The sequence below is a fragment of the Pantoea dispersa genome (assembly GCF_014155765.1).
Taxonomy (GTDB): domain Bacteria; phylum Pseudomonadota; class Gammaproteobacteria; order Enterobacterales; family Enterobacteriaceae; genus Pantoea; species Pantoea dispersa.
Genome location: NZ_SCKT01000001.1, coordinates 169,484 through 227,154 on the forward strand (window position 1 = coordinate 169,484; position 57,671 = coordinate 227,154).

A 57,671-nucleotide genomic window follows, 5' to 3' on the forward strand; every position below is an offset into this window, starting at 1 on the left:
CGTGCTGTTCTGGATCACCGAAACCGTCACCAGTCCGTGGGGCACGCTGACCAGCCTGATTCTGAGCGGCTGGGTATTGTGGTGCCTGCGCTTTCGCCTCCGGCCGGCCATTCTGTTGTTGATTATCATGAACGGCGCGATTCTTGCTGGTCAGTCGACCAAAACCTTTATTAAAGAGCAGGTGCAGGAGCCGCGGCCGTATGTGATCTGGCTTGAGCACAGCCACGGCGTCAACGAACAGCAGTTTTATCAGCTGAAACGGCAGCAGCGCGGCGAAATGGTGTCCGCCTTGCTCGCCAATGACACAAAGCTGCCCGCCTGGTTAAAAAATCACTGGGCGTTTGAGACGGGCTTTGCTTTTCCGTCTGGCCATACCATGTTTGCCGCCAGCTGGGCGCTGCTGGTGATTGGCCTGTTATGGCCGCGCCGGCACGTTGTCACAGTGGTGGTGCTGTTTGTCTGGGCTACGCTGGTCATGGGCAGCCGGCTGGTACTGGGCATGCACTGGCCGCGCGATCTGGTGGTCGCGACGCTAATCTCGTGGCTGCTGGTGACGCTGGCAACCTGGCTGGCGCAGCGCTTTTGTGGCCCGCTCAGCGTGCCGCCGGAAGAGCAGCGTGAGATTGCCGGGCGCGATGACGGATTGTAATTTCTCCCTTTGCCCCCATATGATTGATTGTACTTGCAGAAAGGGCACTAACTGCTGCGCGGATAAGCAGCAACGGCGGCACTTTTTTGGCATACTCTACCGGATAACCTCACGACAGGACGCATTGTGAAATATTTGCTGATTTTTCTCGTGGTTTTGGTCATTTTCATCATCTCCGTCACGCTCGGAGCGCATAATGACCAGATTGTCACCTTCAACTATCTGCTGGCGCAGGGCGAATTCCGCATTTCAACCTTGCTGGCCTGCCTGTTTGGTGCCGGATTTTTGCTGGGCTGGGCGATCTGTGGCCTGTTCTGGCTGCGCATTCGTGTTTCGCTGGCGCATGCACAGCGCAAACTGAAACGTATGCAGGCGCAAAATGAACAATCTGCTGCGGTAAATAGCACCTCCACTGCAGTGCGTCGGGATTAATGTTCGATGCTTGAATTGCTGTTTCTGCTTCTTCCTGTCGCGGCGGCGTACGGCTGGTATATGGGCCGCCGCAGTGCGCAACAGGATAAGCAACAGGAAGCTAACCGTCTGTCACGCGAATACGTGGCAGGGGTCAACTTTCTCCTTTCTAATCAGCAGGATAAAGCGGTCGATCTGTTCCTCGATATGTTGAAAGAGGACAGCGGCACCGTTGAAGCCCATCTGACGCTCGGTAACCTGTTCCGTTCGCGCGGCGAAGTCGACCGCGCCATTCGCATCCACCAGTCGTTAATGGAAAGCGCGTCGCTTACCTACGATCAGCGTTTGCTGGCCATTCAGCAGCTGGGACGCGACTACATGGCCGCCGGCTTGTACGATCGCGCCGAAGACATGTTCAGTCAGCTGATCGATGAAACCGATTTTCGCATCAGCGCGCTGCAGCAACTGCTGCTGATTCATCAGGCGACCAGTGACTGGCAGAAAGCGATCGAGGTGGCGGAGCGGCTGGTAAAACTCGGCAAAGATAAGCAAAAGGGCGAAATCGCCCACTTCTACTGCGAGCTGGCGCTGCAGGCGCTGAGCAGTGACGACCTCGATCGTGCCATGAGCCTGTTGAAAAAGGGTGAAGCGGCCGACCACCAAAGCGCGCGCGTTTCCATCATGATGGGACGTATTCTGATGGAGCAGGGCGAATACGCGAAAGCGGCGCAGCGGCTGCAGCGCGTGCTGGAGCAGGACAAAGAACTGGTGAGCGAAACGCTGCCGATGCTCGAAACCTGCTATCAGCGACTGGAGCAGCCTGACAGCTGGGCGCAGTTCCTGCAACGCTGCGTTGAAGAGAACACCGGTGCCGCGGCGGAACTCTATCTGGCGGACATTCTGGAGCAGCAGCAGGGGCCGGAAGCGGCTCAGCTTTACATTAACCGTCAGCTGCAACGCCATCCCACCATGCGCGTGTTCCATCGTCTGATGGATTTCCACCTGCACGAGGCAGAAGATGGCCGCGCCAAAGAGAGTCTGATGGTGCTGCGCGACATGGTTGGCGAACAGATTCGCACTAAACCGCGCTACCGCTGCCAGAAGTGTGGCTTCACCGCGCACGCCCTCTACTGGCACTGCCCATCGTGCCGCGCCTGGTCTTCCGTTAAACCGATTCGCGGGCTCGACGGCCAGTAAGCTGGCCGCGTTCGGTGATTATTCATAACGCATAGTAGTTACAACATACTAATAGAGGGATTATCATCCACGCATAAACACTGTGCATCAGCTCGTCAATCAGCAAGGCAATCACCGTCGCAACGTTGTCGTGGCCGGGTTGCACGGGTAGAATGCTTGCCGTTTGTCCATCGCGCCTGCGGGTGCCAGCCTCTGAGGAAACGTTATGCCTGTTACTCACTCACCGATTCTGGTGGCACTCGACTATCATGATCTCAATAGCGCACTGCAGTTCGTTGACCGTATCGATCCGGGCCAGTGCCGTCTGAAAGTGGGTAAAGAGATGTTTACCCTGTTTGGACCGTCGCTGGTGAAGACGTTGCAGGCGCGCGGTTTCGAGGTATTCCTCGATCTCAAATTTCATGACATCCCGAACACGACGGCGCATGCGGTCGCGGCGGCAGCAGATCTCGGTGTGTGGATGGTCAACGTGCATGCCAGCGGCGGGGCGCGGATGATGAATGCGGCGCGCGAAGCGCTACTGCCGTTTGGCAGTGATGCGCCCTTGCTGATTGCGGTTACGGTGCTGACCAGCATGGACGAAGACGATCTCAAAGGTCTTGGCATCACCTTATCGCCGGCGCAGCAGGCTGAGCGTCTGGCACGGCTGACGCGCGAGTGTGGTCTTGATGGTGTGGTGTGCTCGGCGCAGGAAGCCGCGCACTTCAAACAGGTTATCGGGCAGGATTTTGCGCTGGTCACGCCGGGTATTCGCCCGGCGGGTAGCGAGGCCGGCGATCAGCGTCGCATCATGACGCCGCAGCAGGCACAACAGGCCGGCGTGGATTACATGGTGATTGGGCGACCGATCACCCAATCTGCCGATCCGGCGCAGACGCTGCAGCAAATCCTGCACAGTTTACAGGAGGGCTAATGGCTCAGGACAATCCGCTGGTTTACTCCACCGAAACCGGCCGTATTACACATAGCGAAGAGAAACCGCAGCGACCGAAAAGCGATGGCATCGTGCGCATTCAGCGCCAGACCAGCGGGCGTAAAGGTAAAGGCGTGTGCCTGATCACCGGCATCGATCTCGATGATGACGCGCTGGCAAAGCTGGCGGCCGAGCTTAAGAAGAAGTGCGGCTGCGGCGGGGCGCTGAAAGAGGGCGTGATTGAGATTCAGGGCGATAAGCGCGATTTGCTTAAAACGCTGCTGGAAGCCAAAGGCATGAAGGTTAAGCTGGCGGGTGGTTAATGAAAGCGGGCCACGCAAGGTGGCCCGATGTGACGTAGATGCGCTGCGTAGCCTGCTACAATATTATTATTAATCAACCTGATGGCCAATAATGCCGCCCACCGCAGCGCCACCGACGGTACCCAGCGCGCTGCCGTTGGTGAGCACCGATCCACCAATAGCACCGGCACCGGCGCCAATCGCCGTGTTGCGGTCACGTTTTGACCAGTTGGAACAGCCGCTCAGGGCCACCACTAACGCCGTTGCCAGCACGGCAACCGTCACGCGTTTCATTGTTGTAGTCATGGACATCTCCTTGATGGTTTGCTCAGAGGCAACTCGTTAAGTATAGATGTTACGCCCTGAAGTTGTTCGCCCAATGCACTCAGGCGGTGCTTTTCCTTCAGCCTGCACGCTGGCGCGCAGCCCTTAGCGCGCGTTGTTCACGCTGCTGGCAAAGACCATTTTGGTACCGCCGCAGGCTTGAGATAATTCTAGGCGTAAGCGGATGTGTATGCAGAAAGAAAACTCTGAAATCCTGACGTGGTGTCCGCATCCGGATCCCGTATCAAACCCCACACTTTGCCCGCTTTAGCCACTTTCCGCTGCTAATCCAGCCATTCCCTCCATAACGTTTTTACCGGTGGCTCCGCACAATTCAGTGATGACTGTATGGCGGAGAAAACACAATGCTGGAAGCGCTGAAACAGCAGGTTCTGGAGGCCAATCTCGACCTGCCGCGTTACAACCTGGTGACCTTTACGTGGGGCAATGTCAGCGCGGTAGACCGCGAGCGCGGGCTGCTGGTGATCAAACCCTCGGGCGTTAAATATGAGCAGATGCAGCGCGACGACATGGTGGTGGTCGAACTGGAAAGCGGCAATGTCGTGGAGGGCCAGCTGCGGCCATCCTCGGATACCGCGACACACCGCGCACTGTATCTGGCGTGGCCGGAGATTGGCGGCATCGTGCATACCCATTCGCGCCACGCCACCATCTGGGCGCAGGCGGGCAGGGACATTCCGGCGTGGGGCACCACGCACGCTGATGATTTTTATGGCACCATTCCCTGCACCCGTGCCATGCAGCGGGCAGAGATTGAGCAGGAATATGAATGGCACACCGGCCAGGTCATCATTGAAACCTTTGCGCAGCGCGGCATCGAGCCCGGCGCGATTCCTGCTGCGCTGGTGAACTCCCACGGGCCGTTTGCCTGGGGTAAAGATGCACATAGCGCGGTGCACAGTGCGGTGGTGCTGGAAGAGGTGGCCTATATGGCGCTGCACACTGAGCAGCTGCGCGCGGAGCTGCCGCCTATCGCTCAGACCCTGCTTGACCTGCACTATCTGCGCAAGCACGGGAAGAGCGCCTGGTACGGGCAAGGCTGAGCGCGTGATGTTTTCTCAAGGCACCGGCGGGTGCCTTTTTTATTTAAGGGGATTGCGTGCCCGGACGAGACGGGGACTGTTAATGCTGTGATTTATTCACTATGCGTTAAGCGTATTTATGCGCTTGCCGGCTGTTGCGCCGTCATTAAGTAAGCCCGCTAATCTTTCCTCAGGCAGGGGCTCGGGGATCTCTCTGGATTTTACGTTATAAATCAAACTCTCATTTGGTCTGGCCTCACTCTGCATTACGCTGATGTGGCGTTTAACGCATCACATAAATAGAGGATGAGACGATGACAGTAATTAACCAACCAACCTGCCGCCTGTTTACCGAAGTCGGCCAAACCACACAGCTCGCCGCCTATTATGAGGAAGGTCGACACACCATGTGGATGATGCTGCGCGCTCAGCCGCGCCCCAGTTTCAACCACGAATTAATTGAGGAGATCATGAACCTGAGCTACGCAGCCCAGCGTTCCGGTCTGCCGATTGATTTCTGGGTGACCGGATCGCTGGTGCCGCAGATGTTTAACGCCGGGGGCGATTTGCGTTTCTTTGTCGAATGCATTCGCAACAACCGCCGTGAAGCACTGCGCGCCTACGCCCGCGCCTGTGTTGACTGCATCCATTCAGCGGCTCGGGGGTTTGATACCGGCGCAGTGACGCTGGCGATGATTGAGGGCAGTGCCTTAGGCGGCGGTTTTGAAGCAGCGCTGGCGCACCACTTCATTCTGGCGCAGAACAGTGCACGTATGGGCTTCCCGGAAATTGCCTTCAACCTGTTCCCCGGCATGGGCGGCTACTCGCTGGTCGCGCGCCGCTCCGGGATGAAGCTGGCCGAAGAGCTGATCTGTGAAGGGGAGTCGCACAGCGCAGAGTGGTATGAAACCCGTGGTCTGGTCGATAAAGTATTCCAGCCCGGTGACAGCTACCGCACCACGCGTACCTTCATCGATACGCTGCGGCCAAAACTGAATGGAGTCCGTGCCATGCTGAAAGCGCGACAGCGCGTGCTGCAGCTGTCACGGGCAGAACTGATGGATATTACTGAGGATTGGGTCGACTATGCTTTCACGCTGGAACCGAAAGATATTGCCTACATGGAACGTCTGGTACAGCTGCAAAATCGTCACAGCGCATCATTGCGTAAAGCCGGTTAGCAGTACGCTAAGACGTTAAACGCGGGCAGGATGCTTAGCCAGCCAATGCCCGAGCTGCTCTGCGGGCATTGGTTTCGCATAATAATAACCCTGACGCCCATCGACACCGTTGGTCAGCACAAACTTCTCTTCGGCTTTGGTTTCGATGCCTTCGGCAATGACCTGTAAATCCAGGGCTTTCGCCACGGCAACGATCGCGCGCACCAGCGACTGCGATACCGGTTGCTTGTTAATATTGCGCACAAAACTTTGATCCAGCTTAATCGCATCGATCGGCACGCGCGCCAGCTGGGAGAGCGAGGAGTAGCCCGTGCCGAAATCATCCAGATGCACCTGTGCGCCTAACTCCTGAAACTGTTTCATCAGCTTCAGCGCACCGGCCTCGTTCTCGATCAGGCAGCTTTCCGTCAGCTCGATGTCTATCGGGCACTCACTGATGCCCGCTTCGCTCAGCGCCTGTTTCAGGTCGCTGTAGATGCTCTGGTCGATCAGCTGCTTGGCGGAAACGTTCACTGCGACACGCAGGTAAATGCCTTCGCTGCGCCATTTTACGATTTGCTGCAACACGTTCAGCATTACCCAGCGCCCGAGCGGCACAATCAGTCCGGACTCTTCCGCGTAAGAGATGAAATCGCCAGGCGGCACCAGGCCGCGTTCAGGTGAATTCCAGCGCACCAGCGCCTCGGCACTGCGCACTTCACCGTCGCGATCGATCTTCGGCTGATAGTGCACCACCAGATGATCCTGCTCCAGCGCTTTGCGCAGATTGGTATCCAGCCACAGATATTCAAATACGCGCTGGTTCATCTCGCTGGCGAACACGCAGAATTTGCCGCGCCCGTTCTCTTTAGCGTGGTACATCGCGGTATCGGCGTTACGAATCAGACTTTCGCGATCTTCACCATGCAGCGGGGCGAGGGCGATACCAATCGAGCAGCCGCTGTAGACTTCGATCAGCCCGATACGGAACGGCTGACGCAGCCGCTCCAGAATGCGTGAGGCCATCGCCTCCAGCGCCGCCTGACTGGTGTGCTCAGCCAGCACCACAAATTCATCACCGCCGAGACGTGCCAGCGTCTGATCCTTGCCGAGACAGCTGAGGATCGCCAGCGACACCGCCTGCAGCAGCTGGTCGCCAAACATATGGCCGTAGGCATCGTTTACCTTCTTGAAATTGTCGAGATCGAGGTAAACCACGCCGGTCTGGCTGCCGTTAGCCAGCTCCAGTGCCAGGCTAATTTGCTGATGGATAGCGTTGCGATTCGGCAGGCCCGTCACCGTGTCGGTATTGGCCATAACGCGTAAGCGCTCCTGCGCCCGACGCTCTTCTGTGATGTCGGTTCCGGAACAGATGAGGAAAATTTCATTTTTTCCGCTACCGCTGTGGACGAACTTATTACGAAACAGAAACAGTCGCTGACCTTTTCGGGTTTTAACCCAGCGCTCCACTTCGTAGGAGTTGCCGTCGCGAAAGAAGCCGGCGATATTGCGGCGCGACGCCTGCGCTTCCTGTTTGGTCATAAACAGCTGAAACACATTGCGGCCAATTACTTCCTGCTCTTTCAGGCCGGTGTACTTCGCCGGCAATACCGCTCAGCATCTCCGGCGTCACCACAAAGCCCCAGCCGTTAATTACCTGAGACGCGTTCTCCACCGTGGTGCCAATCAGCGCCGCCGGTGAGTTCATGGCAAAGTAGACGCCCGGATCGAGCACCGAGGCACAAATCAGCGCCATGATCGCCACAAAGGACTCCATCAGCATGGCGCCATAGCCGATAAAGCGAATATGGCTTTCGCGCTCCACCAGTTTTGGCGTGGTACCGCTCGACACCAGCGCGTGGAAGCCGGAGATCGCGCCGCAGGCAATGGTGATAAACAGGAACGGGAACAGCGCGCCGGAGAACACCGGGCCCGTGCCGTCGATAAAGCGCGTCACCGCCGGCATCTTCAGTTCCGGCATGGCGAACAGAATGCCCACCGCCAGCCCGATGATTACGCCGATTTTCAGGAAGGTGGAGAGGTAATCACGCGGCGCCAGCAGCAGCCACACCGGCAGCGACGAGGCAACAAAACCGTAGATCACCAGCACCCACGTCAGCTCGGTGCCTTTCAGGGTAAAAATCGGTCCCCAGTACGGATCGGCCGCCACGTCACCGCCGTAAATGATCGCCGCCATCATCAGCACAAAGCCGATGATCGACACTTCGGCGATTTTGCCCGGACGCAGAAAGCGCATATACACGCCCATGAACAGGGCAATCGGAATGGTGGCGGCGATGGTAAACAGCCCCCACGGACTGTTAGCCAGCGCTTTCACCACCACCAGCGCCAGCGCGGAGAGAATAATGATCATCACACCGAGCGCACCGAGCATGGTGACCACGCCGGCGAACGAGCCCAGTTCCTGGCGCGCCATCTCACCCAGCGAACGACCGTCGCGGCGCGTGGAGATAAACAGCACCAGAAAATCCTGCACCGCGCCGGCCAGCATCACGCCAACCAGAATCCAGATGGTGCCGGGCAGAAAACCCATCTGCGCCGCCAGGATCGGCCCGACCAGCGGACCGGCACCGGCGATCGCGGCAAAGTGGTGGCCAAACAGCACCCATTTGTTGGTGGGAACATAGTCCAGCCCGTCATTGAAGCGCTCTGCCGGCGTGCGGCGCCGGTCGTCCAGCTCAAAAATGCGCCTGGCGATAAACAGGCTGTAGAAGCGATACGCGATGCTATAGCAGGCGACGGAGGCGATCACCAGCCAGACGGCATTAACGTGCTCGCCGCGACTGAGTGCCAGTATGGCGAACGCAGCCGCACCAATTAACGCCACCGCTAACCAGATCAATCCGGTTCTGACGTTGTTCATGAGTTAACTCCTTGTAGGGACCGGGAAAAAGGCGATCGGAATACAACAAGTTAAAAGTAATGTAATGAATTGTTAACGACAGGGAATCGGATCAGAAGTGTGAAGCGGGAAACAAATTTAACAACTGTTCAGGCGGGCGGGGAAAAATGCGGGATAACGGCTGTTATCCCGCACGATTTCATGCTCAGGCGGCCGGACGGGCCACCACGCTGCGTGTTTCCATGCGCACTTCGGCGATGGTCACATCAATCACATCGGTCACGCGGTAGGCCACTTCACCTTTGATCTGCACGGTCCCGCTCTCCTGCGAGCACACCAGTTCGTCACGCACGGCGTGAATGAACGGGGCAGGGATAAAGGCGACCGCACCGTTCTCCAGCAGGCGCACGCGCATGCCGCCGCGCGAAACGTCGATGATCTCGGCACTGAATTTGCGGTCAGTGCCGGCAAACGGCGCGAGGAAGCGCGCGTACAGCCAGTCACCGACATCGCGCTCGGCCATGCGGTTGAGACGGCGACGCTCACTCATGATCAGGGTCACGTCATCCTGTGGCCGCGCAATGCTTTCGCCGCGCACGATAGCCTTCAGCAGACGATGGTTGATCATATCGCCGAATTTACGAATCGGTGACGTCCAGGTCGCGTAGGCGTCGAGGCCGAGGCCAAAGTGCGGGCCCGGTTCGGTGCTGATTTCGGCGAAACTCTGGAAACGACGAATGCGGCTGTCGAGATACTGGGTTGGCTGCGCATCAAGCTGACGACGCAGCTGACGGAAGCCTTCCAGCGTGGTAATGGCCTGCGGATCAACCGTGATACCGTGACCAGCCAGTACCCCAGCCGCCTGTTCCGCGTTCGCCTGGTCGAAACCGGTGTGCAGGTTGTAGATACCGAAGCCAAGCTTCTCCTGCAGCACTTTAGCGGCGCAGACGTTGGCGAGGATCATCGCTTCTTCCACGATGCGGTTAGCGATGCGGCGCGGTTCCGCAATAATATCCAGCACTTCGCCTTTCTCACCCAGCACGAAGCGGTAGTCAGGGCGATCTTTAAACACCAGCGCGTGCGTCTGACGCCACTCGCCGCGCGCCAGGCACAGGCGATGCAGCAGGCGAATCTGCTGCGCGATGGTGTCATTTTCCGGCTGCCAGCTGCCGCTGTTCTCCAGCCAGTCCGACACTTCGTCGTACACCAGCTTGGCTTTGGATTCGATCCACGCGGCAAAGAAGTGGGCATCGTCAGCCAGGCTGCCATCCGGCAGTACAGTGACGCGACACACCAGCGCCGGACGCCTGACGTTAGGGCGCAGCGAGCAGACATCATCTGACAGTTCGCGCGGCAGCATCGGGATGTTAAAGCCCGGCAGATAGTTGGTGAAGGCGCGTCTGGAGGCCAGCTGGTCGAGTTCGCTGCCGGCGGCAACGTAAGCGGTCGGGTCGGCAATGGCGATGGTCAGCGCCAGCTTGCCTTCTGCCAGCTCTTCAACATACAGCGCATCGTCCATATCTTCGGTGCTGGCGCTGTCGATGGTGACAAAGTTCAGCGCGGTGAGATCTTCACGCTGCAGCTGTTCGTCCAGCATCTCGCCAAAGCCCACTTCCGGCGCTTCGCGCTCCAGATTGTGGCGTGACAGCGTGACCCACCACGGCGCGAGGTGATCGTCCGCGGTGACAACAAATTCGGTCAGTTCGGCATAGAAACCGCGATCGCCTTTCAGCGGATGGCGGCGCATCTCTGCCACGGCCCAGTCACCGTTCTGGAAATCGTGGGTCAGGCCACGCACCGCACGGCACTGAATCGCGTCTTTCAGCAGCGGATGATCCGGCACGATAGACAGGCGGTCATCTTTTTTCTGCACGCGGCCGACAAAGCGCGTCAGGAACGGCTCAATCAGGGTTTCCGGCTCCGCGCTCTCGCGGTCTTTATCAGTGTGGATCACGGCGGAAATGCGGTCGCCGTGCATCACTTTCTTCATCTGCGGAGGGGGAATGAAGTAGCTTTTCTGAGCGTCAACTTCGAGGAAGCCAAAGCCTTTTTCCGTGCCTTTCACAACACCTTCGGCGCGCGGGGTCTGCGCGTGAAGCTTCTCTTTCAGCTGCGCGAGCAGCGGGTTATCCTGGAACATAATATATTTAGTTTCGTGGCCTAAGAGCGGTGGACAGTTTTACGCGAATCAGGTCCGCGCGGCAAGGCTAAAACAGGCGAAAAAGCCGCTTTACGCGGCTTTTTACTTTCTGGTAACGCGGAGAACTCAGGCGATACGCTGGGTCGGCGCGGCGGCGGTCAGCGCCAGCTTCACCGGTACCGATTTGGAGGTGGGCGTACCGCTGCCGTCACCGTAGCTGGAGAGCGGTACCAGCGGATTGGTCTCCGGATAGTAGGCGGCGAGGTTACCGCGCGGAATATTATACGGCACCAGCTTAAAGCCGCTGACGCGACGCGTCAGACCGTCATTCCACAGGGTTTCAATATCGACCAGCTGCCCTTCGCTGAAGCCGAGGGACGCCATGTCGTCCGGGTGGATAAATACCACTTCACGCTGACCATACACGCCGCGATAGCGGTCATCCAGGCCATAAATGGTGGTGTTGTACTGGTCATGCGAGCGCAGCGTCTGCAACGTGAATGGCACTTCAACGTCATTGCCCAGCTGCGGGAACAGCGAGGTCGGCAGTGCCGCCGCGCTGAATTCTGCCTGACGCGATGGCGTATTGAAACGCAGTTCTGCGGCAGCGTTACCGAGGTAAAAGCCGCCGGGAATATCACACTGACGGTTAAAATCAGCGAAGCCGGGGATGGTCGCCGCAATGTGATCGCGAATGACGTTGTAATCAGCGGCCATGCCGAGCCAGTCGATGTGGTCGCTGCCCAGCGTCGCGTGCGCGATACCGGCCACAATGGCTGTTTCCGAACGCTGCGTTTCCGCCAGCGGAATGCCGACACCTTCTGAGGCATGCACCATGCTAAACGAATCTTCTACGGTGATGAACTGGTTGCCGCTGGCCTGGCGATCGCGCTCGGTACGGCCCAGCGTCGGCAGAATCAGGCCTTCGTGGCCCGGTACCAGATGGCTGCGGTTCAGCTTGGTGCTGATGTGTACCGTCAGACCACAATGCTGCAGCGCTTCTTCGGTAACCGGTGAGTCCGGCGCCGCCGCGGCGAGGTTACCGCCCAGCGCAATCAGCACTTTGACTTCATCACGCAGCATGGCGTTGAGCGCTTCAACCGTGTTATGACCGTGTTCGCGCGGCGGTTCAAAAGCAAAATGTGCGCCCAGTGCATCGAGGAACGCTTTCGACGGTTTCTCGTCGATGCCCATGGTGCGGTTGCCCTGCACGTTACTGTGGCCGCGCACCGGACACAGACCCGCGCCTTGTTTGCCGAGCTGGCCAAACAGCAGCTGCAGGTTAACGATTTCCCGTACGGTATCGACCGAGTGTTTGTGCTGAGTAATGCCCATCGCCCAGGTGATGATCACCCGTTCGGCGCTCTGGTAAATGGCGGCGGCTTCGCGAATCTGCGCTTCGCTCAGGCCCGACTGCTGCACAATCTGCTCCCAGCGGGTGTCGTCGACGGCCGCCAGATACTGCTCAACGCCCTGGGTGTTGGCGTCAATAAAGGCCTGATCGAATATGCCTTTTTCACCGGCGGCCAGCCGTTTACGCTGCTCTTCCAGTAGCGCTTTGACCATGCCGCGCACCGCCGCCATATCGCCGCCGAGGTTGGGCTGATAATAGGCAGAACTGATGTTGCCGGCCATCGACGTCACCACTTCCAGCGGCTTCTGCGGATCGGCAAAACGTTCCAGGCCGCGCTCGCGCAGGGTATTAAAGGTCACGATTCTGGCGCCGTGATCGGCGGCGTGACGCAGGCTGTGCAGCATGCGCGGATGGTTGGTGCCGGGATTCTGGCCAAAGACAAAAATCGCATCAGCATGGTCGAAATCGTCCAGGCGAATGGTGCCTTTACCGACGCCAATGCTGCGTTTCAGTCCGGTGCCGCTGGCTTCGTGGCACATGTTGGAACAGTCAGGGAAATTGTTGGTGCCCAGCACGCGGCCAAACAGCTGGTACAGCCAGGAGGCTTCATTGCTGGCGCGACCGGAGGTGTACAGCTCCAGCTGGTTTGGATGGTCCATCGCCTGCAGATGCTGCGCGATCAGCGCAAAGGCGTCATCCCAGCTAATCGGTTCATAGTGATCGGTCGCGCTGTTGTAGCGCATCGGGTGGGTCAGGCGGCCCTGATACTCAAGGAAATAGTCGCTCTGCTGATACAGAGTGCTGACGCTGTGCTGGGCAAAAAATTCTGGCTCGACGACGCGGCGTGTCGCTTCCCAGGTCACGGCTTTCGCGCCGTTTTCGCAGAAGCTAAAGGTGCTCTTGTTATCATCGCCCCAGGCACAGCCCGGGCAGTCAAAGCCGCGCGCTTTGTTCATGCGCATCAGGTTACGCATGTTTTTCAGGGCAGCTTTACTGTCAAGGACAAAACGGGTGGTGGCTTCCAGCGAGCCCCAGCCGCCAGCAGCGGCGCGATAGGGCTGAATCTTACGTTTAAATTTCATGATAGTCGCAGGCTTATTGTTTATGAATTGTTATCAGAATATGACTTCTGTTGGTGAGAAGTGTGCGACTGACGGCAAAAGTTGTCTAATTGATTGACTTAATGGTGCGATAGTTAACGTTTATCGCGCGCCAGGGATAAAAGCGTGATCGGCATCATAAATTATCCGCTGCCGCGCGCCGGCGGGTAAGTGTGCGGCCAAATAGTGGCTAATAATTGCTCTTTCCGTTAGCAAAAGGGCGCGCTCCATGAAGCAACTTGCCAGTCAGGTTCACGCATTCGGCAAAGCCTTAATGATGCCGATCTCCATCATTGCTGCCGCCGGTATCTTTCTCGGTCTGGCCGCCGCGTTGCAGAATCCGGCGATCACCGGTGAAGCATTTGCCAGTTTGCAGGTGCCGCAGTTGATCATCGGTTTTATTCGTAAAGTGGCGGGCGCGCTGTTTGCCAACCTGCCGGTATTTTTTGCCGTCGCCAGCGCAATTGGGCTGGCCAAAGCGGAGAAACCCACCGCCGCGTTTGCGGCAGTGATTGGCTATATCGCCATGAATGTGGGGATCAGCGCCACGCTGGCGGCGAAAGGGCTGACGGCAGCCACCACCACGCCTGAGGCGCTGCAGCAGGCGGGCATGGACCAGACCAGCGCCATGATGACGTCAGCCGAGTACATCGACATGCTCGGCATTTTTACCTACAACATGAGCGTGCTGGGCGGGGTGATTGCCGGCCTGCTCACTGTGATGCTGCACAACCGCTTCTATACCCAGCCGTTGCCCACGGCGATCAGCTTTTTTGGCGGGCGTCGCTTTGTGCCCATCGTGACGGTGGTGGTGCTGCCGCTGACGGGCGTGCTGCTGGCACTAATCTGGCCAACCATCGGCCAGGGCATTGCGTGGGTCGGTCAGATGATCGGTAAAAGCGGTCAGTACGGTGCCTTTTTGCTCGGCGCCTGCGAGCGCCTGCTGATCCCGACCGGCCTGCATCACATCCTCAATGAAACCGTGCGCTTTACGCCGATTGGCGGCATGGCGACGGTGGACGGCCAGACCATCGTCGGCGCGCTGAATATTTTTAACACTTCGCTGACCCATCCCGGCGCGATTCCGGACGACACCGTGCGTACCGCCACGCAGTTTCTCGCCCAGGGCAAAATTCCGGTGATGATGTTCGGTCTGCCCGCCGCCGCGCTGGCCATCTACCACACCGCCAAACCTGAACATAAGCAGCGGGTCAAAGCGCTGGTGCTGGCCGGTGCGCTGACCTCGTTTACCACCGGCATCACCGAACCGCTGGAGTTCTGCTTCATCTTCGTCTCACCGGTGCTGTACGTGATGCACGCGCTGCTGACCGGCCTGTCATTTATGCTGATGTCGATGCTGCACCTGATGATCGGTAACGTGCAGGGCGGCGCGATTGATCTGCTGGTGTTTGGCATTCTCGGCGGCAGCAAAACCCACTGGTGGTGGACGCTGGTGCTGGGCGCCATTTATGCGCCGGTTTATTACTGGGGCTTTCGCCTGGTGATTACCCGGATGCAGGTCGAAACGCCGGGGCGCGAATCCGAAGAGGAAGCCAAACCGCAGCAGGTGGCGGCGGATGAACGCACCCGCGTGATCATCAGCGGGCTGGGCGGTGAGGCCAATATAGAGGACGTCGATTGCTGCTTCACTCGCCTGCGCGTGCGGGTCAAAGAGATGAAAGAAGTGGTGGATCAAACGCTGCTGTCGACCGGCGCTAACGGGGTTAATCGCGTCAGCGAACACGATGTGCAGGTGATCTACGGGCCGCAGGTCGAGAAGATCGCTAACGAGGTGAAAAGTGCGCTCGGCGTCGCCTGATGCCGGGCGTAACCGTTAATCATGCGGGGCGCGGTCGGTGGCGACCCGCCGCGTCTCCGCGCATGCATCACCCGCTATCCGCCTGAGCAATCCGCCTGACAACGCAGAAATTTCTTCGCTAAGTGCGCGTTGGGGCGCGACGAGTTTTGCTACCATAACGCGATAAAAATTCGACGGCGGATAAGAAAATCGACATCAAACAATTGATCTATCTGTGCAATCTGGAACGCGAGCGCCATTTTGGCCGCGCGGCGGAGGCCAGCTTCGTCAGCCAGCCCACGCTCTCGATGCGGCTTAAAAACCTTGAGCGCGAGCTGGGGCTGTCGCTGATCAATCGCAGCAACAACTTTGACGGCTTCACCCCAGAAGGGGAACGCGTGCTGACGTGGGCGCGCGAAATTGTTTCGGTGTATCAGGGACTGAAGCTGGAAGTGGAGTCGCTCAAACACGGCGTCAACGGCACGCTGCGGCTGGGTGTGATGCCACAGTGCAGCGTAGCGCTGCCGGCGTTACTGAAAGCGGTGGAAGCGCGCTATCCGCAGCTCGACTATCGCGTTTCTGCCATGAGCGCCGATCAACTGCTGGAAGCGCTTAACAGCCACACCGTGGACGGCGGTATCGGCTTTTTTGAGCTGACGTCACTGCGGGAACTGCATTTCCAGACCGCGCTGCTCAACGATCGCGGCGTGGAAGCGATTTTCCATCCCGACCACTTCCCGGCGCTGCTGCAGCATGAGCGGCTGTCGCTGCACACGCTGGCGAGCCAGCCGCTGTGCCTGGCCGAGCCCACGCGCTATTTCCGGCGTTACCTCGACGGACAGCTGCGTGAAACCGGCGTGCTGCCGCGGGTGATTGTGGAAAGCGCCTCGGTGATGCAGTTGATTCAGAGTGCGCAGGTTGGCCTGGGCGTCATGGTGTCGCCCTGCGGCCATCTGCTACCGGAAATGTTGCACCATCTGGCGCGCCGGCCGATTGATATCGCGCCGATGGGACGTCAGGCGGCGCTGGTGATTGCTGAGCCGGGCAGGGCGTCGCCGCTGTCGCAGCACTTCTTTGACGAAGCACGCCGCCACCTGGCAGATTAGCGCGCTTCGCCCAGCGCCATCAGCAGTCGATCCTGCCAGCTGGCAAATGCCACCGCCTGCATCAGCGTGAACAGGCGCTCGCTGCCCCAGCCCGCGTTTAACAGCGGCTGCAGATGGGCAGCACTGAAGCGCTCCGGCAGCCGGGTAAGCTGGGCGCTCAGCGCGATTACCTGCTGCGTCAGGCTGTCATCGCTGGCCTGATCCACATCGTGCAGCAAACGCCTGCGCCAGCCGTTCGCCAGCTGCGCGAACTGGCGTCGGCAGCCCAGCACGCGCGCGCTGACTGCCTGCGCCAGCTGTTCCTCTTCCCCACCATAAGCCTCAAGCCGCTGACGCAGCGTCGCCCAGCCATACAGCGCCTGGGCATCGTGCACCAGCAGCCAGACAGCGTCGTCGAGTCCGGCCATGCCCTGACAAAAGGTCACCGCTGCCAGCTGATCAGCGCTGGCATAACGCAGCTCAACCGGCTTGATGGCGTGCTGCCAGGCAACGGCCTGACTGAACAGCGCAGCATCGGCGTCGGCGGGCGGCGTGACGCCAGGGATCCAGCGCACCGGCAGGCCCATCATCGCCTGAACCGCGGCGACTACGCGCGCCTGATAGCTGACGTAGCCTACTAGCTGGTTGAGCGTAACGATATCGGGTTCAGTCAGGCCTACCGCATCCAGCGCGCTGATGCTGCTGGCGGTAATCAGCTCCGGCTGCATCGCCAGCTGGCGCGCATACTGCGTGATTTGCGTCAGGCGATTATTGCTTTCGCGCGAAGAATCCGGTCCCGGCAGCGGATTTAGCCGCGCCGAGTAGTGATTGCACAGCCGCTGCACGCCAGCCACCTGCGCCACCGTGAGTGCGGTGCTGAGACGATCGTACAGCGTTAGCGTGTGAGTCAGCGAGGTGCTGACTGCATCGGGCAGCAGGGTATGGCTCAGGTCGCGTGCCGCCTGTAGCACTGGCTGAAAGCGCTGCAGCAACGGCTTCAGGGCGCTGGCTTCCTGCTGCAGGCCGAGCAGAAAACGGTCATCAATATGAGCGGCTTCGGGAACCAGGGGAGCAGCAGCGGACGTATGCGGGCGAGTCTGGCTTTCATAAAACCAGTGGTCATGGCCGGGAGAACGGCGGTGTTCCATGGTCATTCCTTTCGCAAAAAACGGACTGAGTGCACAACGGGCAAATCTGAAAAGCGCATCGCCACTCAAGGGCTAGCTTATCGTCGCTGAACGGCTGTCCAGGGCAAAAGAATGATGGGGAATAATTAATAGCGTGTGGCTATAAGGCGGGGGAGAGAAAAGAAAAAGGGCGAGCACCTGGCTCGCCCGCAGAACTTATTTCAGTTCCAGCTCGTTCATTGCGGCAATGCTGAAGCCGCCATCCACGTGCACCACTTCACCGGTGATACCACCCGCCAGGTCTGAGCACAGGAAGGCCGCAGAGTTGCCTACGTCTTCGATGGTGACGGTACGACGAATCGGGGTTACCGCTTCGCAGTGTGCCAGCATCTTACGGAAATCTTTAATGCCTGATGCGGCCAGGGTACGGATTGGACCGGCAGACACGGCGTTAACACGCACGCCTTCCGGACCCATCGCGTTCGCCATGTAACGCACGTTGGCTTCCAGCGACGCTTTCGCCAGACCCATCACGTTGTAGTTCGGGATAGCGCGCTCTGCACCCAGGTAAGAGAGGGTCAGCAGTGCTGCGTTCGGGTTCAGCATCGCGCGGCACTCTTTGGCCATCGCCACAAAGCTGTAGGCGCTGATGTCGTGCGCGATTTTGAAGCCTTCACGGGTAACGGCGTTCACGTAGTCGCCATCCAGCTGGTCGCCCGGGGCGAAGCCGATGGAGTGAACAAAGCCGTCAAATTTCGGCCAGGTTTTTGCCAGTTCAGTGAACAGGGCAGTGATGCTCTCGTCTTCTGCCACATCGCATGGCAGAACAATGTCTGAACCCAGTTCTTTAGCGAACTCTTCCACGCGACCTTTCAGTTTGTCGTTCTGGTAGGTGAAAGCCAGTTCTGCGCCCTGTTTGTGCATCGCCTGCGCAATACCGTAGGCGATGGAAAGTTTACTGGCAACGCCAGTAATCAGAATGCGCTTACCGGAAAGAAAACCCATAGCTGTAATCCTTATGGTCATTGTTGTTGGCGGTCGCGATGATTAAAAATTGTGCGACCGACGTTAATCGACGTGCGGATTCTAGCACGTCTGTATCAAATGGGGTAAATCGCACCGCGTTTTCCGCTACGGCCGTAGCACTCAACGCTCGCGCCGCCACGCCTCGGCGGTTAACGCTTCGCCAAAATGGCTGGCAATCAGCCGTTTGGTTAAGTCGTGCAGCGGCGAGGCCAGCACGTCAGCGGTGCCGCCTCGCTCCACCACTTCGCCCTGATGCATCACCAGCACCTGGTCGCTGATGTGCTTCATCATGCCAAGATGCTGAGTAACATAAATATAGGCGATGCCGTGTTTCTCCTGCAGCTCCAGCATCAGGTTCACCAGCTGCGAACGCATGGTCATGTCCAGCGAGGCGAGGGCTTCATCAGCGACAATCACCTTCGGCTGCAGAATCAACGCGCGCGCCAGCGCCAGACGCTGCTTCTGGCCGGGGGCCAGCATGTGCGGATAGTAGCCGGCGTGGTCGCGCAGCAGCCCGACCTGACGCAGCGTGGCAATGATGCGCTTTTCGCGTGCTTCATCATCAAGCCCGGTATTCAGCCGCAGCGGAAAATCAAGGATCTGGCTGACGCGCTGGCGCGGATTGAGCGACGTCGACGGATCCTGAAAAATCATGCGAATCCGCTGGCTGCGGTAGCCGTAATCGCCATAAGAGAGCGGGTGGTCGTCGATCAGCATCTCGCCTTCGCTTGGCGCCACCATGCCGCTCAGCATCTTCGCCAGCGTGGATTTGCCCGAACCGTTTTCGCCGATAATGGCCAGCGTCTGCTTTTCGCGCAGGGTAAAACTGACGTTTTTCACCGCTTCAACATGCTGGCGCCGGAACAGCCCGGTGCGGTAGCGGTAGGTTTTGCTCAGGTTGCGCACTTCCAGCAGGGTTTCCATTATTGGCTCTCCATATTCAGCGGGAAGTGGCAGGCATAAAGATGCGCTTTAGTGCCGCTCAGGCGCGGCGTTTCGATGCATTTACGCTGCGCGTAAGGACAGCGCGGACCGAGACGGCAGCCAATCGGCAGATGTTCCAGCGACGGTATCGCGCCGGACAGCGTATTCAGGCGGCTTTTATGCGGCAGCGCGCGGCCAAAGTCGGGCATGGCGCGGATCAGCGCCTGCGTATACGGATGGTGCGGCGTTTCCATCAGATCGTCACTCTGCGCGGTTTCCACCGTTTGTCCGCAGTACATCACGTTGATGCGGTCCGCCCACTGACTCATGGTGCGCAGGTCATGGCTGATCAGCAAAATCGTGGTGTTGTTATTCTGATTGAGGCGGCTCAGCAGACGGAAAATCTGCGCCTGGGTGGTGGGCTCCATGGCATTGGTCGGCTCATCGGCAATCAGCAGGCGCGGCTGATTGGCCAGCGCGATGGCGATCATCACCTTCTGACATTCGCCCTCGGTCAGCTCATACGGGAAGCTGCGCATAATGTCTTTGTGATCTTTAATGCCGACGCGGTGCAGCAGCTCAATGGCGCGCTCTTTGCGCCAGAACCACAGGCGCTGATACCAGCGGCCCTTAAAGGTCCAGCGTGGAATGGCCTGCATCAGCTGGCGGCCGACACTTTCAGAAGGATCGAGGCAGGATTGCGGCTCCTGAAAAATCATCGACACGTTATGGCCAACGATGCGCCGCCGTTCGCGCGGCGACAGGCGCAGCAGATCGATATCATCGAACACCATGCGATCGGCGGTGACACGCCAGTTATCTTTGGTCACGCCGCAGATGGCTTTCGCCACCAGACTTTTCCCCGAGCCGGATTCGCCCACCAGGCCACGCACTTCGCCCTCGTTTAGCGTCAGATTGATGCGATCGACCGCTTTCACCGGACCTTCAGCGGTCATGAATTCTATGGTCAGATTTCGGATGTCCAGTAACGGCATTATTCCACTCCCGCAGCGACGGCGCGACGGATGCCATCGCCCAGCAGGTTAACAATCAATACGCTTACCATCAGCGCGGCACCCGGCAGCATTACCGTCCACGGCGCCACGTAAATCAGCTCCAGCGCGTCACCCAACATCGCACCCCATTCGGGCGAGGGCAGCTGCGCGCCGAGGTCAAGAAAGCCGAGCGCGGCGATGTCGAGGATCGCCATCGACAGCGAGCGGGTAAATTCACTGACCAGCAGCGGCAGGACGTTTGGCAGCACCGCATTCCACAGAATATTCAGGTTGCGCGCGCCATCCAGCCGCAGCGCCACCACATACTCTTTTTCCATCTCGTCATGCACTGCCGTGTAGATTTCGCGCACCAGACGCGGGATCAGCGCCAGCAGTACCGCCAGCATCGCATGCTCCAGCCGCGGGCCAAGAAAGGCCACCACGATAATCGCCAGCAGCAGAGAGGGAATCGACAGCAGCGTATCCAGCACGTGATTCATCACCGCCGAGCGCAAACCGTGGGTAATTCCCGCCAGCACGCCCAGCAGCAGCGCGCAGATTGCTGCCAGCACCGTAACCAGCAGCGCAGAGCCAACCGTCGGCGCCACGCCGCTCAGTAAACGGCTTAGCACATCGCGCCCGAGATCGTCAGTGCCGAGAAAGAAGGAGACATCGCCGTAGCGCGACCACGACGGCGGCAACAGCTGATAGCCGAGAAACTGCTGGTCGATACCGTAAGGGGACAGCAGCCCGCCGAACAGGCAGAGAAACAGCAGGATGCCGAAGCCGTACAGGCCAATCATGGCGCTGGTATCGCGATAAAAGCGCTGCCAGCTGAGGCGAAACGCACTCGGCAGCCGCTTCTCGGCGTAGATGTTATCTGAGGGCATACCACTCCTTGTGTTTCAGCGGATTGAGCGCCGCACCGATAATATCCGACAGTACGCTGACCAGAATTACCAGCCCGCCAACCACCATCACGCCCGCGGAGATCGCCGCGTAATCCTGCTGACGGATGGCGTTAATCAGCCAGCGTCCCAGTCCGGGCCAGTTGAACACCACTTCGGTGATCATCGCCAGCGTCAGCATGGTGGAGAATTGCAGGCCAAGACGCGGGATCACCGGCGGCAGTGCGTTGTGCAACACGTGACGGCGAATCACGGTGAAGCGCGACAAGCCGCGCGTTGCCGCTGCCTTGACGTAATTTTTATCCATCACGTCGCTGGTGCTGTTGCGCAGCAGGCGAATCACTTCGGTAGTCGGTGCCACAGCCAGCACGATCACCGGCAGAATCAGGTGCGTCAGCGCGCTGACCAGCATCTCATGCCGCCACGGTGAAGGGCTAAGCCAGGCGTCAATCAGGGCAAACCCAGTAATGTTCTGCACCGGATAGAGCAGGTCGAAACGGCCGGAAACCGGCAGCCAGCCCAGCGTCAGCGAGAACAGCAGGGTAAACAGCAGCGCCAGCCAGAACACCGGCATTGAGAAGCCCAGCAGCGCCAGCGCGCTGATGGCTTTATCCTGCCATTTATTGCGCATTACGCCGGCGCAGATGCCGAGCGGAATACCAACCAGCAGCGCCAGCATAAACGCCAGCACGCACAGTTCCAGCGTGGCGGGAAACACCTCGCGCAGCTGTATATCAATTGCCTGACCGTTGGTGCTGGAGACACCGAAATCAAACTGCAGCAGCCCCTTAAACCAGAACCACCAGGCATCGAACAGCGAGGCGCCTTCCAGCGGCGCGTTAGGGGTGAAATAGCTCGGGCTGAAACTCACCAGCGAGAGTAAGAACAGGGTGATGATCAGCAACAGCATGCGACGCAACAGATAGATGATCATGCTTACTCCTCGCCGTGCTCATCGCGGTAAACCCCGGCGAACGAGGCGTTACCGAAGGGACTCAGCACCAGGCCTTTAATATCGTGCCGGTAAGCCTGCAGGCGCAGCGACGACGCCAGCGGCAGCACCGGCAGCGCCTGCGCCAGCATCTGCTGGGCGCGATCGTAGCTGTCGATACGTGCCGACAGCTGCTGCGACAGCAGCGCGCGCTGCAGCGCCTCATCAAACGCCGGCGAACACCAGTGCGCGTAGTTGGTCTGCGAACGAATCGCCGCGCAACTCAGCAACGGGCGGAAGAAACTGTCCGGATCGTTACTGTCGGTGGCCCAGCCGGTCAGGGTTAAATCGTGATTCATGGCCATCAGCTGTGCTTCCTGAAAACGCCCCTCGACTGGCGCGATGGTGACGCGCACGCCCACCTGCGCCAGATCCGCCTGCAACAGCTCGGCGGTTTTAAGCGGGCTGGGGTTCCACGACATCGAGGTGGTCGGCACCACCAGACGCAGATGCAAATCTTCAATGCCCAGCGCTTTTAATGCTTCACGCGCTTTTGCCGGATTGTATTCCGTCACGCGCGCATCATTATCGTAAGCCCACGAGGCGCGCGGCAGAATCGAGGCTGCGGTTTCCGCCGTGCCGTAATAAATCGACTCCATCAGCCGCTCGTTGTTGATTGCCAGCGCCAGCGCGTGGCGCACTTCCGGCCGGTCGAGCGGCGGTTTGCGGGTGTTAAACGCCAGATAGGCGATGTTCATGCCGGGACGCAGCGTCATGCGCAGGCGCGGATCGTCGCGCAGAATCGACAGCTGGCTGGCGGCCGGGTAGGCCAGTACGTCACACTCGCCGGTCAGCAATTTCGACAGGCGACCAGTGCCGCCCACGCCGAGGTCGATCACCACCTGTTGCAGACGCGGCACGCCTTTCCAGTAGTGCGGATTGCGCGCCAGACGCAGATATTGTCCGGTGCGGTACTCACTCAGCTGGAACGGGCCGGTGCCCACCGGCTGGCGATCCAGCTGTTCCTGCTGGCCTGCCGCGCTCAGCTGGCTGGCGTACTCCTGCGACAGCACCGGCGCGTAGTGGGTGGCGATATGCCACAGGAACGAAGCGTCCGGGCTGTTGAGGCGGATCTCTACCGTGTCGTTATCCAGCTTCTTCACGCTCTGCACCGAGTCGGCAAACTGCAGGCTGTCGAAGTAGGGATAGCTGCCGCCGTTGACGTTATGCCACGGATGCTGGCGATCGAACATGCGGGCAAAGCTGAAGACCACATCGTCGGCGTTCATTTTGCGCGTCGGCGTAAACCAGTTGGTATGCTGGAACGAAACATCTTTGCGCAAGTGGAAGCGGTAAGTCGCGCCGTTATCGCGCACTTCCCAGCTCTGCGCCAGATCGGGGATCAGGCGATAGGTATAAGGGTCGACGTCGAGCAGGCGGTCATACAACTGTGCCGCCAGCGTATCGACCACCAGCCCGCTGCTGACCATCTGCGGGTTGAAGGTGTTAACCGTGCCGTTGACGCAATAAACAAAGCCGCTGTGGCGGATAGAGTCCGCGGGCGCGGCGAGCGCAGAGGCACTCAGGACGCTGAGACCAAGCAGCAGCGCGGGGAATAATTTTGGCATAGAACTCAACGATTCTCGGGCAATAGCGAGAGTGTATCGCAAAGCAAGCGTACTCCCCAAATCCGCCGCGTATCTGCGCTTTTTTTACCCAGCGGGCAACGGTGGTAAGCACAACATTAGTGTGGAAATGAGAAAAATTCTCAATTAGAGCTTTACAGATGATAATAGGAATGATTATTATTCTTCTGCGCTTCGACGGTGGCTCTACCGAAGAAGAGCACGACATTGCTCACATTGCTTCCAGTATTACGTTGCCCGCACCTCGTGTTGCGGGCTTTTTTTTGTGCTGGCCAGACTGAACACACGCTTTGTGCGCCGGTATTTGGCGAACCTGCGCGACACGCGTAGCATAACGCCATGAATTCCCGGGCGGATAACCCAATGTTAATCAAAACCTTTGATGGTCATAATGACCTGTTGCTCAACCTGTGGTTGCATCATCGCGACGATCCGGCCACTGCCTTCTTTACCGGTATCGAAAAAGGACACCTCGATTTTCCGCGCATGCAGCAGGGCGGCTTTTACGGCGGATTGTTTGCGCTGTTTGTGCCGCCGCAGCGCTACGTCAGCGAAGTAGCACCTCAGCTGGCCGGTGAAGCGTGGCAGCCGCTGGAGATCCTGTGGCAGCAGCTGGAGATTCTGAAAACGCTGGTTGCCCGTTCTGACGGCCGGGCGCGCCTGTGCCTCAGCACCGCCGATATCGCCGCCTGCCGGCGCGACGGCGTGCTGGCGATGGTGGCGCACATTGAGGGCGCGGACGGTTTTGACGGCGACGGCGCCGACCTTGCCGCCTTCTGGCAGGCGGGCGTGCGCAGCATCGGTCCGTTCTGGAATCTGGAAAATCGCTTTGGCGCTGGCGTCACTGGCGCGTTTCCCGGTTCGCCGGATAGCGGTCCGGGACTGACCGCCGACGGCGAGCGGCTGATCACGCTGGCAAATCAGCAGCGCATGATGATCGACGTGTCGCACATGAATGAAAAAGCATTCTGGGACACGGCCCGGCTCTCATCCGCGCCGCTGGTCGCCAGTCACTCGAATGCGCACGCGCTGTGCGCGCAGCCGCGCAACCTTACCGACGACCAGCTGCGGGCGATACGCGATAGCGGTGGCGTGGTCGGCATTAATTTCGGCAACGCCTTTCTGCGCGCCGACGGTAAGCGCGACGATGATGGCGGCTTGATCGAAATTGTTAAACACTGTGAGCATCTGATGACTATTATGGGAAGCGATCACGTCGCGCTGGGGTCGGATTTTGACGGCATCAGCGTGCCCGCAGAGCTTAAAGATGTCACCGGTTTGCCGCGGCTGTATGCGCTGATGCGCAGTCTCAACTATGATCAGGCATTGCTGGAACAACTTGCCTGGGGCAACTGGCAGCGGGTATTGCACCAAATCTGGCAGGCGTAAGTGTATTTCCTTACGCAATCAGGGTTGATCTGCTCGCTACATTGGCGCAACATCGCCCCGCGTTATCCATTGCTGGCGGAAGCTTTGTTTCTGTCGCAATGTTTTTAGCAGAGCCTGCTCTGCGTTTTAAGACTATGAGGAAGAATATTATGTGGAAAAAACCTGAGTTTGTTGACCTGCGTCTGGGCCTGGAAGTAACGCTGTACATCTCCAACCGCTAAGACGTCCTGCCCGCCGTTCGTGCGGGCATTTTCTTTTCCTGCTTCGGTCCTTCACATGTTTATTAAAGTCCTCGGTTCGGCGGCTGGCGGTGGCTTTCCGCAGTGGAACTGTAACTGCGCCAACTGCAGCGGGCTGCGTAACGGCACGCTCCAGGCGCAGGCGCGCACCCAATCCTCAATCATTGTCAGCGATAACGGTACCGACTGGGTGTTGTGCAACGCTTCGCCGGACATCAGCCAGCAAATCGCCCGGACACCGGAACTGGTGAAACACGGCGTGCTGCGCGGAACGGCGATTGGCAGCATTATTTTGACCGATAGCCAGATCGATCACACCACCGGTCTGCTGAGCCTGCGTGAGGGCTGCCCGCATCAGGTATGGTGCACGCCGGAAGTGCATGCCGACCTCACCAGCGGCTTCCCGATTTTTACCATGCTGCAGCACTGGAACGGCGGCCTGCAGCATCGCGCGCTCACGCCGCTTGAGCCGTTTCGCGTTGACGTCTGCGCCAGCCTGCAATTCACCGCCATTCCGATTCTCAGCAATGCGCCACCGTATTCGCCGTATCGCGATCGTCCGCTGCCGGGACATAACGTGGCGCTGTTTATCGAAAACACCGCCAGCGGGCAGACGCTGCTGTATGCGCCAGGCCTCGGCGAACCGGATGCGGTGATTATGCCGTGGCTGCAAAAAGCCGACTGCCTGCTGATCGACGGCACCGTGTGGCAGGATGATGAGCTGCTGACCACCGGCGTCGGCAAAAATACCGGCAAAGCCATGGGCCATCTGGCGCTGGCGGAAGAGCAGGGGCTGATGGCGCTGCTGGCCGCGCTGCCGGCCAGACGCAAAATTCTGATTCACATTAACAACACCAATCCGATCCTCAACGAGCATTCGCCGCAGCGCCAGTTCCTGACGCAGCAGGGCATTGAAGTGAGCTGGGACGGCATGGCGATTTATTTGCAGGAGTCCGCATCGTGATCATTACCGAGGCGTTGTCACCCGAAGCCTTTGAACAGGCGCTGCGTGCCAAAGGCGCGTATTACCATATTCACCATCCTTACCATATCGCGATGCACAACGGTGCCGCGACGCGCGAGCAGATTCAGGGCTGGGTGGCGAACCGTTTTTACTATCAGACCAATATTCCGCTGAAAGATGCGGCGATCATGGCCAACTGTCCGGATCCGGCAACGCGCCGTAAATGGGTACAGCGTATCCTCGATCACGACGGTCGTAACGGTGAGGAAGGCGGCATTGAAGCCTGGCTGCAGCTGGGAGAAGCGGTCGGTCTCGATCGCAAAGTCTTGCTGTCAGAGAAGCTGGTGTTGCCAGGCGTACGGTTTGCCGTTGATGCCTATGTCAACTTTGCGCGTCGCGCCAACTGGCAGGAAGCGGCGTGCAGCTCGCTCACCGAGCTGTTTGCCCCGCAGATTCATCAGTCACGCCTCGACAGCTGGCCGCAGCACTATCCGTGGATCAAAGAGGAAGGCTATTTCTACTTCCGCAGCCGCCTGAGCCAGGCGAACCGCGATGTGGAACATGGCCTGGCGCTGGCGCTGGAAGTCTTTACCAGCGCTGAGCAGCAGAACCGTATGCTGGAGATCCTGCAGTTTAAACTCGACATTCTCTGGACCATGCTGGATGCCATGACCATGGCATACGCACTGCAGCGTCCGCCGTACCACACGGTGACCGATCAGGTCGCCTGGCACAGTACAAGACTGGTGTAATCACATGAAAGAGACTCTGATTCCGGCGTTTCGCCGCGGCTATCGTCTGCAGTGGGAAGCCGCGCAGGACAGCCACGTGGTGCTTTACCCGGAAGGGATGGCGAAGCTGAATGAAACCGCTGCCGCCATTCTGGAACTGGTGACCGGCAAGCAGGATGTGGCGGCCATTATCGCCACGCTCAATGCGCGTTTTCCGGAGGCGGGCGGCGTCGATGATGACGTCAAAGACTTCCTGCAATCGGCCATTGAACAGAAGTGGATCCAGTGTCGTGAACCCGAATAAACCTGGCGTGAATGCGCCGCTGTGGCTGCTGGCGGAGCTGACTTATCGCTGCCCGCTGCAGTGTCCTTACTGCTCGAACCCGCTGGATTTTTCGCAGCAGGAACAAGAGCTGAGCACCGAACAGTGGATCGAGGTGTTCCGCCAGGCACGCGCCATGGGCAGCGTGCAGCTGGGCTTTTCCGGCGGTGAACCGCTGACGCGCAAAGATCTGCCGGAGCTGATTCGCGCCGCGCGCGATCTGGGCTTTTACACCAACCTGATCACCTCCGGCATTGGCCTGACGGAGAAAAAGCTTGATGCCTTCGCCGACGCCGGGCTGGATCACATCCAGATCAGTTTCCAGGCGAGTGATGAAACGCTGAACGCCGCGCTGGCCGGTTCGCAGAAGGCGTTTCAGCAGAAGCTGGCGATGGCAAAAGCGGTGAAAAAGCACGGCTACCCGATGGTGCTGAACTTCGTGCTGCACCGCCATAACATCGACCAGATCGATAAAATCATCGATCTGTGTATTGAGCTGGAGGCGGATGATGTCGAGCTGGCCACCTGTCAGTTTTACGGCTGGGCGCATCTTAACCGCCAGGGGTTGCTGCCAACGCGCGAGCAGATTGCCCGCGCCGAAGCGGTGGTTGCGCGCTACCGTGAGCGCATGGGCAGCAGCGGCAATCTCACCAATCTGTTGTTTGTCACGCCGGATTACTACGAAGAGCGGCCCAAACCCTGTATGGGCGGCTGGGGATCGATATTTCTCAGCGTGACGCCGGAAGGTACGGCGTTACCCTGTCACAGCGCGCGCCAGTTGCCGGTGCAGTTTCCCTCAGTGTTGGAGCAGAGCCTGGAGGATATCTGGTACAACTCGTTTGGCTTCAATCGCTATCGCGGCTTCGACTGGATGCCGGAACCGTGCCGCTCATGTGATGAGAAAGAGAAAGATTTCGGCGGTTGCCGCTGCCAGGCATACATGCTGACCGGCAATGCCGACAACACCGACCCGGTATGCAGCAAGTCGCCGCATCATGGAAAAATTCTTGAGGCACGCCGCGAAGCCAGCGGCAGCGATATCAAAATCGCCCAGCTGCAGTTCCGCAACCGCAGCAATTCTGAGCTGATTTTCAAACAGCGGGTCACCTGATGTGCGAACGCAGCCTGACGCTGGCCAACGGTCTGCGCTGTCATCTGTCGCACCAGCCCGACGCGCGGGAAAGCGCGGCGCTGGTGCGCGTCGGCGCAGGCAGCCTGCACGAACCCGATCGCTGGCCCGGCCTGGCGCATCTGCTGGAACATCTGCTGTTTTGCGGCAGCGCGGGCTTTACCGGCGATGAGCGCCTGATGCCGTGGCTGCAGCAGCAGGGTGGTCAGGTGAATGCCACCACGCAACTCAGCCGCAGTGCCTGGTTCTTCCAGCTGCCGGCGCTGGCGCTGGCGGCGGGCGTGGCAAGGCTGGCAGATATGCTGGCTGCGCCCTTGCTGACCGGTACGGCGATTACGCAGGAAGCGGCGGTCATTGAGGCAGAATATCAGCTGCTGCGGCATCATGCCGAGACGCTGAGTGAAGCAGCGCTGCTCGACGCGGCCGGTGGCGCACTGCGCCGCTTTCGCGTCGGGAGTGCAGCGTGTTTTAGTGACAACGTAACGGAACTGCAGCAGGCGCTGCGGCTGTTTCATCAGCAGCATTTTGTCGCCGCCAACCAGCAGCTGTGGCTGAGCGGACCGCAATCGCTGGATGAATTACAGCAGCTGGCCGAGGCGTTTGCTGTTCGCCAGTCAGGCGGTACGGTGCACTCCTCATTACCAGCCATTTCCGCGCCGGAGCCAGTTGAAACGCTCATCCAGCTTGCCGATGAAGAGTCATTCTGGCTTAGCCTGTTTATCACCGGCGAAGAGAACGCTTTGCGTGACAATGTCACATTGCTGGAGGCTTTCTGGCAGGATGAAGCCCCTGGCAGCCTGATGGCGCAGCTGCGCAGCGAGCAATTGTGCGCATCGCTGCAGTGTGAATGGCTGTGGCAGAGCGCCGATCATAGCTGGCTGACGTTGCGCTTCAGTGCGCCAGCGCTGTCAGCGTTGGCGGCAAGACGCATTGAACAGCTCTTCTGGCAGCATTTGCGTGCGGTGCGCGCCGCCACGCCAGCGCAGTATCGTCACTATTTGCAACTGGCCCAGCAGGATTTCGCTGCGCTGTCGCCGCTGACGCAGCTGCGCGGACAGGCGCTGGGATCGGCGCCGGCAGCTGACGTTCCCGCAGATTTCACCGGTTTTATCGCCGCGCTGTCACAGGCCTCGTGCACGCGGCTGCTGACGCAGCGACAGCTGTCCGCCGTGCCTTATACCACGCAGGGATTCTGCCTGCAGCGCGCGCCATGGCCACAGACCGCGGCTGGCCCGGTTGCGCCGGTTAACTGGTCATTTTATCCGTGCGCTGACGTCCTGCATTTGCCGGAACTCCCGGCAAATTGCGCGCCGTTGCTGCGCGCAAATCCGGTGCAGCCGCGGGAAACGCTGCTGGTGCGCCCGGCGTTTTATCACACCCTGAGTGACGAGGCGGCGTTAAGCTGGCAGCAGAAGCTGCGCCCACGGCTGGCCGCACTGCGCCATGCCGGTGGCAGCGGACGCTGGCAACAGCAGCAGGGCGTCTGGCAACTGGTGATTGATCTGCCTGACGATGCAATGCCCGCGCTGCAACAGCTGCCTGGCGTGCTGGCGGCGCTGAATGCACCGGTGCTGCCGCAACCGCACCGCGCTGCACAAAGTGTTGTGATTCGTCAGTTGCTGGAAGCGCTACCGCAGCAGCTGCTGGCCCCGGCTGCGCATCCTGCATGGCAGGCCGCCTGGTGCGGCCACAGCGAAAGCGTCAGTCAGCACGCCGCGCACGGGTTGAGCGAGGTGGTTCAGACTCAGCCTGCGCCGGCGCGCGCGGCTGCGCTGCAGCACGGCGTCAGCGCGCTGCGCTGTGCGGCGAACGAACAGGCCTTGTTGCTGTTTATTCCGCTGCCCGCTGCCGATGATGCCAGCCTCGCGGCGCTGCGTGCGCTGGCGCTGATGTTTGAACCACGCTTCTTTCAGCGCATGCGGGTTGAGCAACAGATTGGCTACGTGGTGTCAGCGCGCTACCAGCGCGTGGCGGATGTGGATGGACTCCAGCTGGCGCTGCAATCCCCGTCCATTGGCTGGCGCACGCTGCTGCAACACTGCAAAGCGTTTTTGCGCGACATGGTGAGTGAACTCGCCGCCATCAACGATGAAACGCTGCGGGGCTGGCAGGCAACGCTGCTGGCGCAGTGCCAGCCACACCAGAACGCCGACGCCGCCAGTGAGGCACTGCGAAAACAGCAGGGACTGCCGGTGCTTACGCCAGAAGCGGTCGCCGCGCTCACGTTACCCCAGCTGCAGCGGCTGCATCAGCGCCTGCTGCGCGAACGCCGCCGCTGGCGTTTACTGATTAATCAACGTGAATAATTTCTCCTTCTCTGCAGTCAGCCTGCTCCCGCTGGCATAAAGACAAAAGTTTACACAGCAGGGGTTGGTGTTTCTGCTGCTTTTGCATAAACTGGCCGCACTTTTCTCTGAGGCTGTGGCATGACGATATCGCCCCAACGCGCAAAATGGATTCTGGCACTGGTTTGTCTGGTGCTGGCATTTTGTCTCGTCCAGCGCAGCTTCAATCTCCCGACCCAGCCTGTCGTTAGCATTACTGCTCACAGCGCCGCCGTTGATGACGGTGCCAGCAGTGATAAACCCTGTGCGCTGGGCGCTAAGTCACTCAGCGGCAGCGCGCCGCTGCTCGATACCGCGCTGCCATTCCTCGTACTGCTGCTGGCGTTGATCGCCACGCTCTTCCAGACCTCGTCTGCCACTGTCTGTCGACGTGAACCGCTGTTTGTGCCGCTGCGACGGCGCCATCTCACGCTCTGCGTCTTCCGGGAATAACACCACGCGATCCACCGCGTAAACCCTGTTATTCACCGGAGAAACGATTATGACATTCCTGATCAGGAGCCTGCTGCTCCTCGTGGCGAGCTGCGCGCTGACCGTGCAAGCCGCCGATACGGGCTGGCTGCGCAATGCGCAAAACAGCCACGCCGAAGTGCGCCTGCGCGCCGCGCCGCAGGGCGATCACCTGCAACTGCTGCTGGATATTCGCCTGCAGCCGGGCTGGAAAACCTACTGGCGCTCGCCGGGGGAAGGCGGCGTCGCGCCGGAAATCCGCTGGCAAACGCCGGATGTCAACGCCCGCTGGTCGTGGCCAGTGCCAGCGCGCTTTGACGTCAGCGGCCTCACCACGCAGGGCTACAAAGGCAACGTTACGCTGCCCATCGTGCTCGAATCTGCCCCGCAGGGCACGCTGGCCGGCACGCTGACGCTGTCCACCTGTAGCGACGTCTGCATCCTGACGGATTTTCCGTTCCAGCTCGATCTCTCGCAGCCCGCCAGTCCGGATTTTGCACGTGATTTCGCCCAGGCGATGGGGCAGATCCCGGCTGACAGCGGGCTGACCGATCAGCTTGATGCCAGCTTCGTTGATGGCACGCTGCAAATCCGGGCGCAGCGTCAGCAGGGCTGGCAGCAGCCGGAACTGTTCTTTGATTATCCGCAGGGCAGCATGCTGGCGGCGCCGCAAATCAGCGTGCAGGGCGAGACGCTGACGGCCCGCGTGGCGGTGACCGATGAATGGGGCGAGGCTGCGCCGGACCTGCGCGGTAAAGCGCTGTCGCTGGTTATCGCTGACGCCGGTATCGCTCAGCAAAGCCAGCTGACCCTTGGTCATCAGCCGCTGTTTTCTCCCTCTGCCGGAAACGCCACGCTGTGGTCGGTAGTGCTGCTGGCGCTGCTCGGCGGGCTGATTCTCAACCTGATGCCATGTGTGCTGCCGGTGCTGGCGATCAAACTGAGCAGTCTGGTGCAGCAGCAGGGACAGACGCAAAGCCAGACGCGTCAGCAGTTTCTCGCGTCCAGCGCCGGCATTCTGTTCTCTTTCCTGCTGCTGGCGCTGCTGATGACCGTGCTACGGCTCAGCGGTCAGGCGCTGGGCTGGGGCATTCAGTTTCAGAGCAGCGGCTTTCTGCTGGTGATGGTGCTGGTGATGTTCCTGTTCAGCGCCAGTCTGTTCGATCTGCTGCATTTTCGCCTGCCTTCCGGCCTGACTACCCGGCTGGCGACGCACGGCGGTGCCGGTCTGGCAGGGCATTTTGGCCAGGGGGCCTTTGCTACGCTGCTGGCGACGCCGTGCAGCGCACCGTTTCTTGGCACCGCCGTCGCCTATGCGCTGACCGCGCCGCTGCCGCAGCTGTGGCTGCTGTTTGTCGCGCTCGGCGTCGGCATGAGTCTGCCGTGGCTGCTGGTTGCGGCGCTGCCGGGCATGGCGCGCTGCCTGCCACGTCCGGGGCGCTGGATGCTGCATCTGCGCACGCTGCTGGGGCTGCTGATGCTGCTGGCAACGCTGTGGCTGGTGACGCTGCTGATTCCACACTGGGGCAGCACCGTCGCCATTCTGCTGGCGGCCATCCTTATGCTGGCGCTGACGGGCTGGCTAATCGCACGCCGCGCGCTGCCGCAGGCAGGTCTGGTGTTCATTACCGTGACGCTGGCGGGCGCGCTGTTACTGCTGACGCGCCTCTCCCCGGAAGAAGAATCGCTGGTGTGGCAACCGCTGACCGAAGCCGCCATCAATCAGGCGCTGGAGCAGGATAAGCGCGTATTCGTCGATGTCACCGCTGACTGGTGCATCACCTGCAAAGTGAATAAATCGCGGGTGCTGAATCAGCCTGACGTGCGTGCCGCACTCGGCGCAGAGGATGTGGTGCTGCTGCGCGGTGACTGGACACAACCGGATCCGGCCATCGGCGAGTTCCTGCGCCGCCGCGATCGCGTAGCGATCCCCTTTAACCAGATTTATGGCCCGGCACTGCCGCACGGCCAGATTTTATCGCCGTTATTAAGTCGTGATGCGGTGATTTCAACACTCTCTGAGGCAAAAAAATGATGAAAAAATCCCTGTTACTTTCGCTGATGTTGCTGGCGGCACCCGCCCTGGCCGCCGCGCCATTTACCCCTGAGCAGGAGGCGCGCATCAAACAGCTGATTCGCGAAACCCTGGTGCAAAATCCGGCGATTCTGGCGGAAGCCGCCGACGCATTTGATAAAGAAGCCGCGCGCCAGCAGCAAAACGTGGTCGCGCAGATGGTAGAGAAAAACCGCGCGGCGCTGTTTGACGATGCCGGCTCGCCGCGCATCGGTGCCAAAAAACCGGCACTGACGCTGGTCTATTTCACCGACTACAACTGCGTCTTTTGCAAAAAGTTTGAGGCGGATATCGAAAAACTGCTGCACAACTATCCGCAGGTGGCGGTGGTGCTGAAGCCGCTGCCGTACCGCGCTGAAAGCTCGCTCAGTTCGGCGCGTCTGGCGCTGACGGTGTGGGAGCAGCAGCCGAATAACTTTCTTAAGCTGCATGAACGGCTGATGGCAAAGAAAGGCAACCATGATGAAGCCAGCATCGCCGCCGCGCTCGACAAAAGTGGTATCAGCTTATCGGCGCCGAGCACCGCCAGCCTCGACACCATCAACCTTAACCTGACGCTGGCGCAGCAGCTGGGTGTGCAGGGTACGCCCGCCACGCTGGTGGGCAATCAGCTGATCAGCGGGGCAGTGCCTTATGCACAGCTGGAAGCCGCGGTGAAAGGTGCGCTGCAGGCTCAGCCATGAGCCGGGTAACGCGCTGGCTGCGTGAAGGCGTGCTATTGGTGCTGATGGCAGCGGCGCTGCTGCTGGCCATGGACTGGCTGCGTGCACCGCAACTGCCCGCGGATGTGGCCCGGCAGCCGCTCAGCGCGCTGCAGGGCGAGGTGAACCTGGCGACGCTGAGCCAGCAACGGCCGGTGCTGGTTTACGTCTGGGCCAGCTGGTGTGGCGTGTGCAAACTCACCACACCGACGGTGGCCGCGCTCAGTCAGCACGGCACGCAGGTGGTCAGTGTGGCTCTGCGATCCGGCAGCGATGCGCGCGTTGCCACCTGGCTGGATAAAAAAGGAGTACGGGGATTCGCCGTCAATGATGAAAGCGGGGCGCTGGGACAGCGCTGGCAAATCAGCGCCACGCCGACGTTCATCGTGCTGCATCAGGGCAAGGTGGTCAGCACCAGCAGCGGCTGGACCAGCAGCTGGGGGCTGAAGCTGCGCCTGTGGTGGGCGGCACGCGCTGCCTGATTAATCATTAACGGTTAACCGACCGCGATAAATAACCGTAGCGTGAATAACCTTGCGCTGCGGTTATTTTTTTGCTCATTAAAAATCCGCATTCAATATTTCAATGCATTGAAATTAAATGAGTAATAAATAAAGCGATAAATGAATGACTCTGGATTGTTTGCAATTGCCATCATCATGGCACATATATGTTAAATCACTTTTTTATTTATTCATTTAATAACGGCGCGCTCGCGCCATTTTATTTTGGGGGAGAACAATGCGAATTCATCACCTCAACTGTGGCTGCATGTGCCCGCTCGGTGGCGCACTATTCGACGGTTTCAGCAAAGGTCCGTTTGCTGAACTGGTGTGCCACTGCTTACTGCTGGAAACTGACCGTCACGGTTTAATCCTTGTGGATACCGGTCTGGGCACGCAGGACATGCGCCATCCTGACCGCCGCCTGTCGGACTTTTTTCGCGCGCTGAATAATATTCGCTATAACGAGCAGCTCAGCGCGCTGGCACAGATTCAGCTGCTGGGTTTTCGCCCGGAAGATGTGCGCCACATTATTCTGACCCACCTCGATTTTGACCACGCCGGCGGCATCAGTGATTTTCCGGCCGCCCGCATTCATCTGCTGCAGCGTGAGCTGGATACCGTAACCCAGGCGGGCGATAGCAGCTGGCTGGCGCGTCAGCGGTTTCGCCCGCAGCAGTGGACTGCGCACGATGGATGGCGCGGTTACGCCAGCGGCGGCGAGCGCTGGTATGGCTTTGATGCGGTGAAGGCGGTCGACGATCTCAGCGATGAGATTCTGCTGGTGCCGCTGCCGGGACATACGCTGGGCCATGCGGGCGTGGCGATTCGTCACCAGGGCGGCTGGCTGCTGCATGGCGGCGACGCCTGGTTTTATCGCGGTGAAATGTACCACAGCCAGCGCCACTGTACGCCGGGCCTGCGCGCCTATCAGCGCCTGATGTGCAGTGACCGCGCCGCCTGGCACAGCAATCAGCAGCGGCTGCGTGAGCTGTCACTGCAGCACGCGCAAGAGGTGCAACTGTTCTGCAGCCACGACGCGCAGGAACTGAACCAGTTCCGTCGGCACGGTTAACTTTTTGTGCGGGCTGTGCGCATGACTCTTTATCTTTACTAATATTTCTCAGGCGTGCGAAGCGATGCCTGGCCGGATCGCTCTCGCCTGGAAAAACTGTGATAGGGAGAGTGCGATGTACCATACCTCGGGACGCTCGGTTGTTGGCGTGACGCTGTTTACCCTGCTTGAGCCGTTGCCGCTGGGCTTTTTCTTTGCTGCCTGGCTGTTTGATATTATCTATCTGCAAACCTTCATCGTCATGTGGACCAAAGCCGCCAGCTGGCTGATAGCCATCGGGCTGGTGCTGGCGATTGTGCCGCGACTAATCAGCCTGATTCATTTATTCCGTGGCGCACCTGCCGCAGAGAAAACTCATTTCTGGCTGTCGCTGCTGGCGATCGTGCTGGCCATCGTCAACGCATTCATTCACAGCCGCGATGCCTATGCGGTGGTGCCGATGGGCGTAACGCTCTCCACCCTGGTGGTGGTGGTGTTGCTGATAGCGAATCTGCAGCTGGCGCTGCGCGAGCGTCGTTTACAGGGAGGTCGCTCATGAAATTTCGTGTAATGAGTGCGCTGGGGATTGCGGTACTGCTGAGCGCCTGCGACAGCGGATCGGACCTCGATCCGCAACGGCAAATCGGCCCTGATCCGCAGCTGCCGCAGGCTAAAAACTTCTTTATGCCGCCGATGCAGGTGCCGGAAGGCACCGCGTGGAAAGAGGGCGAGACACCAAAAGTGGCCGACGGCCTGAAGATCGAGAAAATCCCGGCCAGCCTGATGCACCCGCGCCAGCTGTATGTGCTGCCGAATGGCGACGTGCTGGTGGCAGAAGCCAACGGGGTTAAAAACCCGGTCACGGCACCGAAAGAATTGATCATGAGCCTGGTGCAGAAATCTTCCGGCAAAGGTGGCCCGGGCGGCAACCGCATCACGCTGCTACGCAACGTTAACGGCAAGTGGGAACAGCACCGGTTTATCGAAAACCTCAATGCGCCGTTTGGCATGCAGCTGATTGGCAATACGCTGTATGTGGCTAACGCCGACAGCCTGGTGAAATTCCCTTACCAGACCGGCGAAACCGAAATCCGTACGCCGCCGGAAGAGGTGACGTCGCTGCCGGGCGGTGAGCTGAATCACCACTGGACCAAAGCGCTGCTCGCCAGTCCGGACGGCAGCAAACTGTACGTCGGTGTCGGCTCCAACAGTAACATCACCGAGAACGGTATCGGCGCAGAGTATGGCCGCGCGGCGGTGTGGGAAGTGGACGCCGCAACCGGTGCCAGCCGCATTTATGCCAGCGGCATCCGCAATCCTACCGGTCTGCAGTGGGAGCCGCAAAGTGGCAAGCTGTGGGCCATCGCCAACGAGCGTGACGAAATCGGGTCGGATCTGGTGCCGGATTACCTGACCTCCGTACAGGACAAAGGTTTCTACGGCTGGCCGTACAGCTACTTTGGTCAGCACGTCGACGAGCGCGCACAGCCGCAGCGGCCGGATCTGGTCGAGAAAGCCATCAAACCGGACTATGCGCTGAGCTCACACGTGGCACCGCTCGGCCTGCTGTTCTATGGCGCGGATAATATGCCGCAGTACCGCGGCGGCGCGTTCATCAGTGAACACGGCAGCTGGAACCGCACGCCGCTCAACGGCTATAAAGTGATTTGGGTGAAATTTGAAAACGGCAAACCGGTCGGGCAACCGCAGACGGTGGTGTCAGGATTCCTCACCGACGATCAGAAGCAGGTACGCGGTTTGCCGGTAGGACTGGCGACGGATAATCAGGGCGGGGTGTTGATTGCCGACGATGCCGGCAACGCGATCTGGCGTATCAGCGCCGCGCAGTAGGATAATCGCAGGCAATAAAAAAGGATTTGGCCAGGTCGCCAAATCCTTTTTTTATGTTCGTCACCCGGCTGGTAACCGCGCTCGGAACGGGGTGCTCAGCACTCCTCACAAAAGGAATGATAAAATGTGCAGCGAAAGATTTCAAGTTTCGCTAAAATACTGTATGGTTATACAGGTGTTGAGCGCGGCGGATGCTTATTGTTTTCTGATGACTCCAGGGGCGCGGATAGTCAAACCCCGGCAGGTTTCAGGTGGTGCTGGCCTGTGGCTTTCACAATGAGTGCCGCTCAGCGCTCCTCACAGATGTGCTTAGGCGGTCGGCGGGTAGAGTCAGGGCCCCGAAAGCTGAACAGCGCGCTCCTGTCAGAGGAGAAGGAAAGTGATGGAACTTGTTCGATTACTCCTGGACCTGGTCCGGGTGATCCTGCAAATCATCGTTGCCCTTTTGCAACTGACCGGTCAGGCGCACTGACCGGAACTTGAAACAAGGCGGAGCTCACCCCTCCGCCTTTTTTCGTACGTCCGCGTCACGCGCCGGGCCGGCTTTGCTGTTGTATCGCCTGCCTGAGCGCCGCAACAAATACGCTGACGCGCGCCGGCAGGTGGCGCGTGGTGGGAAACAGCGCCCACACGCCCAGCATCTGCGGCTGCGCGTCCTCCAGCTCCAGCGCCACCAGTTCGCCGGATGCCAGCTCTTCCCGCACATCCCATTCGGATAGCTGCGCGATGCCGCTGCCGGCCACGCACAGCGCACGCACCCCTTCGACATTGCTGCCGCTAAAGCGGCCGTCAACACTCAGGCTGGAGAGATGACCGTCCACCATAAAACTCCACTGCACCACATTCGACAGGCGCAGACAGTGGTGTTGATGCAGATCCGCCAGATGACGCGGCGTGCCGAAGCGTTGCAGATAGCCCGGAGCCGCACACAGCCGGCGCGGGTTATCGGCCAGGCGGTGTGCCACCAGGCGGGAATCGCGCAGCGGGGCAATGCGAATCGCGACATCAAAGCCCAGCCCGACAATGTCCGTGACATCGTCGCTGAGCTGAAACTCAACGCGCAGACCGGGGTTTTGCTCCATCAGTGACGGCAGCAGCGGAATGATGGTGCGGCGGCCAAACCCCGTGGGCGCGGTGATGCGCAGCTGGCCGGTGGCGCCCTGTTTATCGGGCGCGAACAGGTTGCGTGCGCTCTGTTCGGTCTCGGCCAGCGTTCTGGCATAGGGAAGAAACTCTTCGCCTTCATCGGTAAGGGCAATGGCGCGCGTGGTGCGATGCAGCAGCCGTACGCCGAGATCTTCCTCCAGTGAGGCCAGCCGGCGCGACACGGTCATAGTGGTGGTGCCGAGCCGCCGCGCCGCCTGCGTCAGACTGCGGGTTTGTGACACCATCAGAAAAACATCAATATCCCGGGAATTCATTGTAACGGTTTCCGTTAAGCAGACGTATCATAATCGGTCATTTTTGCCACAATGGCGACTCACTATAATGGCTCCTGATGATAATTTATTTCAGAGCGCCAAATGTCCGACAATCACCTGTTTCAGAGCAGTACGCTTAACCACCTCGATTTAACCAATCGCCTGATGGTGGCACCGATGACGCGCATCTCCGCCAGCGTAGACGGTGTCCCGGGCGAGCGTATGCAGCAGTACTACACGCGTTTTGCCCGCGGTGGCTTTGGCGCGATAATCACCGAAGGTCTCTACATCGATGAAGCCTGGTCACAGACTTACGCTTTTCAGGCCGGGCTGGTCAATCGCCAGCAGATCGCCGGCTGGCGGGCCATCACCAACAGCGTGCACCAGCACGGCAGCAAAATCATTGCACAGCTGATGCACGCCGGTGCGATATCGCAGGGCAATATTTACCGGCGCGATACGCTGGCGCCTTCGGCGATCCCGCCACGTGGCGAACAACTGCGGTTTTACCATGGCCACGGCGCTTATCCGTTGCCGCGCGCCATGAGTGATGAACAGATTGAGCAGGTGATTGACGCCTTTGCTGACAGCGCGGCGCGCGCCATTGAGGCAGCCGGTTTTGACGGCATTGAAATTCACGCGGCCAACGGTTATCTGCTCGATCAGTTCTTTACCGATTACACCAACCAGCGCAGCGACCGCTGGGGCGGCGATATTATCGCAAGACTGACGCTGACGCGGGAGGTGATCGCCGCGGTGCGGCAGCGCATCGGTGCCAACGTCACGCTGGGCGTGCGGATTTCTCAGGGGAAAGTGAATGATTTTACGCATAAATGGCAGGAGGGCGCTGCCGGAGCGCGCCAGGTGTTTGCGCTGCTGGCTGACTCAGGTATCGATTATCTGCACCTGACCGAGCACGATGCGTTGCAGCCGGCGTTTGCGGACGCGACGGAGTCGTTGCTACAGCTGGCGCGCCAGGCTGCGCCACAGTTGCCGGTGGTGATCAACGGATCGCTGTCAGATGCCGAACGCGCCGGCATGGCGTTGTATCAGGGCGCAGATTATGTGGCGCTGGGCAAAAGCGCGCTAGCCAATCCGGACTGGCCACAGCGCGTTCGCCACGGCCAGCCGCTGCGCGCCTTCGATCAAAACCTGCTGGCACCGTCCGCGGATGTTAAAAACAGCGAGCTGGCATAACCGCCGTTTTCGGTCGCCATCCATGGCGACCCTGCCACAACGGTGAAAGACGCATGCCCGTGCACCAGCAACAATGGTGTGTGATTTTGTCGGGTGCGCATTGATGCGCACCTGGATAAACCCAACACTACCCAGCCCGCTTAACGTTTAAACGCCCAGCTCAGCTTACCGTTATCGGCGCTTAACTTGTTCAGCGCCTTCTGGTTCACCGCGTCTCTGGCACCGAGCGCCTGCGCCGTCAGCGGACCGCTATCACTCTGCGCAATCACCGTATCCTTCGGCACGCTCACCATCTTCTCCGCCACCTTTTTCACTGCTGCGGCGTAGCCGTCGCGATCGCGCAGGTTGAACGCTTTCAGCGGCAGTTCCCGGCTCAGCCACTGTCCCCAGAAGAACTCCAGGAACGGCGGCGGGTTGCCTGGCTTATCGAAGCCGATATCGCGCACAAAATAGATCAGCGAACGATACTCATCATCCTGCATATGCTGGCGACCCAGCTCCTGCGGCAGTGCTTCGGGGGCGATCTTACCGTTTGGCGTCTCCAGCCACACCAGATGTGCCGACGCCATTTTCTGCCAGAAAGCAGCCTGGCTTTTCAGCGGGCGGAAATCATCGGTAATGCGCACCTGCACCGGCGTTGACAGGCCGGCTATGTCAGCAAAGTTGCTGAACGTATGGTGGCCATCAGTCAGGTACAGTTGATTATCCGGGCCGATCACCGCGGTTTTCATCGGGCCGGGTTCGCTGCCGACCGGCGCCTTACAGCTGAAACTGGCCGGATCGCGCAGGGTGGAGCGCGGCGTGAAACTTTTCACCCCTTTTTGTCCCATACTTTCGCAATAGTCATCGAACAGCTTTTCCGGATCGGCCTGATAACGATGCTGCTTGTAATCCAGCTGGCGATAACCAATGGCGGCCTGAGTGGGATGCAGCTGCGCCAGTTCGACCTGCACAATTTCTCCGGCTTTGATGTCGGGCGGCAGGGCGGCAAAGGCGGGGGCGGTACTGAATAGCAAGGCTAATAACGGCAGGGACGCTTTCATTCCATTTTCTCCTGAAGATCTCCCGGTGGAGCAACACGATAGCATTCCTGTCATCTTCCCGCTCTAGTGTTGTGGCTCGCGGTTGCGTTGAGGCAACCACTCATCCAGACATCTGACCACAACGGAGCACCTGCTTTATGATTTCTGCCACACAGCATCCCGCTAAACTGCAACACACCGCGATCGATCCCAGCGTCCGTCTGCGCGACACGCAGATTGGCCAGCAGTGTGAAATTCTGGCGCACAGTTATCTGGAATACAGCGAACTGGGTGATTTTTCCTACCTTGGGGAACACTGCTGCGTGGCGGATGCGCAGATTGGCCGCTTCACGGCCATCGCCAATCAGGTGCGTATCGGGGCACCGAATCATCCGATGGATCGCGCCTCACAGCATCGCTTCACCTACTGCCCGGAGTATTACGACAGCCGCGCGCAGCGCGATGCCGGTTTCTTCGCCGGACGCCGTGCCGATCGGGTGATCATTGGTCACGATGTGTGGATCGGTCACGGCGTGATTGTCCTGCCTGGCGTGACGGTCGGTGACGGCGCCGTGCTGGCGGCCGGGGCGGTGGTGAGTAAAGATGTGCCGCCTTACACCATCGTCGGAGGTGTGCCGGCGAAACCGATTCGCGCCCGTTTCAGCGCCGATATCGCGGCGCAGCTGCAGGCGATTGCCTGGTGGAACTGGCCGCTGGAGAAGCTGATGGCGCACCTGGCGGATTTTCAGTCGCCGGATATCGCCGCCTTCTGCCAGCGGCACGGACGATAACGCTTACACAGCCTGCTGCGCGGCGGCTGGCGGCGCATCGGCTTGCAGGCGTTTCTCCGGCTGCAGCAGCGTCATGGCCAGCATGCTGCCAAAGGCGATACAGGCGGTGACGGTAAACATGGCGTTATAACCGTAGTACTGCGCCAGCCAGCCGCACAGCATCGGTGAAATGATCGACGCGAGGTTGGCGATGGCCAGTGTCATGCCGCTGAAGGTGCCGACCGATGCCTTCGGCGTCACGTCAATCACGACCGACCAGTAGACGTTATTCACCAGCGCATTGAGCGCGTTGCCGAGCGTCATCAGCGCGATAATGCCGGCAGCAGATCCGACCCAGGGAATGGCCATAAAGCAGCAGGCGGTGGCGCACAGCGTCACGGCGGCAAACAGGTTGCGCGCCAGCCGCAGATTGTTAAAGCGCGCCAGCAGGCGATCGGCGATGCGCCCGCCCAGCAGCACCGTCAGGCAGGCACCGCTCCACGGGATCATCGCCACATACCACAGCGAGTGCAGGTCATAGTGGAAATTATCCTGCAGATATTTCGGCAGCCAGGTCACCAGGGTAAAGGTGATGTAGAGGAAACTGAAATAGCCCAGCGCGTTGCACACCAGCGTGCGGCTGGTGAAGAAGCGCCACCACGGCAGCGCGCCTTCGTCCTGCGGCTGCTGGCGTTGCCCGGCAATGATCAGCTGACGCTCGACGGCATTGGCACGGGGATGCTGCTGTGGCGTATCAGTAAAGTGGCGGGCAAACAGCAGCATCGCCAGCAGTGAAAACGCGCCGAGCAGCATAAACATCATGCGCCAGTCGTTGGTGAGCAGCAGCAGTCCGACGGCAATCGGTGCGGTCAGCAGCGAGCCCACCTGGGTGCTCAGCAGGCCAATTCCCAGCGCGAAACCGCGTTCGTTATCCGGCGCCCAGTGGGCGATGGTTTTGTTCATCAACGCGTAGGCCGGCCCTTCGCTGAAGCCAAACAGCACGCGCAGTGCAGCAAACCCCATGATCGCCGAGCCGCCAAACAGCGCCATACCCAGCTCTCCGGCCCAGGCGGTGGCGATCTCCAGCAGCGACCACAGAATGCCAGCCATCAGCCAGACCTTTTTGGTGCCCAGCCGATCGGCAAGGAAGCCGCCGCACAGCGACCCGAACAGATAGCCAAAGCCAAAGTAGCCCAGCACGGCACCGAGCTGCACTTTACTGAAGTGAAATTCCTGCGAGATGGCGTTGGCGGCGAACGACAGCGCACCGCGGTCGATGTAGTTAATCAGTGCGATGAGAAACAGCAGCGAGAAAATGGTGTAGCGGGTTGAGGACGCTTTCATCATGCGACTCCTGAAAATGAACACAGGAATCATTAAGCAAAGGTAATGCCAGATTGCTAAGGCTGCTAACTAATTAGTGTCCGCTATGCCATAGTGCCCGCGCCGCCGCAGTGGGAACCATCGCGCTGGCTAATAAATAGTCGCTATCTGAGTGTGCTGCACCAAACCGATCGCCGGCACGATCGGTTACGGTGCGCTGCATCACACTACCGGCTGCGTGACCACCGCGGCACTGCGCAGTGGCTCCTGACCTAAACCGACGTGCAGCAGAATCTGGCTGCGGTAATGCGCATCCGCTTCCTGCTGTTCGTCACTCTGTAATAAACCGACCTCATTCACATTTTTCCCCGCGACCTGCACCTTAGTGCGTGCCGCGCTGCGCATCCACTCATACTCAATATCGATATGGCCGGTATCAATGCAGCGAATGCCGTGCTGACTGAGGTCGTAAGCCAGCACGGTTGCCGTCGGGCCAAGGGAGATCAATACCATGTCGAACTCGCGCGCGTGCGCCAGCACATTACTGTATAGCTCGTTATAAACCGAAAACGCGTTACGGTTGAGGGTGGTAATGCGCCGGATCTGCCGTGCGCCATCCAGCAGATCGTTACCGAGACCAAGGCGCGTGCCGCTACCCTCAACAATCAGAATTTTTTTATCATGAAACAGCTGTTTAAATTTGGCAAAAATACGTGCCGCCGGCTGTTTATCTTTATAATCATGATAAGGTCGCGTTACCGACGTATTACCATAGCGATAGCCTTTCTTTAATAAATGCTCATAGTGGCGAAAGAAAAACGCTTTATGAAAAAACCAGAATAGCGCTGAGCCAAAACGCATATTCCCGGTGCCGCGAAAGGCATCAGGCATACACAACAGACAGCGATTATCGCTCTGCGTGCCACGGCGCATGATCTCTTTCAGGCGAATGGAGAGGCGTTCATCAAAAGACTGAAAGCCTATATTCTTAAATAGCGTCATTTCCAGTTCCCCATCCCCATAGCGGCACACTGAGAGCCGGTCATCGCTGAGCAGCAGATCGATGGTCTGTTCTGCTGACAGGACCTGATATTGCCGGGCGTGCGCATTGGCCACGGGAAATTTAATGGCAGCATGTGTGAGTTTAAATGGAAAACGTAATTTGCGATAAAAAGCGTCTGCGCTAATCATAATAACCTTCTTTTTATAAGCGGCTTTGCCGCAGAGCAGTCAGATAATATATATCACCGATTAATTTGGCAGACAGGCTAAGGAAACTCTCAAAATAATAAATACGCTATTTCATTTATCAATGTCACCGCGCCGGAAAGACGCTATTTTTAGGGCAAAGCGCAGCGTTGCCTGCTTTTTTAGCATCAGGTTCTGACATGACCAGGACAAATCGCATTTGTACGCCACTAATCAATTAAATAATTTCACCAGAAATACATGCGCCGACAAATTGCAGGCTGCCCGGCAGCACGCCTGTCGCGCCTTGAGTCATATCGCACGCTGCGTTATCAAAAAATGCGGATTTTCCTGATGATTGATTAATTTCCTCCAACAAAATTGAAACGTGATTTCACTCACACTACGAGCGAAGCGGGGCGCAGCAGGAAGGAGCAGAGCTACATTGATAAGCGGCACTAACGACACGCCGCCAGGCAGATTTTTAACTAACGGTTACGTAAGTTAAGATTTTGTTGAGTTTATGTGTCTTTAGTTTGGGGTGGTTAATAATGATGAGCGTTGAGGGATTCGCATGATAAACAAACTGACCAGTCTCGTGCTGGCGATTCTGGGTGTTGCGCTGCTCTATATGGGCGGCAAGCTGCTGATGATGGGCGGCAGCGCATTTTACGCATTGATGGCGGTGGGATTACTGATCACCGCCATTTTACTGTTCCGCAATCAGCGCAGCGCGCTGAGCCTGTATGCGGTGCTGATGTGGATCACGCTGGCATGGATGATCTGGGAAGTCGGCTTCGACAAGTGGCAGTGGATCCCGCGCGGCGATCTGTTTGGCGTAATCGGCCTGTGGCTGGCGATGCCGTGGGTGGTCAAACCGCTGTATCAGGGACAGCGTCGCTTCCACGGCCTGCTCGGCAGCACGGTGGCCATCATGATTGTACTGGTGATTGGATTGTGCTTTTACGATCCGCTGCCGCAGGCCGGCACCATCACCAATGCGCGTGAACAAAACAGCGAGCAGGGCGCGAGCGCTGACTGGACCGCCTACGGCGGCACCGCCGACGGCCTGCGTTTCTCCGCCCTGAATCAGATCACCAAAGAGAACGTGCGCAATCTCGAAGTGGCCTGGACCTATCACACCGGCGATCTGCGTCAGGATAACGATGCCACCGAATACACCTTCGAAGCCACGCCGCTGAAAGCCAACGGCATGCTCTATTTCTGTACGCCGCACAATGAGGTCCACGCGCTCGATCCGCAGAGTGGTGCGGTGAAGTGGAAATACACGCCGGCGAAAGATCGTTCTTATCTGCAGCAGCATCAGACCTGCCGTGGCGTCAGCTATTACGCGGGCGCACCGGCTGCCGCACAGGACACGGCGGCGACGCCGGCGATGTGCCGCAAGCGCATCTTTAACGCCACCACTGACGCCCGGCTGATTGCGCTGGATGCCGACAGCGGCAAACCGTGCGCCGATTTTGGCAACAACGGAGTGGTGGATCTGCATGCCAATATGGGTGAGGTTCGTCCACACGCGTTGATGCAGACCGCCGCGCCGCTGGTCGCGGGCAATCTGGTGATTGTCGGCGGCTCGGTTATGGATAACGGCTTCAACAGCGGTAACCCCTCTGGCGTAATTCGCGCCTATGATGTGCAAAGTGGTCGTCTGGTGTGGAACTTTGATCCGGCTAATCCGCAAAATACCGCGCCGATTGCTGCTGGCCAGGCCTATCCGCAGGATACGCCGGTGGCCTGGGGTACGCTGAGCGCTGACCTGAAAAACGGCCTGGTGTATGTGCCGTTTGGCAACGCCTCGCCGGATGAACTGGGCATCGAGCGCGATGCCAATAGCAATACAGAGAAATTCCGTGATGCGTTAGTGGCGCTCGATCTGCAGACCGGTGCATTCAAATGGCGCTATCAGAGCTCCCATCACGATCTGTGGGACCGCGATAACCCGTCACAGCCGTCGCTGGTCGATATCGATTATCAGGGCCAGAAACAGCCGGTGGTGATCCTGCCGACCAAAACCGGCAACCTGTTTGTGCTCAATCGCCTGACCGGCCAGCCGGTTTATCCGGTTAACGACGTGAAGGTTTCGACGGAAGGCGGCGTGCCGGGCGAGAAATTCGCCGCCACCCAGCCGGTATCCAGTCTGAACTTTATTCCGCAGCCGCTGACTGAGAAGTCAATGTGGGGCATCACACCGTTTGATCAAATGGCCTGCCGTATGGATTTCCGTAGCCTGCGCTATGACGGCAATCCGTGGACGCCAGCCACAGAAGGCGGCTCGCTGGTGTTCCCGGGCAATATCGGGGTGTTTAACTGGGGATCGGTGGCGGTTGATCCGCAACGTCAGATGCTGATTGCCGCACCGGTGCGCCTCGCCTACAAATACAACCTGATCAAGCGTACGCCCGCCACGGCGACGGAGCGCCTGTTCACCAAAGATGGCCAGCCTTACTGGAACGAAAACTTCCACGGTGATTACGCCATCCACATCCAGCAGCTGGCCTCCGGTCTCGGCATTCCGTGCATTGCACCGCCGTGGGGCCGCATGGTCGGCGTGGATTTGAAAACCGGCAAAACCGAATGGCTGCGTCGCGTTGGCACCACGAAAAACCTGAAAACCAGCTTCCTGCCGGGCCGCTTCCCGATTGGCTTCCCGATGGGCATGGTGGCGCACGGCGGGCCACTGCTGACGGCCGGCGATCTGGTGTTCCACGGTGCGACCGCAGATAACTTCATTCGCGCCTATGACAGCACCACCGGCGAACTGCTGTGGCAGCAGGAGCTTAGCGCCGGCGCACAGGCGACACCATCCACTTACATGGGCAGCGACGGTAAGCAGTACGTGGTGATTGCCGCAGGCGGTCACGGTTCGCTCGGCACCAAAGCCGGCGACAGCGTGGTGGCGTTCCGTCTGAAATAATCCTGTTGATGCAAAAAAGGCGCCCGCGGGCGCCTTTTTTATATTTATAAATCAGCTCATTAACGCTTTGCGCGCTCGGTTTGCACCCGCTGGGCAATGCGATCGCCAATCGTCTGGTCGATGTTGCGCCAGTATTCAAACGCGCGCGACAGCACTGGCTCCTCCACGCCGTTGAGCAGATGACCGCTGACGTTATTTACCAGACGGTCACGTGCCGCCTCATCCAGCACTTTATTGACCAGCGTATTGGCCTGGCCAAAGTCATCATCATCCTGACGCAGCGTGTAGGGCGCGCGCACCATGTTGCCGTGCGCTTCCCAGGTGGAATCCGTCGGGTAGCGCTCGCCGTCTGCCACCGGACCGCCTTTCGAATTCGGCGCATAAACCGGATCGCTGACCGGATTGATGCGCATCGCGCCATCCTTGCTGTAGCTGTGCACCGGTGCCTGCGGGGCGTTGACCGGAATCTGCTTGTAGTTAACGCCAAGACGGGCGCGGTGGGCATCGGCATAGGCAAACACCCGGCCAATCAGCATTTTATCCGGGCTCAGCCCGATGCCGGGCACCAGGTTGTTTGGTTCAAACGCCGCCTGTTCAATCTGCGCGTGGTTGTCGGTCGGGTTACGATTCAGCATCAGTTTGCCGACTTTAATCAGCGGATAATCGCTGTGTGGCCAGACCTTGGTCAGATCAAACGGGTTGAAGCGGTAGGTTTCCGCCTCGGCGAACGGCATGATCTGCATGTACAGCGTCCAGCTGGGGAAATCACCATTTTTGATGGCGGTGAACAGATCGCGCGTGTGGTAATCACCGTCCTGGCCGGCCAGCAGATCGGCGTTATCCTGCGTCAGGAACTCCACACCCTGATCGGTTTTGAAGTGGTATTTAACCCAGAACTTTTCCCCGGAGGCGTTAACCCACATATAGGTATGGCTCGAGTAACCGTTCATGTGGCGCCAGCTTTTCGGAATGCCGCGGTCGCCCATCAGCCAGGTGACCTGGTGCGCCGACTCTGGCGACAGCGTCCAGAAATCCCACTGCATATCGTTATCGCGCAGATTGTTGTCGGCACGGCGCTTCTGCGAACGGATAAAGTGCTGGAACTTCATCGGGTCACGAATAAAGAACACCGGCGTGTTATTGCCCACCATGTCGTAGTTGCCTTCGCTGGTGTAAAACTTGATCGCGAAGCCGCGCGGATCGCGCCAGGTGTCCGGGCTGCCACGCTCGCCGGCCACGGTGGAGAAGCGCATTACCACATCGGTTTTGGTGCCGGGCTGAAAAACCGCCGCTTTGGTGTAACGGCTGACATCTTCTGTCACCTGAAAATAGCCAAACGCACCGCTGCCTTTGGCGTGCGGTTGACGCTCTGGAATACGTTCGCGGTTGAAGTTAGCCATCTGCTCAATCAGGTAGTGATCGTGCAGCATCAGCGGGCCGTCAGGACCGACGGACAAAGAGTGTTCGTCGCTGGCTACCGGAATGCCAGCATCCGTGGTGGTCGGCTTGCGATCGTCATTGCTCATAATATCTCCAGCTTTTGTAAGGATAATCCAACCACTAAGCGTAGCAGCGAGGCGCAGGCTTGCCCGAATAATTGCGCCGTCTCATCTGGCTGCCGCATTAAGCGATGCGGCACAGCTCGCAAATTTGTTTTTTATTTCTGCTGCAGGCTAAGCAGATTTTCCGTGCCGGTAAAAGCGCCATTCTGCGAATGGGATCGGAAAAGAAAAATTAATTCGCCAGTCTTTTAAGACAGGTCGCAAAGGATTTTTCCATTTAAGTAAAAACAGACATCGAATTAATCAATCATCTTATAACTTCATGTAAAATATCACTTTTTAATTTAATGATATTGATCAAAAAGAACCACAATCCGCTTATTTATGCTCTCGCTGCGTCAAAGGCAATCCCGTTGTAATTAATGAATGGACATAATAAGAGAGATAAATATGGTGATGCATAAGGCTAAAACCGCGCGCCTGGCGCTGGCTATCGCGGGGATGATGGTGGGTGGCAGTGCAGCGGCACAGTCATTAACGCTGGAGCAGCGTCTGGCCCAGCTGGAAGAGAAAATCGCGCGCGATGAGCAGCAGCAAAAGGAGGCGAGTGCCGGAACAACCAACACGTTCCGCTTTTCCGGCTACGCCCGTTCCGGCCTGCTGATTAATGATAAAGGGCGCGGTGGACGTGCCGGACCTGCTATTTCGCCTGCCAGTTCGATCGGCGGCGATGCGCATATTGGCCGGTTAGGTAATGAAAAAGATCACTACATCGAGCTGGGCTTTCATAACCAAACCCGGTTCAGTAATGGTTCGTGGGCCAATTTCAAAGCGCTGCTGGCAGATGGCTCATCCAGTCCGGACCCGTGGGTGCAGAATAACGACAATAATCTGAATATCCGCCAGGTGTATGTCGAAATGGGGGATCTGCCCAGCTTTGGGGGCGCCGCGCAACATGCCTCGCTGTGGGCAGGTAAACGCTTTGACGGCGACAATTTTGATCTGCACTTCACTGATACCGATATCGTCTTTCTTGGCGGCACCGGCGGCGGCATCAGCAACCTGCAATGGAACGAGCAATGGCGCAGCGATTTCTCCATTTATGGCCGCAGTTTTGGCGACCTGGGCAGCAGCCGCTACGACGATAACAACGTGCAAAACCTGCTGCTGACCTCGAACCAGTTTTACGGTAACTGGCAGTGGATGCTGACCGGCATGAGCGCAAACGGCAACGACGAGCTGAAAGGGCGCGCATCGACCACCGGCAGCTATGCGCTGCGCAGTGACGATACGGCAAAGCACGGCGTGTTTACCATGCTGGCCTGGCACGATAAAAACCGCTTCTACGGACTGGCACCGGGCAGCAGCACTCACGCCATTCAGTGGGGGAAAGGCCTGGGCGCAGAAACCCGGCAGATCGGTGGCGACGGCGACTTAACGCGCAACGCCAGCGCGCTGCGACTGGCCACTTTTGGCGTGATGCCACTGAGCGATAGCTGGTCGGTGGCCCCATCGCTGCTGGCGCAGCACAGCGAGGATCGCTACCGCAAAGGCGATCGCTATGACTGGGCAACCATCAACCTGCGCGCATCCCAGGCGATTACGGAAAACTTTGCGCTGCAATATGAAGCGTCGTGGCTGTATATGGACCTCAAACCCAATGGCCGCAGCTATCAGGATGGCGGCAGCATCGCGACGTACAACGCGGTGAAGGGCGATGTGTATAAGCTGACCTTTGCGCCAACGTTTAAAGTCGGCAACATCAACGACATGTTGGTGCGACCGGAGATTCGCCTGTTCGCGACCTGGATGAACTGGTCTAAAGCGCTGGACAACTATGCGCTGAACGATGATTTCGGCAGCGCGGGCTTTACCGCTGGCGGTAGCTGGAACTTTGGCGTACAGGCAGAAGTGTGGTTCTGAGATCGCACTTCGCGCTGACCGGCTGAAGGAAGGTTGCACGGTGCGAGGCGTTGAAAAATGCCTCGCACCGCATCCGACGAAGCCTGCCAGCCAGCGGTAAAGCTGCATTCCGTCACCGATTATGGCTATAGTGCAACGTACTGAACCTGAAGCGATAAGGAATCGTTGTGACCATTGCCTGCCTGCATACCGCCGCCAGTAATATTGCTATTTTTGATGACGCCGCGCAGTCGCTCGGCATTCCGCCTCAGCAAATCAGCCATCTGGTGATGCCACATCTGCTGGCAGAAGCAGAGCTCAGCGGTGGCATGACGCCGGCCCAGCAGAAGCGTCTGGAGCAGCTGTTACTCAGCCTGACGCCGTGGTTCGACGCGATACTGATTACCTGCTCTACCTTAGGCGCCGCCGCAGACAGCCTGCGCGATCCACAACAGCGCTGTGCGGTTTATCGCACTGACCGTATGCTGGCGGACGAAGTGCATCGCCGTGGCGCACCCGCGCTGGTGCTGTGTGCCGCGGAGTCTACGCTGCACAGTACGCGCCAGCTGTTTTGCCCGGAGAGTCTGGCACCTGACCAGCGTCCGCAAGTCAGGCTTATCCCGGATGCCTGGGCCGCATTCAAAGCTGGCCGGCTGGACGACTATTACACGCTGATCGCCGATGCGGTCGCTCAGGGACAGCAGCAGGGCGCGGTTCAGGTGGCGTTAGCGCAGGTGTCGATGGCCGGGGCCGCGTCGCGTTTTCCTGCGCCACAGCGGCCACTTACCAGCCCGCACCTGGCGCTCAGCTTCGTACTGCAGCAGGCTAAAGGCGCGGACGAAGGTCATTCAAAACCACTGATTTAAGGCAACAAAAAGCCCTACTGTTACGCAATTTTGCAGCCTTTATGATGGTCATCAGAACCTGATTTTTGAGGAAGCCACTGATGAACGTGATTAAAGCGCAGCGCGACCAGCTGTTTGAATACGGTCCCTTTACCATTCGCCGGCAGCGGCCGGGAGAACCACTGGGCGCGCTGGCGATTGTCGACCAGATGACGCTGAAGCCCGGCGCGGTGGTACCGATGCGCCGCCATCAGGATGATGAGATTTTCAGCTATGTCTGGCGCGGCTCGGTGCAGTACCGATGCGAGGAGGGAGAGACTCTCGCTCTCAACGGCAAACGCTCACTGCTGGTGAATGCGGGCAGTGGGGTACGTCATGAAGAGTCAGCACCGCTGATTGAAAGCGAAATGCTGCAGGCGTACATCCGCCCGGCATCCGGTGGCGGTGAAGGGCAGGTGCAGAGTGTGTACCGGGCAGAAGGGGCGGCACTTAACCAGTGGACGCTGCTGGCCGGTCCGCAGCACAGCGCGGCACCTTTGACGCTGCGTCAGGCCGTTTACATCTATGACGTCAGGCTGGATCGTGGCGCACAGATCGAGGTGCCGCATTTGCCGGGTTATGCCAGCTGGGTCACGGTGCTGGAGGGCATTGCACGCACCGGGGATGTGCGGCTGCAAAAAGGCGATGCGGTGAGCGATAGCGCTGCCTTGCCGGCTATCCACGGTGAACGCGACGCCCTGCTGGTCGCCTTTCTGGTGCAGCAGGATGCGCCTGCGGTGCTGAGCGGTACGCTAAGCGGCAGTTAAAACACCGGCTATGACACGGCTGGCACGCACCAAAGTGGCCAGTCGTGTCAGCGTGCCGCTGGCGATGTCACGCACTCAGGCGCTGCCGGCTCTGCAACTCAGCGCCCGATAACCATTATTTCGCGTGTGACACCTGTTCGTAGTAACCGATCTTCTCCACTTTGGCGGTCGAACCGCCACCTTCAAACTCGGATGCCAGCCAGGCGTTAACGATGTTTTTCGCCAGCTCCGGCCCAATTACGCGTGAGCCCATGGTCATGATCTGCGCATTGTTACTTTTGCGCGCGCGCTCGGCGGAGAAGGTGTCATGGCACTGCGCGGCGCGCACGCCTTCCACTTTATTGGCAACAATCGCGACGCCAATGCCGGTGCCACACAGCAAAATGCCGCGCTCAAACTGCTTTTGCTGCACCGCCGTAGCGAGCGCAAACGCCACGTCCGGATACATCGGGCGGTCATTTTGCGCGTCGTTACTGTAATCAGTTACCTGATAATCCTGCTCTTCCAGCAGCTTTTTAATGATGTTTTTCAAATCGATAGCCGCATCATCGGCACCAATAGCGATAGTTTTCATCACGTCTCTCCAGTGATACAGGGTCTGACACCTGCACATATGTTCGTCAGGTGATTAGATGTTCACTGACAGCCTGCCACAAAAACAAACATATGTTCAATACATGTTCATATGATTTAGCGATCGATTGCGCAAAATCTCGTGCCAACCCCTGCCAGTATGATCGCGCAGCGCCGCTCTGCTGCGAAAAATCCTGAAAACGCCACCGAAATCAAATCTCATGCGCACTGTCACACTTTCGCCAACTGCGCTTGAGGAGTGAGCAAATATCCGTGTAGTGTTCATTTGTTCGCATGACCCTATCCATGTACAAGAAGAACCATTGAGGACTCGAACATGTGTCATTTGCTTCTTACCTCGCATTTTGTCTGTCGCCAGCGCCGGTTTTGCGCCTGGCCAACACCGTCTCACTGCGCACGTTTCGGAGGTGCGTTATGAATCACTCTGCTGTCAGCGCGGTTGAGCAGACCGCAATCCGCAAAATCTCCTGGCGCCTGGTACCGTTTGTGGCGCTGATGTTCTTTATCAACTTCCTCGATCGCACCGCCATTTCCTTTGCCGGCCCAAACGGCATGACGCAGGACCTCGGCCTCAGTGCGCTGCAGTTTGGTCTCGCCTCCGGCATCTTCTTTATTGGTTACATCCTGCTGGAAGTGCCCAGCAACCTGGCGCTGCATAAGTTCGGCGCGCGGCGCTGGCTGGCGCGCATCATGATCAGCTGGGGCATCGTCTCGCTGCTGTTTACCTGGGTCAGCAGTGTCGAAGGGCTGTACACGCTGCGCCTGCTGCTGGGGATTGCCGAGGCCGGTTTCTTCCCGGGCGCCATCCTTTATCTCAGCCTGTGGGTGCCGGCGCGCCACCGCAGCAAAATTCTCTCGCTGTTCTACCTGGCACAACCGCTGACGGTGGTATTTGGCGCACCGCTGGCTGCCTCGCTGATTGAGCAGCACGGGCTGTTTGGCCTGGAGGGCTGGCGCGTAATGTTTATGGGCGTATCGCTGCCAGCAATCCTCATCGGGATTGTGGCGCTGTTCTGGCTGGTGGACTCGCCGCGTCAGGCGAAGTGGCTTAATGACGACGAGAAAAACTGGCTGATAGCCGAACTGGAAGCGGAACATCAGCACAAGCAGGGCCAGCACCCGCACAGCGTGCGTTCGGTGATGGGCAACAGCCGCGTGTGGATGCTGTGCCTGATCTACTTCGGCTTTATTTACGGCCTGTACGCGCTGGCGTTCTTCCTGCCGACCATTATCGCCGGCTTCCAGCAGCAGTTTGGCACCACCTTCAACGTGATGCAGAAAGGGCTGATCACCGGCGTGCCGTACCTGATCGCCGCCGTCGTGATGTTTTTCTGGTCGCGGGATGCCGCGCGGCGTGGCTGTAAAACCTGGCACATCGCGATTCCTGCGGTCGCGGGCGGCGTCAGCGTACCGCTGGCGCTCTACATGGATTCACCGTTTACCACCATCCTGGTGATCGCCGTAACGGCCAGCGCCATCTTCGCCGCGTTGCCCAATTTCTGGACGCTGCCGACGCAGTTCCTGACCGGCGCATCGGCAGCGGCGGCGATTGCGCTGATTAACACCCTGGGCAACGTGGCGGGTTTCTCCGCCGGTTACATCACCGGCGCACTGCATGATGCCACTCACAGTTATGTGTTACCGATGTTCGTGGTCGGCGGTTTTATGCTGCTCTCCGCTGTATTGATGCTGTTCCTCAATCGCCGTCGCGCGCAGCCTCTGCCAGCCTCATTTGTACAGGAGCAATAACATGACGTACCTGTTTAACCAGCCATCCGCGTTTGCCGCGGAACTGATCGAAGGCTTTGTGGCCGCCAACGCCGATAAAGTACGCCAGGTGAGCGGTGGCGTGGTGCGCAGCACGCGCAGCCAGCCGGATACCGTGGCGGTGATTGTCGGTGGCGGTTCCGGTCACTATCCCGCCTTTGCCGGATTGGTCGGCCAGGGCCTGGCGCACGGGGCGGCAATGGGCAATCTGTTCGCTTCGCCGTCGGCGCAGCAAATCTACAACGTCGCGCGCGCGGCGCATAACGGCGCGGGTGTGCTGTTGCTGTTTGGAAACTATGCCGGTGACGTGCTGCATTTTGGTCAGGCGTGCGAGCGGCTGCGCGCTGAAGGTATTGCCTGTGAGGTGCTGGCGGTAACGGATGATGTGTCCAGCGCCAGCCACGATGAGCGTCTGAAGCGACGCGGCGTCGCCGGCGATCTGTGTGTGTTTAAAGTGGCGGCGGCCGCGGCAGAAGCGGGTGACGATCTGGCTACGGTGCTGAAAAAAGCGCAGCACGCCAACGATCGCACCCGCACCTTCGGCGTGGCATTTTCCGGCTGCACGCTGCCGGGCGCTTCGCATCCGCTGTTTGAGGTAGAGAAAGGGCGCATGGCGCTCGGGCTGGGCATCCACGGTGAGCCGGGCATCAGCGAAACGGCGGTGCCGCGCGCCGACGAGCTGGCAGAAATCTTTGTCGACCGACTGCTGAGTGAGCGGCCAGCGGATGTGGCGCAGGTGGCGGGACAGCGCGTGGCGGTAATCCTCAACGGTCTCGGTTCAGTCAAGTATGAAGAGCTGTTTGTGGTGTATCGCCGCATCGCCCAGCTGCTGTCGGCGGCGCAGTTGCAGGTGGTGGAGCCGGATGTCGGCGAATTCGTCACCAGTTTTAACATGGCAGGCGTCTCGCTGACGCTGATGTGGCTCGATGATGAACTGGAAACGCTGTGGCGCGCGCCGGCCAATACGCCAGCCTACCGCAAAGGCAGCGTCCTGATTGCCGAGCCGCTCAGCGCCGCCGAGTGCGAAGAGATCCGTGAAGAGACGTTACCGCAGGCCAGCACTGCATCACAACACAGCGCACGGCGCGTTCTTGAACTGCTGGAAGCGGTGGCGGTGATGATTCAGCGTCATGCCGGCCAACTGGGCGACATTGATGCGGTAGCGGGCGACGGCGATCACGGCATTGGTATGGAGCGCGGCGTACTCGGCGCGGTGGAAAAGGCGCGTGAGGTGGCCGCGCGTGGCGCCGGCGCTGGCAGTCTGCTGTGTCGCGCCGCCGATGCCTGGGCGGATAAAGCGGGCGGCACGTCCGGAGCCCTGTGGGGCGTGGCACTGACCGCGCTCGGCACCGCGCTGGGCGACAGCGCGGCAGCGGATGCACCACGCGTCGCTGCCGGCGTCCGGGATGCCAAAGAGGGCATTATGCACTTCGGCAAAGCGCGCGTCGGTGATAAAACCATGGTTGACGTGCTGGTTCCGTTTAGCGACACGCTGAGCGCTGCGGTCGCGCAGGGCGCATCACTCACCGAAGCCTGGTTACGTGCGGCAGCGGTGGCGGAGCAGGCCGCGCAGGCCACCGCGCAGCTGGTACCGAAAGTGGGGCGTGCACGGCCGCTGGCAGAAAAAAGCGTTGGCACGCCGGACGCCGGTGCGGTTTCACTGGCGATGATCGTCAACACCGTTGGCAATCTGTTAAAAGAACACAGTGCATCTGAACAGGGAGCGTAATTATGGCTCAGCCTAAAATCTGGCTTGGCGTCAGCCTGAAAATGTATTTCGGCTATCAGCAAACGCTGGCGTGGTGTCGCGAGGTTGCGACGCTGGCGCGGCATCCGGCGGTGCAGCGCGGTGACGTCGGGCTGTTTGTGCTGCCTGCCTATCCGGCCATCCCGGCGGTGCGGGAGATTTTTGCCGGCACGCCGGTGCGCGTCGGCGCGCAGGACGTGTGTCAGGCGGAAAACGGCGCCTGGACCGGTGAGGTCAGCGCCAGCATGCTGCAGGAGCTGGGGTGCTCACTGGCAGAGATCGGTCACGCCGAACGCCGTCGCCATTTTCATGAAGATAAAACGCAGATTGCCGCCAAAGTGGCGATGGCGCTGCGTTATCGCCTGACCCCGGTGCTGTGCATCGGTGAACCGCAGCAGGGCACGCCTGAGCAGGCGATTGCGCTGTGTCAGCAGCAGCTGCAGGAGGCGCTGGCGGAGGCCGCGCAACACGCGCTCAGCGGTGAGGTGTTGTTTGCTTACGAACCGCAGTGGGCCATTGGCGCACCGCAGCCGGCGCCGGACAGCTACATCCGCGCGGTGTGCAGCGGGCTACAGCAGCTGACGACGCCAGACGGCATCACGCTGCGGGTGATTTACGGCGGCAGCGCCGGTCCGGGTCTGATTCAGCGCCTCGGCGGCGACGTCAACGGCCTGTTCCTCGGCCGCTTTGCCCACGATCCGCAGGCGCTGGCGCAAATCGTGCAGGAAGCCAGTGCGCTGGCTGAGGAGCTGCCGTCATGAGCCGCATCGGACTCAGTACCTATGCGTTTTTCTGGCGCATGTCGCCCCAGGTGCCACAGCCGCTCACGCTGGCGCAGATGCTGCAGCACACCGCCGATCTCGACGTGTCGGTATTTCAGATTTGCGACTACCCGGCGATTGAGCAGTGGTCAGATGAACAGCTGCTGGCGCTGCGTCAGCAGGCGGATGCGCTTGGCATCACGCTGGAGCTGGGCACGCGTGGTCTCGGCAGCGCGCATCTGC

At 59.2% G+C, this 57,671-nt stretch carries 50 protein-coding genes and 2 pseudogenes (2 of these 52 running past the window's edge); 33 read left to right on the top strand and 19 right to left on the bottom strand.

The features are described 5' to 3' along the window. The 5 genes from pgpB to yciH form a co-directional block, all read left to right on the top strand. Positions 1 to 649, top strand: partial view of a phosphatidylglycerophosphatase B gene (gene pgpB, locus H7K56_RS00865; protein WP_150360543.1) — the 3' portion only. It extends 116 nt beyond the left edge of the window; the window shows 649 of its 765 coding nt (coding positions 117-765); its start codon lies off the left edge, out of view; its stop codon occupies positions 647 to 649. Positions 650 to 775: 126 nt separating this feature from the next. After that, a complete protein-coding gene (locus H7K56_RS00870) occupies positions 776 to 1,081 on the top strand; it encodes a LapA family protein (RefSeq protein ID WP_058771279.1) in 306 nt (101 codons plus the stop codon). Between the two features lie 6 nt (positions 1,082 to 1,087). Continuing rightward, positions 1,088 to 2,257 (top strand): lipopolysaccharide assembly protein LapB, encoded by a 1,170-nt coding sequence (gene lapB, locus H7K56_RS00875; RefSeq protein WP_058758617.1) that lies wholly within the window; start codon positions 1,088 to 1,090, stop codon positions 2,255 to 2,257. Positions 2,258 to 2,462: 205 nt separating this feature from the next. After that, complete coding sequence (gene pyrF / locus H7K56_RS00880; RefSeq protein ID WP_021505950.1) at positions 2,463 to 3,170, top strand: orotidine-5'-phosphate decarboxylase; 708 nt, start codon at positions 2,463 to 2,465, stop codon at positions 3,168 to 3,170. Next, entirely contained in the window at positions 3,170 to 3,493 is a 324-nt protein-coding gene (gene yciH / locus H7K56_RS00885; protein WP_150360542.1) for a stress response translation initiation inhibitor YciH, read from the top strand. The genes pyrF and yciH overlap by 1 nt, the downstream gene beginning before the upstream one ends. Before the next feature lie 69 nt (positions 3,494 to 3,562). Here yciH and osmB read toward each other — a convergent pair whose 3' ends face one another. Then, on the bottom strand, positions 3,563 to 3,778 hold the full coding sequence (osmB, locus tag H7K56_RS00890) for an osmotically-inducible lipoprotein OsmB (protein WP_150360541.1): 216 nt from the start codon (positions 3,776 to 3,778) through the stop codon (positions 3,563 to 3,565). A gap of 383 nt (positions 3,779 to 4,161) precedes the next feature. Here osmB and araD point away from each other — a divergent pair, with 383 nt between their 5' ends. Together araD and H7K56_RS00900 are read left to right on the top strand one after the other, a co-directional pair. After that, positions 4,162 to 4,860, top strand: coding sequence for an L-ribulose-5-phosphate 4-epimerase (araD, locus tag H7K56_RS00895; RefSeq protein WP_150360540.1), 699 nt, complete (start codon positions 4,162 to 4,164; stop codon positions 4,858 to 4,860). 293 nt (positions 4,861 to 5,153) lie between these two features. Further along, positions 5,154 to 6,020: a crotonase/enoyl-CoA hydratase family protein gene (locus H7K56_RS00900; protein ID WP_021505954.1), complete on the top strand. Its 867-nt coding sequence runs from the start codon at positions 5,154 to 5,156 to the stop codon at positions 6,018 to 6,020. Positions 6,021 to 6,035: 15 nt separating this feature from the next. Here the strand turns inward: H7K56_RS00900 and pdeR are convergent. From pdeR to H7K56_RS00920, 4 genes and pseudogenes are all read right to left on the bottom strand, one after another. Next, positions 6,036 to 7,607 (bottom strand): annotated as a pseudogene (gene pdeR / locus H7K56_RS00905) (cyclic di-GMP phosphodiesterase); the annotation flags it as partial. Next, a pseudogene (locus tag H7K56_RS00910) lies at positions 7,594 to 8,883 on the bottom strand (carbon starvation CstA family protein); the annotation flags it as partial. The pseudogenes H7K56_RS00910 and pdeR, both read right to left, overlap by 14 nt. Before the next feature lie 184 nt (positions 8,884 to 9,067). Beyond that, entirely contained in the window at positions 9,068 to 11,002 is a 1,935-nt protein-coding gene (locus H7K56_RS00915) for an exoribonuclease II (protein WP_088517170.1), read from the bottom strand. Positions 11,003 to 11,128: 126 nt separating this feature from the next. Beyond that, the gene (locus tag H7K56_RS00920) at positions 11,129 to 13,438 is read right to left on the bottom strand and encodes an FdhF/YdeP family oxidoreductase (protein WP_150360538.1); all 2,310 of its coding nucleotides are present in this window, start codon (positions 13,436 to 13,438) and stop codon (positions 11,129 to 11,131) included. A 247-nt stretch (positions 13,439 to 13,685) separates the two neighbouring features. On the opposite strand from H7K56_RS00920, the gene H7K56_RS00925 reads away from it, so the two are divergent. Then, positions 13,686 to 15,275, top strand: coding sequence for a PTS transporter subunit EIIC (locus tag H7K56_RS00925; RefSeq protein WP_150360537.1), 1,590 nt, complete (start codon positions 13,686 to 13,688; stop codon positions 15,273 to 15,275). Between the two features lie 188 nt (positions 15,276 to 15,463). After that, positions 15,464 to 16,360: a LysR family transcriptional regulator gene (locus tag H7K56_RS00930; RefSeq protein WP_058758655.1), complete on the top strand. Its 897-nt coding sequence runs from the start codon at positions 15,464 to 15,466 to the stop codon at positions 16,358 to 16,360. Here H7K56_RS00930 and H7K56_RS00935 read toward each other — a convergent pair. From H7K56_RS00935 to sapA, 7 genes are all read right to left on the bottom strand, one after another. Beyond that, the gene (locus tag H7K56_RS00935; RefSeq protein WP_150360536.1) at positions 16,357 to 17,487 is read right to left on the bottom strand and encodes a CMD domain-containing protein; all 1,131 of its coding nucleotides are present in this window, start codon (positions 17,485 to 17,487) and stop codon (positions 16,357 to 16,359) included. The two genes, H7K56_RS00930 and H7K56_RS00935, sit on opposite strands and share 4 nt — an antisense overlap. Positions 17,488 to 17,682: 195 nt before the next feature. Further along, positions 17,683 to 18,471, bottom strand: a complete 789-nt coding sequence (gene fabI / locus H7K56_RS00940) for an enoyl-ACP reductase FabI (protein ID WP_021505963.1) — start codon at positions 18,469 to 18,471, stop codon at positions 17,683 to 17,685. Between the two features lie 141 nt (positions 18,472 to 18,612). Further along, a complete protein-coding gene (gene sapF, locus H7K56_RS00945; RefSeq protein ID WP_059012295.1) occupies positions 18,613 to 19,416 on the bottom strand; it encodes a putrescine export ABC transporter ATP-binding protein SapF in 804 nt (267 codons plus the stop codon). Further along, positions 19,416 to 20,411, bottom strand: coding sequence for a putrescine export ABC transporter ATP-binding protein SapD (gene sapD, locus H7K56_RS00950; protein ID WP_021505966.1), 996 nt, complete (start codon positions 20,409 to 20,411; stop codon positions 19,416 to 19,418). Before sapD ends, sapF begins: the two co-directional genes overlap by 1 nt. Beyond that, on the bottom strand, positions 20,411 to 21,301 hold the full coding sequence (gene sapC, locus H7K56_RS00955; protein WP_021505967.1) for a putrescine export ABC transporter permease SapC: 891 nt from the start codon (positions 21,299 to 21,301) through the stop codon (positions 20,411 to 20,413). The genes sapD and sapC overlap by 1 nt, the downstream gene beginning before the upstream one ends. After that, positions 21,288 to 22,253: a putrescine export ABC transporter permease SapB gene (gene sapB, locus H7K56_RS00960; RefSeq protein WP_150360535.1), complete on the bottom strand. Its 966-nt coding sequence runs from the start codon at positions 22,251 to 22,253 to the stop codon at positions 21,288 to 21,290. Before sapB ends, sapC begins: the two co-directional genes overlap by 14 nt. A gap of 2 nt (positions 22,254 to 22,255) precedes the next feature. After that, positions 22,256 to 23,878 (bottom strand): ABC transporter substrate-binding protein SapA, encoded by a 1,623-nt coding sequence (gene sapA, locus H7K56_RS00965; RefSeq protein WP_058758605.1) that lies wholly within the window; start codon positions 23,876 to 23,878, stop codon positions 22,256 to 22,258. A 387-nt stretch (positions 23,879 to 24,265) separates the two neighbouring features. On the opposite strand from sapA, the gene H7K56_RS00970 reads away from it, so the two are divergent. The 14 genes from H7K56_RS00970 to H7K56_RS01035 all read left to right on the top strand — a co-directional run bounded on the left by H7K56_RS00970 (position 24,266) and on the right by H7K56_RS01035 (position 37,648). Continuing rightward, positions 24,266 to 25,285 carry a dipeptidase gene (locus tag H7K56_RS00970; RefSeq protein ID WP_249042714.1) on the top strand — a complete coding sequence of 340 codons (1,020 nt, stop codon included), beginning with the start codon at positions 24,266 to 24,268 and terminating at the stop codon, positions 25,283 to 25,285. A 149-nt stretch (positions 25,286 to 25,434) separates the two neighbouring features. Further along, the gene (gene pqqA, locus H7K56_RS00975; protein WP_010617686.1) at positions 25,435 to 25,506 is read left to right on the top strand and encodes a pyrroloquinoline quinone precursor peptide PqqA; all 72 of its coding nucleotides are present in this window, start codon (positions 25,435 to 25,437) and stop codon (positions 25,504 to 25,506) included. Positions 25,507 to 25,561: 55 nt separating this feature from the next. Beyond that, complete coding sequence (gene pqqB / locus H7K56_RS00980; protein WP_150360533.1) at positions 25,562 to 26,488, top strand: pyrroloquinoline quinone biosynthesis protein PqqB; 927 nt, start codon at positions 25,562 to 25,564, stop codon at positions 26,486 to 26,488. Then, entirely contained in the window at positions 26,485 to 27,240 is a 756-nt protein-coding gene (gene pqqC / locus H7K56_RS00985; RefSeq protein ID WP_021505974.1) for a pyrroloquinoline-quinone synthase PqqC, read from the top strand. The genes pqqB and pqqC overlap by 4 nt, the downstream gene beginning before the upstream one ends. 4 nt (positions 27,241 to 27,244) lie before the next feature. Beyond that, entirely contained in the window at positions 27,245 to 27,523 is a 279-nt protein-coding gene (gene pqqD, locus H7K56_RS00990) for a pyrroloquinoline quinone biosynthesis peptide chaperone PqqD (RefSeq protein ID WP_021505975.1), read from the top strand. Then, positions 27,510 to 28,652: a pyrroloquinoline quinone biosynthesis protein PqqE gene (gene pqqE, locus H7K56_RS00995; protein ID WP_150360532.1), complete on the top strand. Its 1,143-nt coding sequence runs from the start codon at positions 27,510 to 27,512 to the stop codon at positions 28,650 to 28,652. Before pqqD ends, pqqE begins: the two co-directional genes overlap by 14 nt. Continuing rightward, positions 28,652 to 30,976 carry a pyrroloquinoline quinone biosynthesis protein PqqF gene (pqqF, locus tag H7K56_RS01000; RefSeq protein ID WP_150360531.1) on the top strand — a complete coding sequence of 775 codons (2,325 nt, stop codon included), beginning with the start codon at positions 28,652 to 28,654 and terminating at the stop codon, positions 30,974 to 30,976. Before pqqE ends, pqqF begins: the two co-directional genes overlap by 1 nt. Before the next feature lie 120 nt (positions 30,977 to 31,096). Then, complete coding sequence (locus H7K56_RS01005) at positions 31,097 to 31,447, top strand: hypothetical protein (RefSeq protein WP_059012283.1); 351 nt, start codon at positions 31,097 to 31,099, stop codon at positions 31,445 to 31,447. A 49-nt stretch (positions 31,448 to 31,496) separates the two neighbouring features. Next, complete coding sequence (locus H7K56_RS01010; protein ID WP_150360530.1) at positions 31,497 to 33,500, top strand: protein-disulfide reductase DsbD family protein; 2,004 nt, start codon at positions 31,497 to 31,499, stop codon at positions 33,498 to 33,500. Continuing rightward, positions 33,500 to 34,222, top strand: coding sequence for a DsbA family protein (locus H7K56_RS01015; protein WP_031279069.1), 723 nt, complete (start codon positions 33,500 to 33,502; stop codon positions 34,220 to 34,222). The genes H7K56_RS01010 and H7K56_RS01015 overlap by 1 nt, the downstream gene beginning before the upstream one ends. Then, the gene (locus H7K56_RS01020) at positions 34,219 to 34,722 is read left to right on the top strand and encodes a thioredoxin domain-containing protein (protein ID WP_058780533.1); all 504 of its coding nucleotides are present in this window, start codon (positions 34,219 to 34,221) and stop codon (positions 34,720 to 34,722) included. The genes H7K56_RS01015 and H7K56_RS01020 overlap by 4 nt, the downstream gene beginning before the upstream one ends. A 259-nt stretch (positions 34,723 to 34,981) precedes the next feature. Beyond that, positions 34,982 to 35,818, top strand: a complete 837-nt coding sequence (locus H7K56_RS01025; RefSeq protein ID WP_150360529.1) for an MBL fold metallo-hydrolase — start codon at positions 34,982 to 34,984, stop codon at positions 35,816 to 35,818. Between the two features lie 115 nt (positions 35,819 to 35,933). Further along, a complete protein-coding gene (locus H7K56_RS01030; protein ID WP_104092972.1) occupies positions 35,934 to 36,356 on the top strand; it encodes a DUF2231 domain-containing protein in 423 nt (140 codons plus the stop codon). After that, on the top strand, positions 36,353 to 37,648 hold the full coding sequence (locus tag H7K56_RS01035; protein WP_150360528.1) for a PQQ-dependent sugar dehydrogenase: 1,296 nt from the start codon (positions 36,353 to 36,355) through the stop codon (positions 37,646 to 37,648). Before H7K56_RS01030 ends, H7K56_RS01035 begins: the two co-directional genes overlap by 4 nt. A 527-nt stretch (positions 37,649 to 38,175) precedes the next feature. On the opposite strand, the gene H7K56_RS01040 is transcribed toward H7K56_RS01035, so the two are convergent. Beyond that, a complete protein-coding gene (locus H7K56_RS01040; protein WP_150360527.1) occupies positions 38,176 to 39,069 on the bottom strand; it encodes a LysR family transcriptional regulator in 894 nt (297 codons plus the stop codon). Between the two features lie 102 nt (positions 39,070 to 39,171). On the opposite strand from H7K56_RS01040, the gene H7K56_RS01045 reads away from it, so the two are divergent. Then, positions 39,172 to 40,266 (top strand): oxidoreductase, encoded by a 1,095-nt coding sequence (locus H7K56_RS01045; RefSeq protein WP_150360526.1) that lies wholly within the window; start codon positions 39,172 to 39,174, stop codon positions 40,264 to 40,266. Positions 40,267 to 40,406: 140 nt separating this feature from the next. Here H7K56_RS01045 and H7K56_RS01050 read toward each other — a convergent pair whose 3' ends face one another. Further along, on the bottom strand, positions 40,407 to 41,309 hold the full coding sequence (locus H7K56_RS01050; protein WP_127834113.1) for a ParB/Srx family N-terminal domain-containing protein: 903 nt from the start codon (positions 41,307 to 41,309) through the stop codon (positions 40,407 to 40,409). A gap of 137 nt (positions 41,310 to 41,446) precedes the next feature. Here H7K56_RS01050 and H7K56_RS01055 point away from each other — a divergent pair, with 137 nt between their 5' ends. Further along, complete coding sequence (locus H7K56_RS01055) at positions 41,447 to 42,079, top strand: DapH/DapD/GlmU-related protein (RefSeq protein WP_127834112.1); 633 nt, start codon at positions 41,447 to 41,449, stop codon at positions 42,077 to 42,079. A 3-nt stretch (positions 42,080 to 42,082) separates the two neighbouring features. Here H7K56_RS01055 and H7K56_RS01060 read toward each other — a convergent pair whose 3' ends face one another. From H7K56_RS01060 to H7K56_RS01070, 3 genes are all read right to left on the bottom strand, one after another. Beyond that, entirely contained in the window at positions 42,083 to 43,402 is a 1,320-nt protein-coding gene (locus H7K56_RS01060; protein ID WP_058769834.1) for an MFS transporter, read from the bottom strand. A 201-nt stretch (positions 43,403 to 43,603) separates the two neighbouring features. Further along, positions 43,604 to 44,572, bottom strand: coding sequence for a GT-D fold domain-containing glycosyltransferase (locus H7K56_RS01065; protein ID WP_150360525.1), 969 nt, complete (start codon positions 44,570 to 44,572; stop codon positions 43,604 to 43,606). A 235-nt stretch (positions 44,573 to 44,807) separates the two neighbouring features. Next, complete coding sequence (locus tag H7K56_RS01070; protein ID WP_170264747.1) at positions 44,808 to 44,948, bottom strand: hypothetical protein; 141 nt, start codon at positions 44,946 to 44,948, stop codon at positions 44,808 to 44,810. 195 nt (positions 44,949 to 45,143) lie between these two features. Here H7K56_RS01070 and H7K56_RS01075 point away from each other — a divergent pair, with 195 nt between their 5' ends. Continuing rightward, positions 45,144 to 47,504, top strand: a complete 2,361-nt coding sequence (locus tag H7K56_RS01075) for a membrane-bound PQQ-dependent dehydrogenase, glucose/quinate/shikimate family (RefSeq protein WP_150360524.1) — start codon at positions 45,144 to 45,146, stop codon at positions 47,502 to 47,504. Between the two features lie 59 nt (positions 47,505 to 47,563). Here H7K56_RS01075 and H7K56_RS01080 read toward each other — a convergent pair whose 3' ends face one another. Then, positions 47,564 to 49,030: a catalase gene (locus H7K56_RS01080; protein ID WP_150360523.1), complete on the bottom strand. Its 1,467-nt coding sequence runs from the start codon at positions 49,028 to 49,030 to the stop codon at positions 47,564 to 47,566. Positions 49,031 to 49,507: 477 nt separating this feature from the next. On the opposite strand from H7K56_RS01080, the gene H7K56_RS01085 reads away from it, so the two are divergent. The 3 genes from H7K56_RS01085 (at position 49,508) to H7K56_RS01095 (ending at position 52,559) form a co-directional block, all read left to right on the top strand. Continuing rightward, entirely contained in the window at positions 49,508 to 50,929 is a 1,422-nt protein-coding gene (locus H7K56_RS01085) for a carbohydrate porin (protein ID WP_375140406.1), read from the top strand. A 167-nt stretch (positions 50,930 to 51,096) separates the two neighbouring features. After that, positions 51,097 to 51,774, top strand: coding sequence for a glutamate racemase (locus H7K56_RS01090; RefSeq protein ID WP_150360522.1), 678 nt, complete (start codon positions 51,097 to 51,099; stop codon positions 51,772 to 51,774). Positions 51,775 to 51,854: 80 nt separating this feature from the next. Next, entirely contained in the window at positions 51,855 to 52,559 is a 705-nt protein-coding gene (locus H7K56_RS01095) for a pirin family protein (protein WP_150360521.1), read from the top strand. Between the two features lie 115 nt (positions 52,560 to 52,674). On the opposite strand, the gene H7K56_RS01100 is transcribed toward H7K56_RS01095, so the two are convergent. Beyond that, the gene (locus H7K56_RS01100; RefSeq protein ID WP_021506001.1) at positions 52,675 to 53,133 is read right to left on the bottom strand and encodes an RpiB/LacA/LacB family sugar-phosphate isomerase; all 459 of its coding nucleotides are present in this window, start codon (positions 53,131 to 53,133) and stop codon (positions 52,675 to 52,677) included. Positions 53,134 to 53,567: 434 nt separating this feature from the next. Between H7K56_RS01100 and H7K56_RS01105 the strand changes: the two genes are divergently transcribed. The 4 genes in view from H7K56_RS01105 to H7K56_RS01120 are tightly spaced (at most 2 nt apart) and all read left to right on the top strand, a layout consistent with a single transcriptional unit that may run on beyond the window. Continuing rightward, positions 53,568 to 54,902 (top strand): MFS transporter, encoded by a 1,335-nt coding sequence (locus tag H7K56_RS01105; protein ID WP_058774655.1) that lies wholly within the window; start codon positions 53,568 to 53,570, stop codon positions 54,900 to 54,902. Position 54,903: 1 nt separating this feature from the next. Beyond that, positions 54,904 to 56,649, top strand: coding sequence for a dihydroxyacetone kinase family protein (locus tag H7K56_RS01110; RefSeq protein WP_182688953.1), 1,746 nt, complete (start codon positions 54,904 to 54,906; stop codon positions 56,647 to 56,649). Between the two features lie 2 nt (positions 56,650 to 56,651). Continuing rightward, positions 56,652 to 57,428 (top strand): triose-phosphate isomerase family protein, encoded by a 777-nt coding sequence (locus tag H7K56_RS01115; protein WP_150361860.1) that lies wholly within the window; start codon positions 56,652 to 56,654, stop codon positions 57,426 to 57,428. After that, positions 57,425 to 57,671: the 5' portion of a sugar phosphate isomerase/epimerase family protein gene (locus tag H7K56_RS01120; RefSeq protein ID WP_150361861.1), read on the top strand. It continues 572 nt past the right edge of the window; 247 of the gene's 819 nt are visible here — the first part of the coding sequence; it begins with the start codon at positions 57,425 to 57,427; its stop codon lies off the right edge, out of view. Before H7K56_RS01115 ends, H7K56_RS01120 begins: the two co-directional genes overlap by 4 nt.

Excerpts from the sequence above, each read along its gene's own strand:
- lapB (WP_058758617.1), top strand. The coding sequence starts at position 1,088 with ATGCTTGAATTGCTGTTTCTGCTTCTTCCTGTCGCGGCGGCGTACGGC.
- pyrF (WP_021505950.1), top strand. The coding sequence starts at position 2,463 with ATGCCTGTTACTCACTCACCGATTCTGGTGGCACTCGACTATCATGAT.
- yciH (WP_150360542.1), top strand. The coding sequence starts at position 3,170 with ATGGCTCAGGACAATCCGCTGGTTTACTCCACCGAAACCGGCCGTATT.
- osmB (WP_150360541.1), bottom strand. The coding sequence starts at position 3,778 with ATGACTACAACAATGAAACGCGTGACGGTTGCCGTGCTGGCAACGGCG.
- araD (WP_150360540.1), top strand. The coding sequence starts at position 4,162 with ATGCTGGAAGCGCTGAAACAGCAGGTTCTGGAGGCCAATCTCGACCTG.
- H7K56_RS00900 (WP_021505954.1), top strand. The coding sequence starts at position 5,154 with ATGACAGTAATTAACCAACCAACCTGCCGCCTGTTTACCGAAGTCGGC.
- H7K56_RS00915 (WP_088517170.1), bottom strand. The coding sequence starts at position 11,002 with ATGTTCCAGGATAACCCGCTGCTCGCGCAGCTGAAAGAGAAGCTTCAC.
- H7K56_RS00920 (WP_150360538.1), bottom strand. The coding sequence starts at position 13,438 with ATGAAATTTAAACGTAAGATTCAGCCCTATCGCGCCGCTGCTGGCGGC.
- H7K56_RS00925 (WP_150360537.1), top strand. The coding sequence starts at position 13,686 with ATGAAGCAACTTGCCAGTCAGGTTCACGCATTCGGCAAAGCCTTAATG.
- H7K56_RS00935 (WP_150360536.1), bottom strand. The coding sequence starts at position 17,487 with ATGGAACACCGCCGTTCTCCCGGCCATGACCACTGGTTTTATGAAAGC.
- fabI (WP_021505963.1), bottom strand. The coding sequence starts at position 18,471 with ATGGGTTTTCTTTCCGGTAAGCGCATTCTGATTACTGGCGTTGCCAGT.
- sapF (WP_059012295.1), bottom strand. The coding sequence starts at position 19,416 with ATGGAAACCCTGCTGGAAGTGCGCAACCTGAGCAAAACCTACCGCTAC.
- sapD (WP_021505966.1), bottom strand. The coding sequence starts at position 20,411 with ATGCCGTTACTGGACATCCGAAATCTGACCATAGAATTCATGACCGCT.
- sapC (WP_021505967.1), bottom strand. The coding sequence starts at position 21,301 with ATGCCCTCAGATAACATCTACGCCGAGAAGCGGCTGCCGAGTGCGTTT.
- sapB (WP_150360535.1), bottom strand. The coding sequence starts at position 22,253 with ATGATCATCTATCTGTTGCGTCGCATGCTGTTGCTGATCATCACCCTG.
- sapA (WP_058758605.1), bottom strand. The coding sequence starts at position 23,878 with ATGCCAAAATTATTCCCCGCGCTGCTGCTTGGTCTCAGCGTCCTGAGT.
- pqqB (WP_150360533.1), top strand. The coding sequence starts at position 25,562 with ATGTTTATTAAAGTCCTCGGTTCGGCGGCTGGCGGTGGCTTTCCGCAG.
- pqqD (WP_021505975.1), top strand. The coding sequence starts at position 27,245 with ATGAAAGAGACTCTGATTCCGGCGTTTCGCCGCGGCTATCGTCTGCAG.
- pqqF (WP_150360531.1), top strand. The coding sequence starts at position 28,652 with ATGTGCGAACGCAGCCTGACGCTGGCCAACGGTCTGCGCTGTCATCTG.
- H7K56_RS01005 (WP_059012283.1), top strand. The coding sequence starts at position 31,097 with ATGACGATATCGCCCCAACGCGCAAAATGGATTCTGGCACTGGTTTGT.
- H7K56_RS01010 (WP_150360530.1), top strand. The coding sequence starts at position 31,497 with ATGACATTCCTGATCAGGAGCCTGCTGCTCCTCGTGGCGAGCTGCGCG.
- H7K56_RS01015 (WP_031279069.1), top strand. The coding sequence starts at position 33,500 with ATGAAAAAATCCCTGTTACTTTCGCTGATGTTGCTGGCGGCACCCGCC.
- H7K56_RS01020 (WP_058780533.1), top strand. The coding sequence starts at position 34,219 with ATGAGCCGGGTAACGCGCTGGCTGCGTGAAGGCGTGCTATTGGTGCTG.
- H7K56_RS01025 (WP_150360529.1), top strand. The coding sequence starts at position 34,982 with ATGCGAATTCATCACCTCAACTGTGGCTGCATGTGCCCGCTCGGTGGC.
- H7K56_RS01030 (WP_104092972.1), top strand. The coding sequence starts at position 35,934 with ATGTACCATACCTCGGGACGCTCGGTTGTTGGCGTGACGCTGTTTACC.
- H7K56_RS01035 (WP_150360528.1), top strand. The coding sequence starts at position 36,353 with ATGAAATTTCGTGTAATGAGTGCGCTGGGGATTGCGGTACTGCTGAGC.
- H7K56_RS01040 (WP_150360527.1), bottom strand. The coding sequence starts at position 39,069 with ATGAATTCCCGGGATATTGATGTTTTTCTGATGGTGTCACAAACCCGC.
- H7K56_RS01045 (WP_150360526.1), top strand. The coding sequence starts at position 39,172 with ATGTCCGACAATCACCTGTTTCAGAGCAGTACGCTTAACCACCTCGAT.
- H7K56_RS01050 (WP_127834113.1), bottom strand. The coding sequence starts at position 41,309 with ATGAAAGCGTCCCTGCCGTTATTAGCCTTGCTATTCAGTACCGCCCCC.
- H7K56_RS01055 (WP_127834112.1), top strand. The coding sequence starts at position 41,447 with ATGATTTCTGCCACACAGCATCCCGCTAAACTGCAACACACCGCGATC.
- H7K56_RS01060 (WP_058769834.1), bottom strand. The coding sequence starts at position 43,402 with ATGAAAGCGTCCTCAACCCGCTACACCATTTTCTCGCTGCTGTTTCTC.
- H7K56_RS01065 (WP_150360525.1), bottom strand. The coding sequence starts at position 44,572 with ATGATTAGCGCAGACGCTTTTTATCGCAAATTACGTTTTCCATTTAAA.
- H7K56_RS01075 (WP_150360524.1), top strand. The coding sequence starts at position 45,144 with ATGATAAACAAACTGACCAGTCTCGTGCTGGCGATTCTGGGTGTTGCG.
- H7K56_RS01080 (WP_150360523.1), bottom strand. The coding sequence starts at position 49,030 with ATGAGCAATGACGATCGCAAGCCGACCACCACGGATGCTGGCATTCCG.
- H7K56_RS01085 (WP_375140406.1), top strand. The coding sequence starts at position 49,508 with ATGATGGTGGGTGGCAGTGCAGCGGCACAGTCATTAACGCTGGAGCAG.
- H7K56_RS01095 (WP_150360521.1), top strand. The coding sequence starts at position 51,855 with ATGAACGTGATTAAAGCGCAGCGCGACCAGCTGTTTGAATACGGTCCC.
- H7K56_RS01100 (WP_021506001.1), bottom strand. The coding sequence starts at position 53,133 with ATGAAAACTATCGCTATTGGTGCCGATGATGCGGCTATCGATTTGAAA.
- H7K56_RS01105 (WP_058774655.1), top strand. The coding sequence starts at position 53,568 with ATGAATCACTCTGCTGTCAGCGCGGTTGAGCAGACCGCAATCCGCAAA.
- H7K56_RS01110 (WP_182688953.1), top strand. The coding sequence starts at position 54,904 with ATGACGTACCTGTTTAACCAGCCATCCGCGTTTGCCGCGGAACTGATC.
- H7K56_RS01115 (WP_150361860.1), top strand. The coding sequence starts at position 56,652 with ATGGCTCAGCCTAAAATCTGGCTTGGCGTCAGCCTGAAAATGTATTTC.